The organism is Massilia psychrophila (assembly GCF_002760665.1).
Taxonomy (GTDB): Bacteria; Pseudomonadota; Gammaproteobacteria; order Burkholderiales; family Burkholderiaceae_D; genus JAFCUW01.
The window spans coordinates 56451-113411 of record NZ_PDOB01000004.1 but is presented as its reverse complement, the minus strand read 5'-3'; the positions used below and the strand labels follow the sequence as shown (position 1 = coordinate 113411).

At 63.2% G+C, this 56961-nt stretch carries 53 protein-coding genes, 1 tRNA gene and 1 pseudogene (2 of these 55 running past the window's edge); 23 read left to right on the top strand and 32 right to left on the bottom strand.

The window, feature by feature from the left end:
• The 4 genes from CR103_RS04585 to egtD form a co-directional block, all read right to left on the bottom strand.
• Positions 1-404, bottom strand: partial view of a haloacid dehalogenase type II gene (locus tag CR103_RS04585; RefSeq protein ID WP_099914827.1) — the 5' portion only. It extends 271 nt beyond the left edge of the window; 404 of the gene's 675 nt are visible here — the first part of the coding sequence; the start codon lies at positions 402-404; the stop codon falls past the left edge of the window.
• Between the two features lie 437 nt (positions 405-841).
• Positions 842-1786 (bottom strand): YihY/virulence factor BrkB family protein, encoded by a 945-nt coding sequence (locus CR103_RS04580; RefSeq protein ID WP_099914826.1) that lies wholly within the window; start codon positions 1784-1786, stop codon positions 842-844.
• A complete protein-coding gene (egtB, locus tag CR103_RS04575; protein ID WP_180279273.1) occupies positions 1783-3000 on the bottom strand; it encodes an ergothioneine biosynthesis protein EgtB in 1218 nt (405 codons plus the stop codon). Before egtB ends, CR103_RS04580 begins: the two co-directional genes overlap by 4 nt.
• 38 nt (positions 3001-3038) lie before the next feature.
• Positions 3039-4004 (bottom strand): L-histidine N(alpha)-methyltransferase, encoded by a 966-nt coding sequence (egtD, locus tag CR103_RS04570; protein WP_229442769.1) that lies wholly within the window; start codon positions 4002-4004, stop codon positions 3039-3041.
• A 177-nt stretch (positions 4005-4181) separates the two neighbouring features.
• Here egtD and CR103_RS04565 point away from each other — a divergent pair, with 177 nt between their 5' ends.
• From CR103_RS04565 to CR103_RS04540, 6 genes are all read left to right on the top strand, one after another.
• Positions 4182-5069: a putative selenate ABC transporter substrate-binding protein gene (locus CR103_RS04565; protein WP_099914823.1), complete on the top strand. Its 888-nt coding sequence runs from the start codon at positions 4182-4184 to the stop codon at positions 5067-5069.
• Positions 5070-5093: 24 nt separating this feature from the next.
• Positions 5094-5912, top strand: a complete 819-nt coding sequence (locus tag CR103_RS04560; protein ID WP_099914822.1) for a phosphonate ABC transporter ATP-binding protein — start codon at positions 5094-5096, stop codon at positions 5910-5912.
• A 12-nt stretch (positions 5913-5924) separates the two neighbouring features.
• Positions 5925-6779, top strand: coding sequence for a PhnE/PtxC family ABC transporter permease (locus tag CR103_RS04555; RefSeq protein ID WP_099914821.1), 855 nt, complete (start codon positions 5925-5927; stop codon positions 6777-6779).
• 5 nt (positions 6780-6784) lie between these two features.
• Entirely contained in the window at positions 6785-7573 is a 789-nt protein-coding gene (phnE, locus tag CR103_RS04550; RefSeq protein ID WP_099914820.1) for a phosphonate ABC transporter, permease protein PhnE, read from the top strand.
• Between the two features lie 13 nt (positions 7574-7586).
• Entirely contained in the window at positions 7587-8243 is a 657-nt protein-coding gene (locus CR103_RS04545; protein ID WP_099914819.1) for an ABC transporter ATP-binding protein, read from the top strand.
• A 181-nt stretch (positions 8244-8424) separates the two neighbouring features.
• Positions 8425-8712 carry a hypothetical protein gene (locus CR103_RS04540; protein ID WP_099914818.1) on the top strand — a complete coding sequence of 96 codons (288 nt, stop codon included), beginning with the start codon at positions 8425-8427 and terminating at the stop codon, positions 8710-8712.
• A 30-nt stretch (positions 8713-8742) separates the two neighbouring features.
• On the opposite strand, the gene CR103_RS04535 is transcribed toward CR103_RS04540, so the two are convergent.
• From CR103_RS04535 to CR103_RS04520, 4 genes are all read right to left on the bottom strand, one after another.
• On the bottom strand, positions 8743-9261 hold the full coding sequence (locus tag CR103_RS04535) for a hypothetical protein (RefSeq protein ID WP_180279272.1): 519 nt from the start codon (positions 9259-9261) through the stop codon (positions 8743-8745).
• A gap of 93 nt (positions 9262-9354) precedes the next feature.
• Positions 9355-10812, bottom strand: a complete 1458-nt coding sequence (locus CR103_RS04530; RefSeq protein WP_099914817.1) for a Ppx/GppA phosphatase family protein — start codon at positions 10810-10812, stop codon at positions 9355-9357.
• 133 nt (positions 10813-10945) lie between these two features.
• On the bottom strand, positions 10946-12112 hold the full coding sequence (locus CR103_RS04525) for a GGDEF domain-containing protein (RefSeq protein ID WP_099914816.1): 1167 nt from the start codon (positions 12110-12112) through the stop codon (positions 10946-10948).
• Positions 12113-12118: 6 nt separating this feature from the next.
• Positions 12119-12394: a hypothetical protein gene (locus CR103_RS04520; protein WP_099914815.1), complete on the bottom strand. Its 276-nt coding sequence runs from the start codon at positions 12392-12394 to the stop codon at positions 12119-12121.
• A gap of 86 nt (positions 12395-12480) precedes the next feature.
• Between CR103_RS04520 and CR103_RS04515 the strand changes: the two genes are divergently transcribed.
• The 3 genes from CR103_RS04515 (at position 12481) to CR103_RS04505 (ending at position 16587) form a co-directional block, all read left to right on the top strand.
• Complete coding sequence (locus CR103_RS04515; RefSeq protein WP_099914814.1) at positions 12481-13263, top strand: spermine/spermidine synthase domain-containing protein; 783 nt, start codon at positions 12481-12483, stop codon at positions 13261-13263.
• Between the two features lie 144 nt (positions 13264-13407).
• Complete coding sequence (locus CR103_RS04510) at positions 13408-16251, top strand: bifunctional diguanylate cyclase/phosphodiesterase (protein ID WP_099914813.1); 2844 nt, start codon at positions 13408-13410, stop codon at positions 16249-16251.
• A 132-nt stretch (positions 16252-16383) separates the two neighbouring features.
• Positions 16384-16587: a hypothetical protein gene (locus CR103_RS04505; RefSeq protein WP_099914812.1), complete on the top strand. Its 204-nt coding sequence runs from the start codon at positions 16384-16386 to the stop codon at positions 16585-16587.
• 60 nt (positions 16588-16647) lie between these two features.
• Here the strand turns inward: CR103_RS04505 and CR103_RS04500 are convergent, their stop codons facing one another.
• The 4 genes from CR103_RS04500 to CR103_RS04490 form a co-directional block, all read right to left on the bottom strand.
• Positions 16648-17019, bottom strand: a complete 372-nt coding sequence (locus CR103_RS04500) for a hypothetical protein (protein ID WP_099914811.1) — start codon at positions 17017-17019, stop codon at positions 16648-16650.
• A gap of 93 nt (positions 17020-17112) precedes the next feature.
• The gene (locus tag CR103_RS22450; protein WP_180279271.1) at positions 17113-17250 is read right to left on the bottom strand and encodes a hypothetical protein; all 138 of its coding nucleotides are present in this window, start codon (positions 17248-17250) and stop codon (positions 17113-17115) included.
• Positions 17251-17630: 380 nt separating this feature from the next.
• Positions 17631-17855, bottom strand: a complete 225-nt coding sequence (locus tag CR103_RS04495) for a hypothetical protein (protein ID WP_099914810.1) — start codon at positions 17853-17855, stop codon at positions 17631-17633.
• Between the two features lie 87 nt (positions 17856-17942).
• Positions 17943-18197 carry a hypothetical protein gene (locus tag CR103_RS04490; RefSeq protein WP_099914809.1) on the bottom strand — a complete coding sequence of 85 codons (255 nt, stop codon included), beginning with the start codon at positions 18195-18197 and terminating at the stop codon, positions 17943-17945.
• Between the two features lie 146 nt (positions 18198-18343).
• On the opposite strand from CR103_RS04490, the gene CR103_RS04485 reads away from it, so the two are divergent.
• The 4 genes from CR103_RS04485 (at position 18344) to CR103_RS04470 (ending at position 21460) form a co-directional block, all read left to right on the top strand.
• Positions 18344-19270 carry an alpha/beta hydrolase gene (locus CR103_RS04485; protein ID WP_099914808.1) on the top strand — a complete coding sequence of 309 codons (927 nt, stop codon included), beginning with the start codon at positions 18344-18346 and terminating at the stop codon, positions 19268-19270.
• A 141-nt stretch (positions 19271-19411) separates the two neighbouring features.
• The gene (locus CR103_RS04480) at positions 19412-20428 is read left to right on the top strand and encodes a L,D-transpeptidase family protein (protein ID WP_229442767.1); all 1017 of its coding nucleotides are present in this window, start codon (positions 19412-19414) and stop codon (positions 20426-20428) included.
• A 64-nt stretch (positions 20429-20492) separates the two neighbouring features.
• On the top strand, positions 20493-21209 hold the full coding sequence (locus tag CR103_RS04475; RefSeq protein ID WP_099914807.1) for a M23 family metallopeptidase: 717 nt from the start codon (positions 20493-20495) through the stop codon (positions 21207-21209).
• 32 nt (positions 21210-21241) lie between these two features.
• Positions 21242-21460, top strand: coding sequence for a hypothetical protein (locus CR103_RS04470; protein ID WP_099914806.1), 219 nt, complete (start codon positions 21242-21244; stop codon positions 21458-21460).
• 88 nt (positions 21461-21548) lie between these two features.
• Here CR103_RS04470 and CR103_RS04465 read toward each other — a convergent pair whose 3' ends face one another.
• Together CR103_RS04465 and CR103_RS04460 are read right to left on the bottom strand one after the other, a co-directional pair.
• Complete coding sequence (locus CR103_RS04465) at positions 21549-23318, bottom strand: M4 family metallopeptidase (protein WP_099914805.1); 1770 nt, start codon at positions 23316-23318, stop codon at positions 21549-21551.
• Positions 23319-23484: 166 nt separating this feature from the next.
• Positions 23485-25218: a M4 family metallopeptidase gene (locus CR103_RS04460; RefSeq protein ID WP_099914885.1), complete on the bottom strand. Its 1734-nt coding sequence runs from the start codon at positions 25216-25218 to the stop codon at positions 23485-23487.
• A gap of 308 nt (positions 25219-25526) precedes the next feature.
• Between CR103_RS04460 and CR103_RS04455 the strand changes: the two genes are divergently transcribed.
• The 4 genes from CR103_RS04455 to CR103_RS04445 all read left to right on the top strand — a co-directional run bounded on the left by CR103_RS04455 (position 25527) and on the right by CR103_RS04445 (position 31492).
• A complete protein-coding gene (locus CR103_RS04455; protein WP_307719673.1) occupies positions 25527-28229 on the top strand; it encodes a hybrid sensor histidine kinase/response regulator in 2703 nt (900 codons plus the stop codon).
• 373 nt (positions 28230-28602) lie between these two features.
• Positions 28603-28785 carry a hypothetical protein gene (locus tag CR103_RS21955; RefSeq protein ID WP_143752514.1) on the top strand — a complete coding sequence of 61 codons (183 nt, stop codon included), beginning with the start codon at positions 28603-28605 and terminating at the stop codon, positions 28783-28785.
• Between the two features lie 192 nt (positions 28786-28977).
• Positions 28978-31263 (top strand): TonB-dependent receptor, encoded by a 2286-nt coding sequence (locus CR103_RS04450; RefSeq protein ID WP_229442764.1) that lies wholly within the window; start codon positions 28978-28980, stop codon positions 31261-31263.
• Positions 31264-31276: 13 nt separating this feature from the next.
• Complete coding sequence (locus CR103_RS04445; protein WP_099914804.1) at positions 31277-31492, top strand: hypothetical protein; 216 nt, start codon at positions 31277-31279, stop codon at positions 31490-31492.
• A gap of 42 nt (positions 31493-31534) precedes the next feature.
• On the opposite strand, the gene CR103_RS04440 is transcribed toward CR103_RS04445, so the two are convergent.
• Both CR103_RS04440 and CR103_RS04435 read right to left on the bottom strand, forming a co-directional pair.
• Positions 31535-32311 carry a ferredoxin--NADP reductase gene (locus tag CR103_RS04440; protein WP_099914803.1) on the bottom strand — a complete coding sequence of 259 codons (777 nt, stop codon included), beginning with the start codon at positions 32309-32311 and terminating at the stop codon, positions 31535-31537.
• Between the two features lie 321 nt (positions 32312-32632).
• A complete protein-coding gene (locus tag CR103_RS04435; RefSeq protein ID WP_218968443.1) occupies positions 32633-35059 on the bottom strand; it encodes a DNA polymerase II in 2427 nt (808 codons plus the stop codon).
• Between the two features lie 215 nt (positions 35060-35274).
• On the opposite strand from CR103_RS04435, the gene CR103_RS04430 reads away from it, so the two are divergent.
• Complete coding sequence (locus CR103_RS04430; RefSeq protein ID WP_180279270.1) at positions 35275-35493, top strand: hypothetical protein; 219 nt, start codon at positions 35275-35277, stop codon at positions 35491-35493.
• 181 nt (positions 35494-35674) lie between these two features.
• On the opposite strand, the gene CR103_RS04425 is transcribed toward CR103_RS04430, so the two are convergent.
• The 6 genes and pseudogenes from CR103_RS04425 to CR103_RS04395 all read right to left on the bottom strand — a co-directional run bounded on the left by CR103_RS04425 (position 35675) and on the right by CR103_RS04395 (position 42061).
• Positions 35675-36037, bottom strand: a complete 363-nt coding sequence (locus CR103_RS04425) for a CAP domain-containing protein (protein WP_099914801.1) — start codon at positions 36035-36037, stop codon at positions 35675-35677.
• A gap of 688 nt (positions 36038-36725) precedes the next feature.
• Positions 36726-37692, bottom strand: a pseudogene (locus CR103_RS04415) (NAD(P)-dependent alcohol dehydrogenase).
• 167 nt (positions 37693-37859) lie between these two features.
• Positions 37860-40124: an aldehyde oxidoreductase molybdenum-binding subunit PaoC gene (gene paoC / locus CR103_RS04410; RefSeq protein ID WP_099914881.1), complete on the bottom strand. Its 2265-nt coding sequence runs from the start codon at positions 40122-40124 to the stop codon at positions 37860-37862.
• A gap of 3 nt (positions 40125-40127) precedes the next feature.
• Entirely contained in the window at positions 40128-41078 is a 951-nt protein-coding gene (locus tag CR103_RS04405; RefSeq protein ID WP_099914799.1) for an FAD binding domain-containing protein, read from the bottom strand.
• On the bottom strand, positions 41075-41746 hold the full coding sequence (gene paoA / locus CR103_RS04400) for an aldehyde dehydrogenase iron-sulfur subunit PaoA (protein WP_099914798.1): 672 nt from the start codon (positions 41744-41746) through the stop codon (positions 41075-41077). Before paoA ends, CR103_RS04405 begins: the two co-directional genes overlap by 4 nt.
• Before the next feature lie 42 nt (positions 41747-41788).
• A complete protein-coding gene (locus tag CR103_RS04395; RefSeq protein WP_180279269.1) occupies positions 41789-42061 on the bottom strand; it encodes a hypothetical protein in 273 nt (90 codons plus the stop codon).
• Positions 42062-42342: 281 nt separating this feature from the next.
• Between CR103_RS04395 and CR103_RS04390 the strand changes: the two genes are divergently transcribed.
• Positions 42343-43218, top strand: coding sequence for a helix-turn-helix domain-containing protein (locus tag CR103_RS04390; protein ID WP_229442805.1), 876 nt, complete (start codon positions 42343-42345; stop codon positions 43216-43218).
• 376 nt (positions 43219-43594) lie between these two features.
• On the opposite strand, the gene CR103_RS04385 is transcribed toward CR103_RS04390, so the two are convergent.
• The 8 genes from CR103_RS04385 to CR103_RS04355 form a co-directional block, all read right to left on the bottom strand.
• Positions 43595-43804 (bottom strand): hypothetical protein, encoded by a 210-nt coding sequence (locus CR103_RS04385; RefSeq protein WP_099914796.1) that lies wholly within the window; start codon positions 43802-43804, stop codon positions 43595-43597.
• Positions 43801-43932, bottom strand: a complete 132-nt coding sequence (locus tag CR103_RS23815; protein WP_267873969.1) for a hypothetical protein — start codon at positions 43930-43932, stop codon at positions 43801-43803. Before CR103_RS23815 ends, CR103_RS04385 begins: the two co-directional genes overlap by 4 nt.
• Before the next feature lie 242 nt (positions 43933-44174).
• Positions 44175-44264, bottom strand: a tRNA-Ser gene (locus CR103_RS04380).
• 133 nt (positions 44265-44397) lie between these two features.
• A complete protein-coding gene (gene serS / locus CR103_RS04375) occupies positions 44398-45693 on the bottom strand; it encodes a serine--tRNA ligase (protein WP_099914795.1) in 1296 nt (431 codons plus the stop codon).
• Between the two features lie 115 nt (positions 45694-45808).
• Positions 45809-46033 carry a hypothetical protein gene (locus CR103_RS04370; RefSeq protein ID WP_099914794.1) on the bottom strand — a complete coding sequence of 75 codons (225 nt, stop codon included), beginning with the start codon at positions 46031-46033 and terminating at the stop codon, positions 45809-45811.
• Between the two features lie 170 nt (positions 46034-46203).
• Positions 46204-47505: a replication-associated recombination protein A gene (locus CR103_RS04365; RefSeq protein WP_099914793.1), complete on the bottom strand. Its 1302-nt coding sequence runs from the start codon at positions 47503-47505 to the stop codon at positions 46204-46206.
• Between the two features lie 165 nt (positions 47506-47670).
• Positions 47671-48321, bottom strand: a complete 651-nt coding sequence (gene lolA, locus CR103_RS04360) for an outer membrane lipoprotein chaperone LolA (RefSeq protein WP_099914792.1) — start codon at positions 48319-48321, stop codon at positions 47671-47673.
• A gap of 29 nt (positions 48322-48350) precedes the next feature.
• On the bottom strand, positions 48351-50720 hold the full coding sequence (locus CR103_RS04355; protein WP_099914791.1) for a DNA translocase FtsK: 2370 nt from the start codon (positions 50718-50720) through the stop codon (positions 48351-48353).
• 238 nt (positions 50721-50958) lie between these two features.
• On the opposite strand from CR103_RS04355, the gene trxB reads away from it, so the two are divergent.
• From trxB to CR103_RS04340, 3 genes are all read left to right on the top strand, one after another.
• Complete coding sequence (gene trxB / locus CR103_RS04350; RefSeq protein WP_099914790.1) at positions 50959-51915, top strand: thioredoxin-disulfide reductase; 957 nt, start codon at positions 50959-50961, stop codon at positions 51913-51915.
• A gap of 8 nt (positions 51916-51923) precedes the next feature.
• The gene (locus CR103_RS04345) at positions 51924-52592 is read left to right on the top strand and encodes a Smr/MutS family protein (protein WP_099914789.1); all 669 of its coding nucleotides are present in this window, start codon (positions 51924-51926) and stop codon (positions 52590-52592) included.
• 721 nt (positions 52593-53313) lie between these two features.
• Positions 53314-53919, top strand: a complete 606-nt coding sequence (locus tag CR103_RS04340) for a trimeric intracellular cation channel family protein (protein ID WP_099914788.1) — start codon at positions 53314-53316, stop codon at positions 53917-53919.
• Between the two features lie 110 nt (positions 53920-54029).
• On the opposite strand, the gene CR103_RS04335 is transcribed toward CR103_RS04340, so the two are convergent.
• Together CR103_RS04335 and CR103_RS04330 are read right to left on the bottom strand one after the other, a co-directional pair.
• Positions 54030-54368, bottom strand: coding sequence for a P-II family nitrogen regulator (locus tag CR103_RS04335; RefSeq protein WP_099914787.1), 339 nt, complete (start codon positions 54366-54368; stop codon positions 54030-54032).
• Positions 54369-54473: 105 nt separating this feature from the next.
• On the bottom strand, positions 54474-56561 hold the full coding sequence (locus CR103_RS04330; RefSeq protein ID WP_099914786.1) for an NAD(+) synthase: 2088 nt from the start codon (positions 56559-56561) through the stop codon (positions 54474-54476).
• 142 nt (positions 56562-56703) lie between these two features.
• On the opposite strand from CR103_RS04330, the gene CR103_RS04325 reads away from it, so the two are divergent.
• Positions 56704-56961 carry the beginning of a GNAT family N-acetyltransferase gene (locus CR103_RS04325; protein ID WP_099914785.1) on the top strand. The gene runs 882 nt beyond the window's last position, so the window shows 258 of its 1140 coding nt (coding positions 1-258); its start codon is at positions 56704-56706; the stop codon falls past the right edge of the window.

Sequence of the window (56961 nt, the reverse complement as noted above, 5' to 3'; positions counted from 1 at the left end):
CCCATGCCCGAATGGTTGACCACGTGAGCGATCGACTTGTGCGAACCGTTCGAGATGATCGCCAACGGGATGCCGGCATCCTTGAGCCGGTGCAGCGCATCGGTGGTGTCGGGGTGCGGTTCGAGCCGCAGGTACTGGTCGGCCAGCACGCGCGCCATGTCCTCTTCCAGCGGCAGCTCGAGGGCGGCGCAGGTAAAGCGCAGCGCGTCGTCGGTGACGGTTTCGAAGTTGACGTAGCGCTCCATCAAACTGCGCAGCCAGGTGTACTCCAGCTGCTTTTGGCGCCACAGCTGCGCCATTGCCGCGCCCTTGCCCGGGTAGGCCTGGTCGCAGATCCCGGCAACGGATTGCACGTTGTACAAGGTGCCATACAAATCGAAAACGATGCCGCGGAAGTTTTTCATGGATGCGCCGGAAGGTGAGTTTATGGTGGGTTTATGGTGGGTTTATGGTGACTTTACCATCGCGCGGGTTTCTCCGTGCGCACGGATCGTTCTTTCGGGAACTTGAGCGAGCCATTCCCCTTGCACGCGAACCATTTGCCCATAAAAAAAAGCCCGCCGAAGCGAGCTCTGTTCCAATGTATTACCAATGCTTTAATCAGATCTCGGGCGCCCATGCTATCTGCGTGGTGCGCCGATGTGTAAATCGACCAACGTATTCGGAAGTACAAACCCAGCCTGTTGCGGCCATCTACGAGAAAGGCATCACACTTGCCGTTATCGAGGCGCAGCGCCTGGGTGGTGAAGCAATTTGCAAGACAACCTGCATCACGAAGCGAAGTGTAGCATGGTTTTGTGCAGCGCAGCAAATTACGTCGTCGCTTAATTTGGCGGGCGCGTCATTTTGGCGGGCGCGTCATCAAGGGCTTCGGTTCCGCATGTCGCCGCTTTTCATCTCCCTGCTGGCCCACCCTTTCGTATTCCGAGATGACCTGGGCGCCCATCAGCAGCAAGGTGGCGGCGATCTCGAGGCTGAACATGACGACGATGGCCGTCGTCATCGAGCCGTACACCACGTTCACCTGCGACAGCGTGGAAAAATACCACACCAGCACATGGCGCGCGATTTCCCACAGCAGCGCCGCGGTGACGCCGCCGATCAGCGCGTGCGACAGCGACAGGCGGCCGACCGGCATCACCATGTAGATCGAGGTCAGCACCAGGATTTCGCCGCCCAGCCCGAGCAGGTACAGCAGCGCGCCGGAAACGCCGCCAAGCGACCAGTTGGCGCCGAACAGGCGCACGCTTTCCTGCCCCATTACCTGCAGCGAGCCGGCCACCAGGGTCACCAGCAGCACGCCGGCGCCGAGCGCGACGATGTAGCAATAAGGCAGGACCGCCGACACCAGGAAATGACGGCGCCGGATCGCCACGCGGTGGATGAAGATCACGCTCATCGCGTTTTCGAGCACGGTAAAGGCGAGCGAGCTGAAAAACAGCATGGTCGCGCCCAGCACCCAGGTGATCAGGTCGCGGTTGTCGAGGAAGTGCGCCACCTCGGCGGTGATCGAGGCCGACTGTCCCGGCACCAGGTATTCGAGATAGCGCCGCAGCGTCAGCAGCAGTTCGGCCTGGTCGATGAAATGCGACAGCGCCACCACCACCAGCATCAGGAACGGCACGATCGACAGCAGAGCGTAGTACGCCACCGCGCCGGCCAGCAGCAAGCCCTGGTTGGCGCGGAAGCCCTTGAGTACCTGCAGGGCGAAACCGAGCGGATGGGCGAGGATATAGGCGTTGGCGCGGCGGTTGAGAATCTCGATCTGCGGCAGGAGCACGGTCATTGCCTGGCCAGTCGGATGCCGGTAAATTGCCAGCGGGCGCCGGCGGGGAAAAAATTGCGGTAGCTGGCACGCGCGTGGCCAGGCGGGGTGGCAATCGATGAGCCGCGCAGTACATATTGGTTGAGCATGAACTTGCTATTGTATTCGCCCAGCGCGCCCGGCGCGCTCGCGTATCCCGGATACGGCGCGTAACTGCTGCTGGTCCACTGCCAGCAGTGGCCGAACATCTGGCGCAGCCGGCGCTCCTGGCTGCCTTCTTCGCCGCACGCGTCGCTACATGCCGCGACCTCCCATTCGGCTTCCGTCGGCAGCCGCGCGCCGCTCCAGCGGGCGAAAGCGTCGGCTTCGAACAAAGATACGCCGGTGACCGCCCGCGCGCGATCGAGCCCTTGCACCCCATGCAGCGTGAATTCGCACCAGTTGCCGGTGTCGTCGCGCTGCCAGTACAAGGGCTGCGTCAGGCCGAGCAGATTGACCTGGTCCCACCCTTCGGACAGCCACAGCGCCGGATCGCGGTAGCCGCCCGCTTCGATAAAGCTGAGGTATTCACCGTTCGTCACCAGGCGTTCGGCCAGCGCGAACGGCGCCAGGTAGTGGCGGTGGCGCGGCAGTTCGTTATCGAAGCAAAAACCCTCGCCATCGTGGCCGATCTCGGCCAGGCCGCCGGCAAAGGCGACCCAGGCCTGCGCCGCCACACTGTGTGCCGGCAACGGCGTATCGTCGCTGTAAGCTGGAAACAGCGCGTTTTGCGCCAGCAGGTGCAAGACGTCGGTGAGGATCAGTTCCTGGTGCTGCTGCTCGTGCTGCAGGCCGAGTTCGATCAGCGATGCCAGTTGACGGTTGCCGGCCTGGTCGGCCAGCAGGCGGCCGATGCGCGCGTCGACGTTGGCGCGGTAGGCGCGCACGTCGTCCATCGACGGGCGCGTCAACAGGCCGCGCTTGGCGCGCGGATAGCGTTCGCCGATGCCGTTGTAGTAGGAGTTGAACAGGATCCGGAAAGCCGGCTGAAAAGGTTGGAAGCGCGCTTCCATGCGTTCGAGGATGAAGGTTTCGAAGAACCAGGTGGTGTGCGCCAGGTGCCATTTGACAGGGCTGGCGTCGGCCATCGACTGGGCGCCGCAGTCTTCGTCCGACAGCGGATCGGCCAGCGCCAGCGAGCGGCCGCGCACGCCGTCGTAACGGCTGCGCCAGGTCAATTCGCTAGCGGGCTTCATGTCGGGCGTGGTCCCGTGCGGCATACCAGGGCACAGCGTCATTGCGCGATCGCGCGCGCATGGATCACGGCGAACCAGCCGGCGGCATCGGTCCATACCCTGGTGGCCTGGAAGCCCGACTGCTCCAGCAGCCCGACTGCCGCCGCCGGCTGGTACTTGTAGCTGTTTTCGGTGTGGATGCGCTCGCCGCGGGCAAAGCTGCGGGTGCCGCCGCGCCAGCGCACAACAAGCGCCTCACGCGCTTCGAGGTGCATTTCGATACGGCCTTCAAGCGCGTTGTAAACGCCGCTGTGGCGCCATTGGCGCACGTCGAAGTCGGCGCCGGCCAGATGATTGACGTGACGCAGCAGGTTCAGGTTGAAAGCGGCGGTGACACCGATTGCGTCATCGTAGGCGGCGTCGAGGATGGCGCTGTCCTTCACAAGGTCAATGCCGATCAAGAGGCCGCCGCCGCCGTCGCACTGGGCGCGGATGCGGCGCAAAAACGCGCTGGCCTGGTCGGGCGTGAAATTGCCGATCGACGAGCCGGGATAGAAGAACAGCCGGTGCTCCTGGCGCACCACGGCGGGAAGTTGCAGTTCCGTCGAAAAATCCAGGCCGAGGCCGGTCATTTCGATGTGCGGGAAGCGCTGCTGCAAGCGCTCGATCGATTCGCGCAGGAAGTCAAACGAAATATCGATTGCCACGTACTGGGCCGGATGCAACAGCGGAAACAGGCCGGCGGCCTTGGCGCAGTTGCCGGCGCCGAGGTCGATCAGGGTGGCGCCGGGGCCGATTGCGCGCGCCATTTCGGGGCCGTGGCGGGCAAAAATCGACGCCTCGGTGCGCGTCGGATAGTACTCGGGCAGTTCGCAGATGGCTTCGAACAGGCGCGAGCCGAGCGCGTCGTAGAGAAATTTTGGCGAAATGCAGGCGGTGCCGGCGCGCAGGCCGGCGTCGAGTTCGGCCAGTACGGCGGCGCTGGCGTGGACCGGGTTTGTATCGTTCGGGCAGGAAGTCGGCATAGGGTTTATCATTCGCATCTATGGGCGCACCACAGCGCGCAACAGCGCCCTGACAGATTTTAATTAGCTGTGTATTTGTTATGATAGCTGAATCTCCTGATTTTCAGCACTCGCGGGAACATCGAAACGTCCCGCGCCGGCTGCCGGATCCATTCAATTTCTTCACCGAAAGGGTTTATGAGCCACTTTTCATCACTGAGCACCCTGAAATCGATGCTCGGCGCCACCGTTTGCGCCGGCCTGATGTTCGCGTCAAGCGCCGTCTGCGCGCAGAACACGCCTGGCGTGCTGCGCGTTTCGGCAATTCCGGACGAGGCGCCCACCGAACTGCAGCGCAAGTTCAAGCCGCTCGGCGATTACCTGGCGAAGGCGACCGGCCTGAAAGTCGAATTTACCCCCGTCACCGACTACGCGGCGTCGGTCGAAGGCTTGGTCAACAAGAAGATCGACATGGTCTGGCTCGGCGGCTTTACCTTCGTTCAGGCCAATGTGCGCAGCAAGGGCATGGTCACGCCGCTGGTGCAGCGTCTCGAGGACGAAAAATTCCGCTCGGTGTTCATTACCACCAACAAGGACATCAGCAAGCTCGAAGACCTGAAGGGCAAGACGCTGTCGTTCGGTTCCGAGTCGTCGACCTCGGGCCACCTGATGCCGCGCTCCTACCTGCTGGCCGCCAAGGTCAATCCGGATACCGACCTGAAACGCATCGCGTTTTCCGGCGCGCATGACGCGACGGTGGCGTCGGTCGCCGGCGGCAAGGTCGACGCCGGCGCGCTTAACATCTCGGTGTGGGAAAAGCTGGTCAACGAAAAGAAGGTCGACCCGGCTGTGGTGCGCGTGTTTTACACCACTCCCGGCTACTTCGATTACAACTGGAGCGTTCGTTCCGACATGGCGCCGGCGCTGAAAAAGAAAATCACCGACGCTTTCCTGGCGCTCGACAAATCGACGCCTGAAGGCAAGGAAATCCTCGATCTGCAGCGCGCCAGCAAATTCATCCCGACCCGCGCCGAGAACTACGGCGATATCGAAAAAGCCGCCCACAGCGCCGGCTTGCTGAAATAATTCTCATGCAGTCGACCGGCCGTTATGACGACTTACCGCCTCGATAAACTGACGGTGCGCCACCTCGGCGCTAGTGGCGGCGCGCCTGCCCTGCACGACATCGACCTGGTCGTCGAGCATGGCGAGCAGGTCGCCATCATCGGGCCGTCGGGTGCCGGCAAGACCACGCTGCTGGCGACGCTGGCGTGCGCGCAGAAGCCGTCTAGCGGCAATTTTCAGATTTTCGACCAGGATCCCTGGTCGCTGCCGGAACAGCAGCGCCACACGCTGCGCGCGCGCCAGTGCCTGGCGCCGCAAACGCCGCCGCTGCCGCCGCGCCAGCGCGTGGTGACGGCGGTGCTGGCGGCGCGCCTGCCGCAGTGGACGCTGTGGCGCGCCTTGGTTTCGCTCATCAAGCCGGTCGATCCGCAGGCGGCCTACGACGCCTTGCTGCGCTTTGGCCTTGGCGACAAGCTGTACGCGCGGGTCGACCGGCTCTCTGGCGGCGAGCGCCAGCGCTGCGGCCTGGCGCGCCTGCTGCTGTCGTCGGCCGAGGCGTTCCTGGTCGACGAGCCGCTGTCGGCGCTCGATCCGGCGCTGTCGCAAATAACGTTGTCGACCTTGCAGCAGGAAGCGGCCAGCCGCAACGCCACCCTGGTTTGCAGCCTGCACCAGGTCGATATCGCGCGCGCCAATTTTGCCCGCATCGTCGGCCTGCGCGACGGCCGCATCGTGTTCGACTGCCCGCGCGAGCAGGTGACGGACGCGATGATCGATGCGCTGTACCGCAACGAGGCGTTGCATGCCGCCCCTTTGGCGCTGCACGAAACGCCGGAGCGTCTGGCCGTCGGCGCCTGCTTTTAAGCGCCAAGCCTGATGCCCACCACTTTTTTGAACCCGTCCCCGGGATCGTCCCGCCCCCCGCCCGACCCGGCCTGGCGCAGCCGCGTCAGCGCGGCCATCATCGGCCTGGCCATCCTGTGGCCGGCGCTGGTGTACAGCGAATTCAAGCCGTGGATCCTGTTCGACACGCAGAGCCTGGGCGCGGCCGGCGCCTACCTGGCCGGCTTCCTGCGCCCCGCGCATTCCATTGAATTTCTTCAGCTTGTGCTGCGCGGCACCTGGGAGACGGTGGCGATCGCCACCGCCGGCCTGACCTTGGCGCTATTGGGCGCGATTCCCGCCACGCTGATCGTCACCGAGCGGCTGTCGATTTCGCGCCTCGGCACCGGCCGCATGCGCTTTGCCTCCAGGCTGGTGCGCCAATGCGTGCGCTGGCTGCTGGTGCTGCTGCGCAGCGTGCCCGAACTGGTATGGGCGCTGCTGTTCGTGCGCGTGGTGGGCCTGGGCCCCACCGCCGGCGTGCTGGCAATCGCCCTGACCTATAGCGGCATGCTCGGCAAGGTCTACGCCGAGATTATCGAATCGTCCGATGCCCATGCAACCGGCATCCTGCTGGCCAACGGCAGCGCGCGCCTGCCGGCGCTGTTGTATGGCGCGCTGCCGGAATCGGCCGCCGAGCTGGTGTCGTACACGGTGTATCGCTGGGAATGCGCAATCCGCGGTTCGGCGGTGATGGGTTTCGTCGGCGCCGGCGGCCTCGGCCAGCGCATGGATGAATCGACCCGCAACATGGACGGCGGCGAAACGGCGACCATGCTGATTGTGTTCGTGCTGCTGGTCGCCTTGGCCGACGCCATCTCGAAGATGCTGCGCAGGAGGCTGGGGTGACGCCGATGCAGATGCCGGCCGCGCCGCCGCGCTCGGCATCCGGCTATCTGCTGCTCGCGGCCCTGGGCGCGCTGGTGGTGGCCAGCTTCGCCTCGCTGCCTTTGAAACTGTCGGAGTTTTTCACGCCGCAGGCGCTGGACACGACAACCGAATTTCTGGCCGGCTTCGCCCCGCCCGAGCTGTCGCCGCCGTTCTTGCGCAAGTGCCTGGAAGCGACGGCCGAAACGCTGTCGATGTCCGCGCTCGGCACCCTGCTGGCGGTGCTCGGCGGCCTGGCCCTGGCACTGCCGGCGGCCGGCCGTTTTGGCATTCTTGCGCGCGCGACGGCGCGCGCGATCCTCAATGTGCTGCGCTCGATCCCGGAACTGGTGTGGGCTTCGCTACTGCTGGTGGCGGCTGGCCTGGGCCCGTTCGCCGGCACGCTGGCGCTGGCCCTGCATACCAGCGGCGTGCTCGGACGGCTGTTTGCCGACGCGCTGGAAAACGCCGAGCCGCTGCCGGAACAGACGCTGCGTACCAACGGCGCGGCAGCAATGGCGTCGTTCTTTTACGCGACCTTGCCGCAAACGCTGCCGCAGATGCTGTCGTACACGCTGTACCGCTGGGAGAACAACATCCGCGCCGCGACCGTGCTGGGCGTGGTCGGCGCCGGCGGGCTTGGCCAGATGCTCAAGTACCACCTGTCGTTGTTCCAGATGCAGGATGCGGCGACGGTGGTGATCTGCATGCTGATACTGGTGGCGATGGTCGATGCGCTCAGCTTTGCCATGCGCCACGCGCTAACCCGGCGCTGATCGGATACCTGCCATGCTCGAACTGCGTGAAGTTTCAAAATCCTATGGCGGACGCACCGTGCTGGCAAGCTTGTCGCACCGCTTCGCGGCCGGCGAATTCGTCGCCATCATGGGCGAATCGGGGGTCGGCAAATCGACCCTGCTGAACCTGATCGCCGGGCTCGACGCACCCGACAGCGGCGACGTGCTGGTCGATGGCCAGCCGATGTCCGCCCTCGACGACGACGCCGCCACCCGCCTGCGGCGATCGCGCATGGGTTTTATTTTCCAGGCCTTTCACGTGCTGCCGCACCTGACCTTGCGGCAAAACGTCGCCTTGCCGCTGCTGCTCAACAATGCCAGCCTGGCGCGCGCCGGCGAGATGCTGGCGGCGGTCGGCCTTGATGGGCGCGGCGACGATTTCCCGCGCCAGTTGTCGGGCGGCGAGATGCAGCGGGTGGCGATCGCCCGCGCGCTGGTGCACCGGCCGGCGCTGGTGCTGGCCGACGAGCCTACCGGCAACCTCGACCCGGACACGGCCCACAGCGTGCTCGAACTGCTGCGCGCCGAAATCAAGGCCAGCGGCGCCAGCGCCATCATGGTCACCCACTCGCACGCGGCCGCGGCGAAAGCCGACAAAATACTCATATTGTCACGCGCGGGCCTGATTCTGTCGCCAAACGGCCTCTGAAACCTTGTTTTTTTAACGATGTTACGTTCATTCCCGCAAAAATTCCTTCCCCGTAGTATTATCGCGACCAACTCAATCTGCATGAAATACCTCCAAATGTAACGATTGGATTGTTTTTCAGGAAACGTTGAGGAACAAGCGGGAAATTATTGAGCAGCACCGGACCAAGGCGGAGGACCAGATGAACGTACGGCAAAAGAAACAAGAAATGATTGAAGCGATGAACCGGGCGCGGGCGCTCGAGCCATCGAGCTTTGTACCCAACAAGTTGCTCGACACCTTGATCGCAAAGCTCAATCTCAAAAATGATGCGGAGTTGTGCAGGGTGCTGGAAGTGCAGCCGCCGATCGTCAGCAAGATCCGGCACCGCAAGCTGGCGGTGGGTGCGACCATTTTGTTGCGCATGCACGAGAAATCGGACATGAGTATCCGCGACCTGAAGGAACTGGCGATCGACTCGATGCACTAGCAAATACGCCGCCCAGGCGGCGGCGCGGACTCAGATTTTCTTCGGACGCCCGGTCTTGAGCTGCGGCAGGCTGGCTAGAACATTTTGCAAGGTGGCCAGGTCGAGCTGGCCGATCAGCGCGACGCCGATTCGCAGCAGTTCGCTTTTCTTGATCTCGAAACCGGCCTTCAGGCAGGCCTTTTTTACCTGGCCGAGCAGCTCGTATTCGTGCTCAGGCATGGTGAAACTGTCGCGCACCAGTCTGGCCTTGCGCCCTTTTTCGCGTACCGGCTCGCCGGTTGCCGGTGTCGCCGGCGATGCCGGCCGCTTCGCGGCGGCCTGGCGCGCCGATTTTGGCGCCGCCGCCTTTGCCGGAGCGGCCTTGACTGCCGGTTTCGCGCGCGCCGCCGCTGGCGCCGGCTTTGCCGTCGCCGCTTTGCCGGCTGCTGGCGTACTTTCAGGCTTGACGGCTGGCTTGGCGGCCGCTTTCGCTGCAGGTTGTGCAGCCGCGGTGGCGGGCAGTTGTGCCGGTGCGGCGCTGGTTGTTTTTACGGCTGCAGGTTTACGCATTGTTGGCTTCTCCGGTGAATAAATTTAAAATGGTCTAAACAATATAGTCTATTTTTCCGACCTCCGCCCGAAACAAGCACATCCGCTCGCCAGCTACGCGCTGGTGCGCACGCAAAAATCGACGCCCACCTCTTCCCACCATTCCTGTTCCTTCTCGATCCAGTAGGATACGGTCGGATGGTGAGCGACCCAGTCGCGCTTGATGTCGAGCTCGATCCTGCTCTTCATGCGCAGTTTGAGTTCGCTGAAATCGGCCTCGATGCGGGCATGCATCAGCAGGATCGCCAGCCGCAGGGCCAGCACCGCCTTGGCGAAATCGGGATCGGTCAGCGCCTCGCCGATCTTGCGCAGGTTGCCCTTCTGCGCCACGATCAGCCGCGCCATCGCTTTCTGCTCGCGCGCGGTAAAACCGGGCAGGTCGGCGTTTTCGACCATGTAGGCGGCATGCTTGTGATAGCCGGTCTGCGACACCACCATGCCCACTTCGTGCAGCTGCGCGCTCCAGTTCAGCAGCTTGACGTAGGTGTCGGCCGATGGTTTGAGTTGCGAATACAGCGCCGCCGACTCGTGCGCCACGCGCTCGCCGCGCGTTGTCTCGGCGCGGAATTTCTCGGCCAGCAGGCGCACCGATTCGTCGCGCCGGTCGCACTGCATCGAGCGCGCGTACAGGTCCCACATCACGCCCATGCGCAAGCCGGCGTCGACCGGCACCAGCACGTCGATGCCCAGTTCGGCAACCAGCGCGATCAGGATCGCCAGTCCGCCGATGATGGTGCCGGCGCGGTCCGCGCGTAGGCCCGGCATGTCGATGTTGGCGACCTGGCCGAAGTCGATGAAACAGTGCTTGAGCGCGTCCAGCGATTGCGGCGACAGCAAGCCGTCGCCAAGCTTGTTGCGGGAAATTACTTCGGCGAGCGCGCGGATGGTGCCGGACGAGCCGTAGGCGGTGCGCCAGTATTGTGGGTGGTATGGCGGCGCGGCGTCCTCGAAATGGCTGCGCGCCGACAGGATCGCCGCTTCGAACGAGGTGCGATCGATGCGACCGTCCACAAAAAACAACAGGCTTTGCTTGACGGTGCCGACGCTGAACGACTCGACCCGTTCAATATCGAGACCGCGCCCGAGTACCAGTTCGGTCGAGCCGCCACCGATGTCGAGCACCAGCCGCCGTTCGCCAGGGGTCGCCAGCGCATTGGCCACGCCCATGTAGATCAGGCGGCCCTCTTCTTCGCCGGAGATGATCTCGATCGGATAGCCAAGCGCCTCCTCGGCCAGCGGCATGAAGATGGCGGCGTTGCGCGCTAGGCGCAGCGCGGCGGTGCCGACCACCCGCACCGCCTCGAGGCGGTAGCCCGACAAGACGGCGCGAAAGGTCTGCAGACAGGCCAGCGCCTGTTGCATCGCCGCCTCGGTCAGGCTGCCGCGCGCATCGATGCCGGCGCCGAGCCGTATCGGTTCGCGCATGCTCTTGACGACGCGGATCGCCTCGCCATCGTGCTTGCCGATGTGGAGGCGAAAACTGTTGGATCCCAAATCGACGGCAGCGTACATACCAGCTTCTTTCTCAATCGTTGTCATGACGGCCTCCGGCGCGCAAAATCGTACCACAATAGCGCGGCGGCATGACACGCCGATGACACGCCGGCGGCTCGCCCGCCACTGGCGCCTCGCGCGGCACACACGTTTACGCTTCGTGCGCCGTTGCCATGGCCGCCTCGATCACGCGGTTGCGGCCCAGCGCCTTGGCCGCCTGCAGCGCTTCGTCAGCGCGCTTGAACAGGCTGACGACGCTGTCGTCGGCGCGGATGGTGGTGACGCCGAAGCTGGCGGTCATGCCGATCATCGCGCGTTCGCCCTTGACCGGGGTCGCCGCGATCGCGGCGCGCATCCGTTCGGCCACCAAGGCCGCCTCGGGCAGGCCAGTGCGCGGCAGCAAGATGGCGAATTCGACGCCGACCATGCGGCCCAGCTGGTCGCTGTCGCGCAAGTGCTTCTTGCAAACGTCGACCACCGCGCGCAGCACGGTGTCGCCGGCCGGGTGGCCGTAGCTGTCGTTGATGCGCTTGAACTGGTCAAGGTCGAACAGCACCAGCGCGGTCGGCACGCCGGGCCGGCGCGCCAACGCCAGCCACGGCGCCAGGGCCGCGAAGAAGCTGCGCCGGTTCGGCATGTCGGTGAGCGCATCGACCACGGCCAGCCGTTCTAGCTCGCGCTGCCCTTGCTCGCGCGCGAGCAGCAGGCAACCAAAACCGTTCAGCAGCATCAACAGGTAGAACGCGCTTGACGTCCACAGCTGAAGGTTGCTGTTGCTGATCCAGTTCCAACCGGCGGGCATGGTCAGCGCCAGCATGCCGCGCGCGGCCACCAGCAGCGCCAGCAGGCTTGTGGCGATCGCCAGGAAACGGCGCAGCATGCTGGCATCCTTCCAGCCGAGCGCCAGCGCGCAAGCGCCGGACAGGTAGAAGCCGCCGAGGATCAGCGAGCCGGCGAGCGGGCGCAAAGCGGTTTCGTCGATCACGTAGCAGGCGACGAACAGTCCGATCGACGGCACCAGCAGCCACAGCGTCGCGCGACGCCATTGCGCGCGATCAAACGCTTCCCACAGCGCGCCCGCTTCGAACGCGACGCCGGTAAACAGCAGCGCGTAGCCGAGCAGGATCGCCACCGGGTCCGGCACCACGCCGGCGCTGCGCAAGTACAGCAGCAGCCAGGCGGCGCCCTGGCATTGCTTGGCGATTGTCCAGCTCGAGAGCACCAGCGATCTCTTGCGTTCGTATTCAAAGAAAAACAGCGCCGCGCACAGGCTAAGATTGCCAAGCGCCAGCGCCAGCAGCATGGTGGTGATATCCATTGCGCCTCAGACTTCGTGTTCGACGTTGCTGGTGCCGTCGCCGATCTTGCTGGCCCACGCATCGGCAAAGTACGCTTTTTCGGCCTCGCTCGGGGTGTCGCCCCAGAACACGATCAGCGTGCCCTTGTGGTCGTGCAGCTGGGCGACCTTCTCGATGAAACGCCCACCGGCCTGGCGGTCGGCCAGCGCCACCACGTAGCCGTAGACGCGGCTGAGCCGCTCGAGGCGGTCCGGTTCGGTTGAGCTGTTGGTCGCGGTAATTGTGGGATGGTCTAGAAACATGGTTTCTCCGTGGGCGGTGGTTTAGCTTATCAGAAACACACACGCTGCTACAAGATGCCGGCGCCCCGCGCATATATACTGTCGCGATGACCCCCGGCACCGATACCGATCCATCGCTTCTGGCAACGCCGCCGCTGGTGACCACCCGCGGCGACATGCGCACGCTCGAATTCGTTGCCGGCGAGGTGCAAAGCGAGATGCGCCTGTCGCGCCCAAGTGCGCTGGTGCTGGCGTATGCGCGCGCGATGATGTGCTTCGCCCTGTTCGTGCCGCGCCCGCGCCACATCCTGATGGTGGGCCTGGGCGGCGGCTCGCTCGCCAAATTCTGCTACCGCCACTTTCCGCGCGCCCGCATTACCGTGCTCGAGCTGCGCGCCGACGTCATCGCGCTGCGCGGGCAGTTTTGCGTGCCGCCCGACGACGGGCGCTTTACGGTGCTGCACGTGGACGCCACTGCCTGGCTGGCCGGCGTACCGGACAGCGTCGACGTGCTGCTGGTCGATGGCTTCGACGCGGCCGGGCTGCCGCCGGCGCTCGGCAGCTCGAAGTTTTATGCCGATTGCCGCCGCGCGCTGCGCCATGGCGGCGTGCTGGCGGCGAACGTCTTCAGCTATGACCCGCTCTACCCGGCGATGTTGGGGCGGCTGCGGCTGACGTTCGGCGGCCAGGTCTGCTGGCTCGACAAAGTGGCCGGCAACAACCGCATCCTGTTCGCCGTCAAGGATTGCCTGGACCCAGTGGCGGCGGCGCGGGGCCGCGCCTGTTTGGTTCGCCGCCTGATATCCCGCCGCCGCTGGCTCGGCTTCGGCATCCTGAACCGGCTGCTGGTGCTCGCCCTGGTCGCTTACCTCGAACGGCGGATCCGCTAGCCTTGCGCGGCAAGTGGCGTGCCAGAACATGTTGCTATTAAGATACAATTTGTTTGCAGCCTTCAGCGTTCTTGTGACACACTACCGTCACTTCGACCGGGCCCGCTTGCGCCCCACGACCAACCACAGGACTGACACCGGAACATGCGATTGCGCCTGCCCTTTCCACTTGAAGCCGCCAGTGTCGCGACGCTTGCAGCCGGCGTGGTCGCGACCGCCGCCTTGTACGCCGCGGTCAGCCATCTGGAAGACGAGAAGATGCGCATGGCGTTCGAGCAGCGCGCCGGCATCCGCATCGCCGCCATCCGCCAGGGCCTTGACGATGCGGTCGAAGTGCTAAGGGTGACGAACCACCTGTTTGCCTCGGTCGAACCGGTCACCCGCCAGCAGTTCCACGACTTCACCGCCCCGCTGCTGCTGCGCTACCCGTTCATCAAGGCGTTTAGTTTCCACCGCCAGCTCGGCGACGCCGAACGGCTCGCCTTTGAAGCACAACTCGGCCGGGTAGTCGCGGCCAGCGTGATCACTGAAGTGGCCGAGGGCACAACCCGGCCAGCGCCGCGCCGGCCGCACTATAACGTCGTCGAGTTCGTCGAACCGATGGCCGGCAACGAAGCCGTCTTCGGCCTCGACGTCGCCCGCAACGCCCAGGTGACGGCGACCCTGGCGCGCGCGGTCGACAGCGGACGGCCGAGCGCCACCCCAGTGATCAGCCTGATACAGGACGCGCGTCCGCAGGCCGGCGTGTTGGTGATGCTGCCGGTGTACCGGCAGCGCGCAGCGCTTGGCAGCGCCGCCGAACGCAGGACCGCGCTGGTCGGCGACACCGCGGCGATGATCCGCGCCGGCGACCTGGTGCATGAAATACTTTCCAGTAACAGCATGCTGGCCGACCCGGGCATCGAGCTGGCCGTATATGCCGGCGGCGCCGACGGCAAGGCGCAACAGGTGTTTCGCAGCGGCGCCGCAGCAGCCGGCCAGCTGCAGTCGCAACTACCTCCGCTGGTAAAAACCATTGACGTCGGCGGCCAGTCGTGGCGTGTCGAAGTGGCGGCGGCGGCGCGTCCTTACATCGGCGAGCACGCAGCTTCGCTGCTGGTACTGGCCGGCGGCATACTGCTGACCTTCCTGATGAGCGCGCTGGTACAGGCGATGGTACAGCGCGCGCGCCGGGTCGAGCGGCTGGTGCTCGAACGCACCGCCGAGCTGCAACGTTCGAACCAGCGGCTGAGCGAAGACGTCCTCGAGCGGCGCCGTACCGAAAAGGCGCTGCAGCGCAGCGAGCAGCGCTTTCGCCAGTTGGTGTCAATGTCGTCGGACTGGTATTGGGAGCAGGATGCGCAGTTCCGCTTCGTCACCATCAGCGGCGGTTTCGGCGATGATACGCAAGAGGACTCGCAGCGCTATATCGGCAAGACGCGCTGGGAAGTATTACCCTCGCTGGCCGAAACCGAAACGGGCCAGGCCCATATCGCGCTGGTTGGCGCCCACCAGCGCTTCGGCAATTTCGAGTATCAGACAGTCGACATAAACGGCGACACGCGCTGGTATTCGGCAACGGGGGAGCCGTTCTTTAACGAACACGCGCAGTTTGCCGGCTACCGCGGCACCACCACCGATATTTCTGCACGCAAGCTGTCCGAGCGGCGCATTCATCACGTCGCCCAGCACGACGTGCTGACCGGCCTGCCCAACCGCAGCCTGCTGCAGGACCGGCTCAGCCAGGCAATCGCCTACTCGACCCGCTGCAACCACCCGGTGTGGGTGATGCTGATCGACCTCGACCGCTTCAAGTTCGTCAACGACAGCATGGGCCACAAGGCCGGCGACGTGTTGCTGGTAACCGTGGCGGCGCGGCTGCGCTCGGCGCTGCGCGACACCGATACCGTGGCGCGCCTGTCGGGCGACGAGTTCGTCGTCATCCTCACCGAGCACGAAGACCAGAAGCTGTCGGTCGACGTGGTGCAGCGGCTGATGGATTCGGTGGCGCAGCCGGTCATATTGGGCAGCAAGGAATTCTTCGTCACCTGCAGCATCGGCGTGGCGGTCTACCCGCTTGACGGCGCGCCGGCCGACAGCCTGATCGAGCACGCCGACATCGCCATGTACCGCGCCAAGAAGCTGGGCCGCGACAACTTCCAGTTCTACACCCCGGCCATGAACGAAGAGGCGATGGAGCGGGTGCGCATCGAAAGCGCATTGCGCTGCGCCCTCGAACGCGACGAGTTCGTGCTGCACTATCAGCCGCAGGTCGACCTGGCCAGCGGCGAGATCGTCGGCATGGAGGCGCTGATCCGCTGGCAGCACCCGGAAATGGGGATGGTGGCGCCGGACCGCTTCATTGGAGTGGCCGAGGAAACCGGGCTGATCGTGCAGATCGGCGCCTGGGTGATGCGCGAGGCGTGTCGGCAGAACCGCGCCTGGCACGACGCCGGCCTGGCCCGGCTGCGTGTTGCCGTCAACCTGTCGGCACGCCAGTTCGGCGCTACTAACCTGGTCGCCGACATCCGCGCGGTGCTGGCCGAGACCGGCCTGGCGCCGGGCTGCCTCGAAATTGAACTAACCGAGAGCCTGTTCATGAGCGATGTCAGCCTGGCGGTCGAGCTGCTGCACGCCATGAAGGCGCTCGGCGTGAAGCTGTCGATCGACGACTTCGGCACCGGTTACTCGAGCCTGTCGTACCTGTCGCGCTTCCCGATCGACGTGCTCAAGATCGACCGCTCGTTCGTCGCCGCCATCGCGCGCGACTCGAACGACGCGGCGATCGTCGCCTCGATCATCGCGCTGGCGCACAACCTGAAGCTGTCGGTGATTGCCGAAGGCGTCGAAACGGCAGAGCAACTCGACTACCTGCGCCGCCGCGGCTGCGACCAGATGCAAGGCTATTTCTTCAGCCGTCCGCTGCCGGCTGCCGAGTTCGAGCAATTGCTGCGCAAGCAATGCCGGCTGCCGCTGCTGGCGACGCTGGATGAAGGCGCGCTGGCTTGAACCGGCACATAGTTTGTTGCGATTAAAACAACATCAAACGGTAAATCTGGTTTATGATATTGACATAACGCAAAGTCGTCCACAGAGGCGGGGCATGCGTAGTCCACTCATCCAAAACGCCAAGAGAAACCAATGACCAACCACCGCGCACCGCTCAACCGGCACGAGATCAAGCACTCGCGCACCGATTTTCGTACCCGTAACGTCGTCAACCAGGCGATTGCCTCGATTCCCACCGTCGGCCTGCAGCGCGCCGCCGAGTTCCTGTCGGCCATGAACGTGCCGGCCGAAGTGGCGATCCGCACGCTGGTGTACCCGCACCGCCGCCGCCACTGATTTTAGATGGAAAATAAAAAACCGGACATCAGTCCGGTTTTTGTGGTTGATTATTTCAACTTATTTCAGCTTGTCTTGGGCATCGATATCGGCCAGCGATTCGCGCCCCTTGTCGGTCACGTCGAAACCGCCCTCCGCACGCGGGGCGATGTGGGATTTCTTGCCGAGGAAGGTGGAGACATCGATATCGATCGCCGCCGCCGGGTCCGCCGCCAGTGCGCGCAAGCCGCTGATGCAGCGGCGCACGAACAGCACCTGGTGCCCCTTGTCCGTCAAGGCGACCCGGCCATCCTTGGCGTACTGGATCATTTTCAGCCCGGACAGGCGTTTGGCGTTGCGCCCGACACAGGCGTTGACCCGGTCGTGGGTGGCGCCGCGCTTGATGTGGTCAAGCGCGTCATATTCGTCCGTTGTCAGTTTTTCGTTCTTCATTACCGCTTTCCATGTTTGCCATTTTGGCGCCCATGGTAACCGCGCAGGCCCGTGACGGCAACCTGCATTCGCCGCCGCCTTGCCCGGGCCAGCTTACTTGAGGGTGCGAAGCACCATCAGCGCCAGTCCGACACCGGCCAGCGCGCCCATGCCAAGGGCGATACGCAAGCGGCGCGAAGCGAGGACGGAACTGCGGCCAAGATAAATTTTGTTGTGCAAGGAATTGCCCATGACGCTCTCCAGGAACTATTGAGGACTCTACACATTGATTATAAGAAGGAAATCGACCTGCTCCGTGTGACGGAGAACACATCACGCAAGTTTTGTATCGGCAAAGCAATACGTGCTACCAAAATATCATCGCGGCAAAATCTTATTGCGCGCCAGCGGCGAGGCCAGGCTGATAGCATCGGACCACTGCACCACAGCCACACTGGACAGCCAAGTACCGCACCGCCGATGCAAGATGAAGACGACATCGGCAGTGGTGAAAGAACCCCGGCCGAGAAAGAAACCGAAGAATTGATCCGCCAGTTTCCACCGCTGCCGCCGGCCGGCCCGGCGAAGCCGCGCTAGCCGTAAACACGCTAACCCGCTAACCCGCTAACGCATCAGTTTCGCCGCGCCTTGATCGGCGGTTCGTTCGTGCTCGGCGGCTCCTGCACTGGCGCATGCGTCGGCGGCGGCACGTCGTCGGGATTCGGGTTCGGCGCTGGCGGTTCGGCGTCAGGGTCGGGCGTCGAGTGAAAGCGCCAGAGCGTGTCCTCGTTCACGCCGCACAGCCAGGCGTTGTTGTTGCCTGGAGCGGTGACGCGCATGTGCTGCATGTGCTGCATGTGCTGCCTTTCTGCCAAAATCAATGGCTAAAAAAGAATCGTAGCAATACCTGCAACTACGTTCTTGTTTGAAATCAAATAGCGGCCTCATCCTTGTCTTGCGGTCTCGAGCGCCAGCAGGTTGTCGGCTTCAATGCGCGCCACTTCAATACCGGCAAAACAGGCCGTTTCAGGCGTGGCGTAACCGCCGGCGGACTTGGCCCGGATGCGCTCCTCGCCGCTGCCGTCGATCCGCCTCATGCGATATTCGAAATCCCACAAGTCGTCGCAGTCCAGCATCGGCGTGACGACAATGCGAAAGCCACGGTATTGTTCCGTTGCCGCTTGCATTACTTCTTGCATGGTTTTCTCCGGTTTTTTTGCAGACTAGCACGAAGAACTGCAAGCATTTCGCCAACGGTTCAATCGTGCGGAGCGCACTCCCTGCTTGCCGGGGCCAGGTAAACCTCGGTATAGTCGAGCGCTGATTCCCCACAAGAGCCGACCCGATGATTCTCCGCCCGCGTGCCCTGATTGAACGACTGAAGTTCGGCTTGCTGCCCGCGCTGATGCGATCAAGCCTGGCCTCGGCGGCGCCGTTGAAACTGGCCGACTACCTGGCGTTGACCGGGCCGGCGCCAACCGCGAAAATTGCCTACGGCAACGCACCGTCCCAGTACGCCGAGCTGTTTCGTCCGGCCGGCGACGGGCCGTTCCCGGTTGCGGTACTGGTGCACGGCGGCTGTTGGACCATCAAATACGGCGGCATCGAACAGATGCGCAACCTGGCCGGCGCGCTGGCGGCGCTTGGCATCGCCGAATGGAACGTCGAATACCGCCGGGTCGACGAGGAAGGCGGCGGCTATCCTGGCACCTACCAGGACATGAATGCCGCGCTCGACCTGCTGGGCGAGCAGGCGCAGCGCCAGCAGCTCGACCTTGGCCGCATCGTCGCGATCGGCCATTCGGCTGGCGGCCAATTGGTGCAGTGGATCGCCGGACGCGAGCGCATTCCGGCGTCCAGCCCGCTGTTTACGGCCCATCCGCTGCCGGTGCGCCAGATCATCAGCCTGGGAGGGCTGGCCGATTTGCGCCACGAGCGCGCGCTGATCGCGGCCAGCTGCGGCCGCAATACGGTCGAGCTGGCCGGCGCGCCGAGCGCTGGCCGGCCGGATGTGTTTGCCGATACCAACGCGGCCGAACTGATGCCCAACGGCAGTCACACAGTGCTGATCAATGGCGAGCTCGATACGATGTCGCCGCCGCGCGCCGCCCACGCCTACGCCGCCCGCGCGCGTGCCGCCGGCGACAGCGCCAGCGTCATCGTCCTGCCCGGCGCCAGCCACTACGACGAAGTGGCTGCCAGTTCGCCCTCGTTCAAACTGGTACTGCCGGCCATCCGCCGCGCCCTCGGCATGATGGACAAACCCGACTGACACTGGCCCCCACGCTTAGTTCCCGATCCTTTTTTTTCGGCTGCGATCTTGGAACAGGCTCTCAGTACGCTGCCGAACAGACGGTATATCTGCGAGGAATTAATCTTCGTGTATTCACCTTTGATCGAGACGGGATTCCCCTTGAAAACACCACTCCTGGCCATGGTTGCCACCTGCGTTGCCGCCTGCTTCGCCGGTGCCGCGCTGCCGGCGATGGCCGCGCCTGCCGCCGCCGTCCCGAACGCCGCCGCCATCCTGAACGCCGACACCGTCAATGGCGCCGGCAAGTCCGATCTCGCCGTCAAGCCCGGCGTGGCCGAAGTGCTGCGCGCCCAGATCCTGCTCGACCGCGCCCGTTTCTCCCCCGGCGAAATCGACGGCGCCACCGGCAGCAACCTGCGCGCCGCGGTCAATGGTTACCAGAAGGCGCACAGTATTGCCGGCGACGGCGCCGGCAGCATGAACGCCGCCACCTGGAGCGCGTTGAACGCCGACGCCGCCGAGGCCTTGATAAGCTACACCATTGCCGCTGCCGATGTTGCAGGCCCGTTCCAGACGATCCCCGAAGACATGGCGGCAAAAGCCAAACTGCCGGCGCTGGGCTATGTGAGCGCCGAAGAAGCCCTGGCAGAAAGATTTCACGCCAGCCCGGCCCTGCTCAAGCGCCTCAACCCCGGCAAGGATCTGACCCGCGCCGGCGAACAGATCCTGGTGCCAAACGTCGAGGGTACCGAGCCGCTGCCGAAAGGCGGCAAGATCGTGGTCGACAGGTCGGCCCGCACGCTGACGCTGTTCGATACCGCCGGCCGCGCAATCGCGCAGTTTCCGGCGTCGACCGGCAGCGAGCACGATCCCTTGCCGGTGGGCGACTGGAAGGTGACGGGCATCTCGAAAAACCCGGTGTTCTACTACAATCCGAAACTGTTCTGGGACGCCGACGCTGGCGAAAAAAAGGCCAAGATCCCGCCCGGCCCCAATAATCCCGTCGGCGTCGCCTGGATCGACCTGTCGAAGCCACATTACGGCATCCACGGCACCCCGGTGCCACGTTCGATCGGCAAGACCCAGTCGCACGGCTGCATCCGCCTGACCAACTGGGACGTCACCGCGCTGGCGTCGTCGGTAGCCGGCGGCACCGATGTGCTGTTGCAGGAATGAAGCACAGAAATGACGCAATGCATACGAACGACAAGCCGTAACACCCCATAACAAGGAGAACTTTATGAAATGGATCCTGACCTTCCTGGCCGGCTTGCTGCTCGGCGCCGGCGGCCTGTTCGCCTACCTGCGCCAGGTTCCGCAGGATGCGCCGACCAGCACGGCGACTGTTGCGGTCAAGGCGGCTCCGGCGATCATGGCGCCGCCCCCCGCCCCCGCCCCGCTCACCGCCGCCCTGCCCGCCGCACCGGTGGTGGCGACCGACCTGACCGAAGCCGACCTGCCCCTGCGCCCGACCCAGCAGGAGCTTCCCGCGCTGCCTGAGGTGACGGCCAACGCCTCGGCGAAGCCGGCCGGCAAGCTATTAATCCCCGTCGAAGGCATCAGGCTGGCCCAGCTGTCCGACAATTTCGGCCAGCCACGCGGCAAGGAACGCCATCATGAAGCGCTCGATATCATGGCGCCAAAAGGCACCAAGGTGATTGCCGCCGGCGACGGCAAGGTAGTCAAGCTGTTCAACAGCAAGCCTGGCGGCCTGACCGTCTACCAGTTCGACCCCACCGAAAAATACGCGTATTACTATGCCCACCTCGACCGTTACGCGGACGGGATCAAGGAAGGAAGTGTGCTCAAGCGTGGTGACCTGGTTGGTTACGTCGGCGTCACCGGCAACTCCGCCAAGGACGGGCCGCACCTGCATTTCGCAGTGGTCGAACTGACGCCGAAGAAGGAATGGTGGAAGGGCACCCCGATCAATCCTTATCCGATGATGGGTGAGTAATTTTTTAGCAACAACCGACAATAAGGCACACCATGAACTCAACTAAAATCATCGGCATCGTGCTGATCGCCGCCGGCATTGCCGGCATCGCGCTGGGCGGCTTCAGTTTTACCCAGGAAACCCACAAGGCCAGCCTGGGACCGCTTAATCTGTCGGTGGCGGAACAGAAGACCGTCGACATTCCCCTTTGGGCGAGCATCGCCGCGATTGTCGCCGGCGCCGCGGTGCTGGTGGCTGGCTCGAAACGTTGAACATGAAGTCACCGGGAAGTACCCAATAAAAAGCCGCCCGAAGGCGGCTTCTTGTTGGGTACATGTACAGCAGGTAGCACTTTTTTGCCTATTCGTCGATATCGCCCCCCACGTTGATCGCCGCGTAGGCCCGCTGCACCGCTTTGTCTTCCTTGCCGCCGACCCCGTACAGTTCCTGCGCGGCGGCGATCATCTTGGCGCGGGCGTCGGCGTAATTGGTGCTGGCGGTGAACTTGGTGGTATTTGCCTTGAACCAGATCCGGTACGCCTTGTCGCTGCCGATGCCGGTCATCGCCAGCGGCTTTTTCACCAGGTAGGCGCTGCTGAAGTCGCTGCCCTTGCCGGCGTTCGAACCTTGCGACAGGAAATAAAACATCCGGTTGTTCGGCCCGCTGCTGTAGTGGACGTCGAGGTTCTTGAGCGTGACGCTCCACGCATCCGGGCTGCGGCCGTCCTTGCTCGGTTTGTACATGCTGCGCAGGGGCGTGCCGGTGCGGTCGATTTCCTTGCCCATGCCCCAGTCGTTGCCGGTATTCGGAATCGTCGCGCCGGTGCCGCCCGCGCGTGCGTACGACTCGACCATTTCGCCGCTGATGTCGGACGCCGACTCGTTCAGGCCACCCGATTCGCCAGTGTAGGTCAGGTTCGACGTGGCCGCCGTGATGCCGTGCCCCATTTCGTGGCCGATGACGTCGATCGAGCCGAGGTTGGTGAAGAACGAGCCGTCGCCGATGAACATGCATTTGCAGGTGTCGCTGTAGTAGGCGTTGTCATAGGCGGTGTTGACGTGGGCGGCGATGTAGGTCGCCGTGTTGAGGCCGTCCAGCGACAGCCAGCCGAGCGTACTCTTGAGCATGTCGTAGGTATTCATCAAGCCCCACAGCGCATTCACCGCCGCGGTCTGGCCGTTGGCGTTGGTGGTGCTGCCGCCTTCGATGTATTGAAAGCCGTCGCCCCACTCGTTGGTGGTGTTGCTGAAGACCGCCCCGGGCGAGGTGGTGTGGTTGGCGTTGGTGATCGCCATCGCGCCAAAGGCGCCACCGGTGCCGCGCGTGGCATCGATCATCCGGTAACTGCCGCCCGTGAAGGTGGTACTGATCGGCACCGCGCCGTTGTACTGGCTGTGGCCGATCCCGATGACCGTTTGCAGCATGTTCCACTGGCTCAGGATGCGGCCGTCGCGTGCGCTGACCACGGTGTCGTGGTAGACCGGCCGGTCGCGCAAGGTCATGCGAGTGTGCACCAGGTAGGCCAGCTCGTAGCTGTCGACGACGTCGCGCACGTCGAGTGCGTTGAGTTCGTCGTCGGCCTTGGCCAACGAACCGGGTTCGCGCTCGGTCTTCATCACCGGGAAGATGATCAGGTCGGCGCTCGGCATGCTGACATGGCTGGTGCCGGCCGGCAGCGACTTGAGCGCGGCGTCGATCGCCGCTTTGGTCGAGATGGTCGGCCTGACGTCGAAGTCGGCGGTGGGGGCGCCGGTCCGGTTGGCGGCGCCCTTGCCCAGGTTCAGGCGCCGTTCCGATACCGACTCGCTGACGATCTTGCCAGCGGCGCCAAGCACCACCACCGACTCGGAGCCGAAGATGGGCACGCCCTTGTAGGTATGGTCGAGACGGGCAACCTGGGTGCCGTCGGCGCCGGGGTGCGCCCGGCTGATGACAAAGTTGTGGTCGGCATCGATGCCGCGCACGGCGCGCTGAGCGCCCAGCGCCGCCAGCAGCGCGGCCTGTTGTGCCGGCGACTGCGCCACGGCCGGACTCATCATGGGGCCGGCGCCGGCGGCACCAGCAGTGCCGATAGCAAGCAGGGGCAAGGCGCTGACCGCGGCGGCCAGCAAGGTTTTGTGGATTTTCATCTCTTCTCCTAGTGAACACACTGCCCGGCGTCAACCGACCTGGGCACTAGGGAATAGTGGGCGAGATTCAGTGCTAGTGCTTGCAAAAACGCAAAAAAGCCCCGCAAAGGATGGGCCCGGGGGCCACACCATTCACCGGGCTTGCTTTGTTCTTATTTTGTTGTGCTTACTCGGCGATGTCGGTGCCGACGTTGATCGCCGCGAACGCGCGCTGGACCGCTTTGGCTTCCCTGCTGCCGACGCCATACAGCTCCTGCGCCGAAGCAATCATCTTCAGGCGCGCGTCGGCGTAGTTGGTCGCCGAGGTGAACTTGGTGGTAAGCGCCTTGAACCAGATGCGGAACGCCTTGTCGCTGCCAATCCCGGTCATCGCCAGCGGCGCGCGGTTCAGGTAGGCGCTGTAGTAGTCGCTACTGGCGGTAGCGCTCGAACCCTTTGCCAGAAAGTAGAACATGCGGTTGTTCGGGCCGCTGCTGTAATGCACGTCGAGCTGCTTGAGGGAAGAGCTCCAGGCGTTCGGGCTGGCGCCGTCCTTGCTCGGCTTGTACAACCAGCGCAGCGGCTGGCCATTCTTGGCGATTTCCTTTCCCATCATCCAGTCGTTGCCAGTGGCCGGAATCAGGTTGCCGGTGCCGCCGGCGCGGGCGTAGGCTTCCACCATTTCGCCCTGGATATCCGAGGCCGATTCGTTCAGCCCGCCCGATTCGCCGCTATAGGTCAGGTTCGATGTCGCGGCGGTGACGCCGTGGCCCATTTCATGGCCGATCACGTCAATCGAGCCGAGGTTGTTGAACGAGGTGCCGCCGTCGCCGATGTACATGCACTTGCAGGTGTCGCTGTAATACGCGTTGTCGTAGGCGGTGTTGACGTGGGCGGCGATATAGGTCGCCGTGTTCTGGCCATTCAACGACCGCCAGCCGAGCGTGTTCTTGAGCATGTCGTACGTGTTCATCAGGCCCCACATGGCGTTGACGGCCGCGGTCTGGCCGTTGGCGTTGGTGGTGCTGCCGCCGGCCACGTACTGCAGGCCGTCGCCCCAGGTGTTGCTGGTGTTGGTATAGACCGCGCCAGCGCTGGTGGTGTGGTTGGCGTTGGTGATCGCCATCGCGCCGAAGGTGCCGCCGACCCCGCGCGAGCCATCTTTCATCGAATACGTGGTGCCCGACAGCGTCGTGTTGATCGGCACGCTGCCGTTGTACTGGCTCTTGCCGGTGCCGACCACGGTCTGCAGCGCGTTCCACTGCTCGATGATGCTGCCGTCGGCGGCGCTGACGATGGTGTCGTGGAACACCGGCTTGTTGCCGTCGGCCATGCGGGTGCGCACCAGGTAGGCCAGTTGATAGCTGTCGACGACGCTCTCAAGGTCGGTTGCATTCAGGTCTGCCTCGGCCTTGTTGACGGCCGCTGCAACGCGCACTTCTTTCATGACCGGATAGATGATCAGTTCGGCGAACGGCGGTTCAAGCGGCTCCCCTTTCGGCGCCGCTTTTTCGAGCACGCCATCGATTGCCATCTTGGCGCTGATGCCAGGGGCGACGTTGAAATCTTTCTGGCTCAAACCGGCGCGGCGATTGGCCACCGACTCGCTGATGATGCTGCCGCGCAGGCCAGTAACGACAACCGACTCGGAACCGAACACGCGCACGCCCTTGAACGTGTGGTCGGCGCGGCTGATGTTGGTGCCATCGACGCCAGGGTGTTGCTTTGCAAGGGTGAAGCCGTGGCGGCTGTCGAGGCCGTTTTTGCCGCGCTGCGACATCAGCTGACCGATCAAGCTGGCATTTTCTTGTGGCGATTGCACACTCGGGCCTCCCATCAAGGTGGCAGCGCCGGCTGCGCCGCACATCATCAGTGGCAGTGCCGCGATCGACGCTGCCAGCAGCGTTTTACGAATTGTCATCATATCTCCAATCGATAAATCGAAAACTTCGTTTGCTCCCTTGCATCGGGATTGCCTCAACACTAACTTCCACGATCAACCGAAGTCAAGAATTTGTATAATTCGGACATCGCGGTGGCAAATGTCCAATTTGAGACATTATTTGGAGAAACATTCTGTGTCGTACTGGCCAGCCCGGTGTGTTACGCTGCCCCGGACGGGCGGATTGCCCCCCGGCCCACCATCACCAGTTACCGACACGGCTTCGCCGTTACCTTACTTGAGCCAAGGCGAGCGCTCAGTCTTACCCTGGCCCCAGGCTCACCTTCATGCAAACCATTACCAAACAGTCGATCGACCGGCTGTCGCTGGCCGTGTTCGGCGCCTCAGCCGCGGCCCTGTTCATCATCGGCGTGCTCGCCATGCGCAGCAACGCGCAAGCGATGGATGCGCTGCCGGTACTCGTCGTCAGCGCGCTGCTGTTCGTCGCCTTCCTCGTGCTGGTGGTGCTGAACCGGCGTGTGAAATCGCAGAGCGCCAATCCGGCCGACAATCCATTGCTGCTGCTAAAAGCTGGCGCGCTGCAGAACGCGATTTTCAACAGCGCCAATTTTTCCAGCATCGCCACCGACGCCCAGGGCGTGATCCAGATTTTCAACGTCGGCGCCGAACGCATGCTCGGCTACCTGGCCCTTGACGTCGTCGACAAGATCACCCCGGCCGACATTTCGGACCCGCAGGAAGTGATTGCCCGCGCCAAGACGCTGACGGTCGAACTGGACACGCCGATCTCGCCCGGCTTCGAGGCGCTGGTGTTCAAGGCGTCGCGCGGCATCGAGGACATCTACGAGCTTACTTATATCCGCAAGGACGGCAGCCGCTTCCCAGCGGTGGTGTCGGTCACCGCGCTGCGCGACGCCGAGCAAACCATCATCGGCTACCTGCTGATCGGCACCGACAACACCGCCCGCAAGGAAGCCGAGGAAGCCTTGATGCGAGCCGGCGCCTTGCAGACGGCAATTTTCAACAGCGCCAACTTCTCTTCCATCGCCACCGACGCACAAGGCGTGATCCAGATTTTCAACGTCGGCGCCGAACGCATGCTCGGCTACACCGCCCTCGAGGTCGTCGACAAGATCACACCGGCCAACATCTCCGACCCGCAGGAGGTGATCGAGCGGGCCGAGTCGCTCAGCCAGGAACTGGGCGAGGCGATCTCGCCCGGCTTCGAGGCGCTGGTGTTCAAGGCGTCACGCGGCATCGAAGACATCTACGAACTGACCTATATCCGCAAGGACGGCAGCCGCTTCCCGGCGATCGTCTCGGTCACCGCGCTGCGCGACGTCCACGACGCCATCATCGGCTACCTGCTGATCGGCACCGATAACACCGCCCGCAAGCAGGTCGAGGAAGACCAGGCGCTGCTCGACCAGAGCCTGCGCGACCAGCAGTTCTACACCCGCTCGCTGATCGAATCGAACATCGACGCCATCATGACGACCGACCCGCGCGGCATCATCAGCGACGTCAACCACCAGATGGAATCGCTGACCGGCTGCACCCGCGACGAGCTGATCGGCGCGCCATTCAAAAATTACTTCACCGACCAGAAGCGCGCCGAAGCGGCCATCAAGCGTGTGCTGCGCGAAGGCAAAGTCACCAACTACGAGCTGACCGCCCTCGCCCGCGACGGCAAGAAAACCGTGGTGTCCTACAACGCCACCACGTTCTACGACCGCGACCGCAACCTGAAAGGCGTGTTTGCCGCCGCCCGCGACGTCACCGACCGCAAGCAGTTCGAGCACACGCTACAGCTTAACAACGTCGAACTCGAAAGCGCCAAGGCCGCCGCCGAGAAGGCCAACCTGGCCAAGTCGGAATTCCTGTCAAGCATGAGCCACGAATTGCGCACCCCGCTTAACGGCGTGCTCGGCTTTGCCCAGCTGATGGAATCGGAAACCCCGGCGCCGTCGCCGTCGCAGCAGCGCTCGATCCAGCAAATCCTCAAGGGCGGCTGGTACCTGCTGCGCCTGATCAACGAAATTCTCGACCTGGCGATGATCGAATCGGGCAAAGTGACGATCTCGTCGGAGCCGATGTCGCTGGCCGAAGTGCTGCACGACTGCCGCGTGCTGATCGGCCCGCAGGCAACCAAGCGCGAAATCGAACTCATCTTCCCGAAATTCGACGATCCGTACTACATTCATGCCGACCTGACCCGGGTCAAGCAGGTGATGATCAACCTGCTGTCGAACGCCATCAAGTACAACCGTATCGGCGGCACCGTCACGGTGCGCTGCACATTGCAGGAAAAGCACGTGCGGGTGCATGTGAAAGACACCGGCGCCGGCCTCGCGCCCGAGCAGATCGCCCAGCTGTTCCAGCCGTTCAACCGGCTCGGCCAGGAAGACAGCATCGAGGAAGGCACCGGCATCGGCCTGGTGGTCACCAAGCAGTTGGTCGAACTGATGAAAGGGACGATCGGGGTCGACAGCGCGCGTGGCGTCGGCACCGAATTCTGGGTCGATTTCCCTGCATCGAACGGGCCGGAACTGGGCGTGCCGACGGAAGTGGCCGTCGCGCGGCTCCAGGCAGTAGCCGCGGTGCCGGCGTCAAGCGTCCAGCGCACCTTGCTCTACGTCGAGGACAACCCGGCCAACCTGGCGCTGGTCGAGCAGCTGATCGAGCGGCGCAGCGACCTGAAACTGCTCACCGCCGTCAACGGCCACCTCGGCATCGTGCTGGCGCGCGCCTGCCAGCCGGACGTGATCCTGATGGACATCAACCTGCCTGGCCTGAGCGGATTCGGTTGCCTGAAACTGCTGCAAAACGATCCGACCACGGCGCATATCCCGGTGATGGCGCTGTCGGCCAACGCGGTGCCGCGCGACATCGAAAAAGGCATGGAAGCGGGCTTCTTCCGTTACCTGACCAAGCCGATCAAGGTCGTCGAGTTCATGGACGCGCTCGACGTCGCCCTGCATTACGCCTCGGAGCATGGCCTGGGCGAAGAGCGCGGCGCGCAGCGCTAAGGGTGCAGCGCTAAGGGTACAGCGCTCAGCGAGCGGGCTGGCGTACCGGTCAAAAAAAATGGCGGCCAGGGAAGTCCGCGGCCACCAGCAAGCCGGCCGCGGTAAGTTTCAGATAGCGATTCATGATGGCTCTTTCTATCCGACATGGCGCTTTGCTGCAGGTTGCCGATGGCTTCATCATGCAGTCGTGAACATGTCATCGGGCCGTCACACAGCGCTGCCAGAATGATGATCTCCCTTGATATTTTTTGCCCGCGTCGTTCCGATACGGGCTTTTTTTCGCCGGCGTGGCCGGCGCCCACGCCCGAGTAAGCAATATCCTACCCGCACACCCTCCACTCGCCTATTCGACTTCCGTTCTTCAGGATTCATCATGCAACTTCGGATGGGCCTGCCGACGACCTTCGTCGGCGGCGCTCCGGCATCACAACGAGGGAGCCAAATTATGAGCAGCAAGGTAAGCAGCGGCAAAAATGCCAAGCACAGCGACAGCAAACAATCAGGCCAGCAAGGCGGGGGCAAGCGGCAATCGGATGCGAAGACCGGCAAGTCTTGAGTCGGCCGCAGGCATGCGGTAGGCAAATACAGATCTGGCGCACCGCCTCGAGCACCGGCGAAACGCTCGCTTCTGATGTCAAAAAACATCACTTTGCTGAAATATCTGCAATAAGTCTATACAAGCTGTATATTCTTGAGCCCTGTTATGGGCGCCCCGCCGGGGACGCCCTTACCTCTCTCAAGGATTAGCATGAAAAAAATCGTTTCAGTCATTTCATTCAAGAAGTCCCGCACCCTGATGTTCCTGGCGATCGCCGGCGCTTTCCCTCTACAGACAGCAATGGCCCAGGAAGCCGCGGCGCCGACGGAGTACAAGGCACCTGCGGGGCAACTCGAGACAGTGATTGTAACGGCACAACGCCGCTCGGAAAACATCAAGGATGTGCCGATGGCGATCACGACCTTGAAGGGCGACAGGCTCGACACGCTGGTGGCCGGCGGACAGGACATTCGCTTCCTTTCCGGCCGTGCGCCGAGCTTAAGTGTGGAATCCGACTACGGCCGCTCGTTCCCGCGTTTCTATATCCGCGGCCAGGGCAACACCGACTTCGACCTTAACGCTTCCCAGCCAGTTGGCCTGGTCGTCGACGACATCGTGCAGGAAAGCCCGATGCTGAAAGGATTCCCGGTATTCGACGTCGATCAGGTCGAAGTGCTGCGCGGCCCGCAGGGCACGCTGTTCGGGCGCAACTCGCCGGCCGGCGTGATCAAGTTCGACTCGGCCAAGCCAGTGTTCAAGACGGAAGGCTACCTCACCGTCGGCTTTGGTAATTACGGCTCGAAGAGTGTCGAAGGCGCCTACAACGTGCCGTTCAGCGATACCGTCGCCGCGCGCGTGTCACTGCAATCGCATAACCGCGACGACCGCGTGCACAATGCGCGCCCGACTGGCACGCGCGATTTCGAAGGCTACAACGACAATGCAGGCCGCATCCAGTTGCTGGTGCAGCCGAACAAGCAATTCAGCGCGCTGTTCAATCTTCACGCGCGTGACCTGGACAACAGCGCCACGTTGTTCCGCGCCAACATCATCAAGCAAGGCAGCAACGAACTGGTCGACGGTTTCGACTACGGCGCTTACCCGACCGATGGCGTCAACCTGCAGACGCTCAGGACCAAGGGCGCCAGCATGCGCCTGCGCTGGAACCTGGACGGCATCACGCTGCACTCGATCACCGGTTACGAAACTGCCAAGTTCTATAGCCGTGCCGACGTCGATGGCGGGTTTGGCGCCGTGTACGCACAGCCGATGGGCCCAGGGTTTATCCCGTTCGTCGTCGAAACCGCCGACCTGCTGCCGAACCACCGCCAGATCACACAGGAATTGCGCGCCGAGTCCAACGTTGCCGGGCCTCTGCAATGGATTGGCGGCGTGTTCTACTTCAAGGAACACATCCAGATCGACAGCATCAGCTTTGAATCGCTGGCGCCGGGCAATCCACAAAATCCGTCTTATGCCACCCAGACCCAGGACACCAGTTCGTGGGCGGCCTTCGGCTCGCTGAACTACACCGTGTCGGACCGGCTGAAATTGCGCGGCGGCCTGCGCTACACCAACGATTCGAAAGACTTCGCCGCCAAGCGCGTCGAAGCGACCCCGAGTGGCCCGCACAGACTCAACAGCGACAGCAAGGACGTCAGTTGGGACCTGAGCGGCACCTACGCGCTCGACAAGAACACCAACCTGTTCGCGCGCATCGCCACCGGCTACCGCGCACCGAGCATGCAGGGCCGCCTGTTTGGTCCGGGCGACCGTCCTTCGTTGGCCGGCGCCGAGAAAGTGCTGTCCTACGAGGCCGGCGTCAAGCAGGATTTGTTCGACAAGCGCGCGCGCCTGTCGGCCAGCGTATTCCAGTACCGCGTCAAGGACAAGCAACTGACCGCCGGCAGCGGCGTGATCAACATGAACCAGCTGATCAATGCTGAAAAAGTCACCGGCCAGGGCGTCGAACTGGACTTCCAGGCGATCCTCACCGATTCCCTGCGCATGACCCTGGGTGGCAGCTACAACGACACCGAAATCAAGGATGGCAAGCTGTTCGTCCAGCAGTGCGGTAACTTCGCCAACACCGGCGGCCGCGCCGGCTGTACCGTCACCGATCCGGCCGGACCGTTCGCCGGTACCGTGCGCATCGATGGCAACCCGCTGCCGCGCGCACCGAAATGGCAATCGAACTTCACGCTGCGCTACAGCACGCCGGTGGCCGACGGCGAATTCTACGCCGCCACCGACTGGGCGTACCGCAGTACTTACAACATGTTCCTGTACGAGGCCAAGGAATACAAAGCCAAGTCGCTGCTCGAAGGCGGCCTGCGCGTCGGTTACAAATGGCAGGACGGGAAGTATGAAGTTGCCGCATTCGGCCGCAACATCACCGACCAGGTGCAAGTGGTCGGCGCAATCGACTTCAACAATCTGACCGGCATCCTGAACGAGCCGCGCACGCTGGGCGTGCAGTTCAAAGCCAACTTCTGATCTGCGGCCTTGAATGAAAAAAGCTCCCGGCGGGAGCTTTTTTTTGGGCTGCGACGATGAATTTGCCGCGGTTATCCGGCGCGAAAAGGCTGAAGCTGCCAAGTTGGATTTTCTCCCCTCGCCCGCCCTGAAAATGTACCTAGAAGGACAGGGGCAATGCGTTGCGGATTATTCACCTGCGTCGCATGAATCCGCACGAGCTTTTTTGGAGTTGATCGCCACCCTTTAGTTGCAGGGATGGCGCCGGCTCCGGGTAGCTATATTACTGATGCTACTTTTCGACGAAAGCGCGTTCGATCACGTAGTCGCCCGGCGAGCCGATGTGCGGCGAGGCCTTGAAACCGCGCGCTTCGAGCAGCACGCAGATATCTTTGAGCATTGCCGGGCCGCCGCAAATCATTGCCCGGTCGGTGGCCGGATCGAGCGGCGGCAGACCGATGTCTTCGAACAGCTTGCCGCTCTCGATCAGGTCGGTCAGGCGGCCGCGGTTGACGAACGGCTCGCGCGTCACGGTCGGATAGTAGATCAGTTTTTTGCGCACGTCCTCGCCGAAAAATTCATTGGTCGGCAGCTCTTCGGTGATCACATCCTTGTAGGCCAGCTCGCTGACCTGGCGCACACCGTGCAGCAGGATGACTTTCTCGAACCGCTCGTAGGTTTCCGGGTCCTTGATGATGCTCAAAAATGGCGCGAGGCCGGTACCGGTACCGAACAGGTACAAATTTTTACCCGGCAGCAGGTCGTGCAGGATCAGCGTGCCGGTTGGCTTGCGCCCGACCAGCAGTTCGTCGCCCACCTTCAGGTGCTGCAGGCGCGACGTCAGCGGCCCATTGGCTACCTTGATGCTGAAGAACTCCAGGTGTTCGTCGTAATTGGCGCTGGCGATGCTGTAGGCGCGCATCAGAGGACGGCCGTCGACTTGCAGGCCGATCATCACGAAGTGGCCGTTCTCAAAACGCAGGCTTTGGTCGCGCGTGGTGGTAAAAGAAAACAGGGTGTCGTTCCAATGGTGAACGCTTAATACTGTTTCGGTTGCAAAATTTGCCATGTTTATGCCTTGATGATTGATCCAATTACCGCAATGTTACTCTGTTCGGCGAAATCTTACGATTGCGCGCCGGAAATACCACCATGTCGGCAACCGAGCAGGCGAAAAAAATGCCCGCTGTTCGGCGGGCATAAATCCAATTCTTTTAAAGGAGTTGGAGGAGACAAGACCATTATGCTGCACCCGCACATACAATGCCAATCATGGTTTCGAATACGTGATATTGGCTGGATGTATATCTGGCCAAATCCGCCGGCAAATAGCGCCGAATCCGACTCGTCATGACAAATCTTTCCGGCTGCATGTCAAAACGTTGAAACCTCAAAACAGGGGTTTCTGGCCACTGGTGAGCGCCGTAAAATCATCGCCGACGAACGGCAAGATGGCGTCGGCAATCGGTTGCAGCTGGCGCGTCAGGTAGTGCTGGTAGTCGATCGGCGAGCGATGCGCTTCGAGCGGCTCGGGTCCGGCCAGCGTGATCACGTAGCCGATCGTGCCGCCGTTTTGATATTGCAAGGTTCGTCCGTGCAGCCGGTTGAAGTCGTCGGCGATGCGCGCCGCGCGCACGTGCGGCGGCACGTTGCGCTGATAGTCGGCCAAAGGCCGGCGCAAGCGCTTGCGGTACACCAGCAGCGCATCGAACTGGCCGTCGGCGGTGCGCGCGGCGAAATCGCGTACATAGTCCTGGTATGGCTCGCCCTTGAAGATACGCTCGTACAGCGCCTGCTGGAATTGCTGCGCCAGCGGCGTCCAGTCGCTGCGCACCGTTTCCAGCCCCTTGTAGACCATTTTTTCACTGCCATCAGGCGCGCGCACCAGCCCGGCATAGCGTTTCTTGCTGCCGACGTCGAGACCGCGGATGGTCGGCATCAGGAAGCGCCGGTAATGGGTTTCGAACTGCAGTTCGAGCGCATTGTCGAGGTCGAATTCCTGCCGCAGGTAGTGCGCCAGCCAGCCGTTGACAATGCCCGCCAGCGCGCGGCCGATACGCTCGGCTTCTTCTGCGCCATGCGCTTTCCCAAGCCAGACAAAGGTCGAGTCGGTGTCACCGTAAATCACCTGGTAGCCCTGGTCTTCGATCAGTTTGCGCGTCAGGTGCATGATCTGGTGGCCGCGCAGCGTGATCGACGAGGCCAGGCGTGGATCGAAAAATCGGCAGCCGCTTGAACCGAGCACGCCGTAGAACGCGTTCATGATGATTTTCAAGGCCTGCGACAGCGGCAGGTTGTGCTCGCGCTTGGCCGCCTCGCGCCCGTCCCAGACCTGCTTGACGATGGCCGGCAGGCAATGCTTGTGGCGCGAGAAGCGCGCGCCGCGAAAGCCCTCGACCGATCCTCCGGCAGAGACGCCAACGTCACCCTCGCGGCTCGCTTCCACCAGCCCGACGGGGTCGATCAGGAAGGTGCGGATGATCGACGGGTACAGGCTTTTGTAGTCCAGCACCAGCACCGAATCGTACAGGCCGGCGCGCGAATCCATTACGAAGCCGCCGGGACTTGCTTCGCTCGGGATGTCGCCCAGGTTGGGCGCGACATAGCCCTGGCGGTGCATCATCGGCATGTACAGATGCTCGAAAGCGGCGACCGAACCGCCGCTGCGGTCGGCCGCCAGCCCGGTCACGCTGGCGCGCTCGAGCAGGAACGTCAGCAGCTCGGTCTTGGCAAAAATGCGGGTGACCAGTTCGCAGTCGTTCAGGTTGTAGCGCGCCAGGGCCGGCTTGTCTTCGGCGAAGCGGCGGTCGATCTCGGCCATCTTCTGGTAAGGGTGGTCGATCGGGCTGTGGATCGACTTGCCCTCCCCCAGCAGGGATTGCGCCACGTGTTCAAGGCTGAACGACGAAAAGCTCCAGGTTGCCGACTTGAGCGCTTCGATACCGTCGATGATCAGGCGGCCGGCGCAAGCGGCAAAAAAATGCCCCTGCCTGGCGCCGTGTTCGCGCCACTCCATCGCGCTGCCGTCGCGGCCAAGCCGCAGCACGACGCCGTAGGCTTGCGCATGGCGCTGCAGCACGCGTAAATCGAACTGCACCACGTTCCAGCCGATGATGGCGTCCGGATCGTGGCGCGCCATCCAGCCGTTGAGGCGCTCAAGGATCTGCGGGCGGCTGGCGCAGTACTCGAGGTCGAAGTCGACCGGATGCGCGCCGCCGTTGGGCGGGCCGAGCATGTAGACCTGGCGCTGGCCGCAGCCCTCCAGCGCGATCGAGTACAGCTCGCCTTGGGCGGTGGTTTCGATATCGAGCGACACCAGTTTTAAATGCGGCCGGTAGCCGGGCGCCGGTTTCATGTGGGCGTCGACAAGGAGGCCCGCGCTGGAGGGGCCAGGCCCGGGCTTTCCACCGAACCAGACTGGCGCCGTGATGAAACGCTCCATCAGGTAGCGCTCCGGCGGGCGCACGTCGGCCTCGAAGACGTCGACGCCATGGTTGCGCAGCCGCCTCTCGAGCTTTTGCAGGTGCCTGTATTGGGTGCAGTACAAGCCGAGCACCGGCCGGTGGCGGAAGTCGCACAGCGCAAGCGGGCGCAGTTCGAACCCGCCCTCGCCGGCCAGCGCGGCCTCAGCCTGTTCGCGCTGCGCCGCCGGGACGAAGGCCACCGACGAATGGGGTGCAAGGCGCACGCGGCGCGCGCCGGCGTCGGTCGCCAGCCAAAACTCGACCTGCGTGCCGGCGGGGGTGTCAACCCAGTGGCGGGTCAGCAGAAATCCTTGCTGCAGTTGGTGCTGTGGTTCGTACTGTGAGTCGTCCAACGTCCTGCCTCTCAGCGTTGACCTGTGCGTACAACGCAGCCCTTGCGGGCCGTCCCGCGCCCCGCACTGTAAAGCAAGCTCGGCAAAGCTACAACAAGAGCCAGCGACAGGAATGCTGGCATGGCTTGGCGGCGCCAAAGATTTTCCGGATGAGTTCGAATGTTGAAAGAGCGTGATTAATGCCGCTTGCAGGTGCTTGCCACACTGACGCCGGCTTGGCGGCGTTGCTGCCGGCGTCCATCGGCAGCAGGGCAAACAGCGGTGTACGAGTGTACGACGAAGCGCGCCGCGAACACCATGACGGTGAACTGGATCGGCATTTCCACCAGTTCGGCGACGCGCTCGCCCAAGCGCGGAACGAGAAACGAGAAACGATCAACGGCACGCGGATACAGCCCAGCAAAAAGCCGGCGCCGAACACCAGGGCCAAGTAGGCGGCGCCGGCTTTAGCAATGATGGGCATCGTGGTTTCGCATGATTTTTTTCCGTACCTTCCGGTGTCGTTTTCAGGTAAGCGCCAAATGCTGACGGTAACGCATTGCGTACGGAAATTTGGGCGGCGCCCTCTTGAGTTTGCCAGCGGGGCACGGTGTCTTGCAACTTCAAACGCATCGCCTACCTGGGCTGGCCGAACACCTGGGTCCAGTAGACGCGCGGCTGCTCGCCCACGACGTTCGTACCATAGGCGCCGCCCATTTCGGTGAAGCTGCGGTCCATGATGTTGGCGCAGTGGCCCGGGCTGGCCAGCCATCCGGCCATCGCCTCTTCGGGCGAGGCCTGTCCGGCCGCGATGTTTTCGCCGATCCCGCGCCAGCGGTAGCCGGCGCGCACGGCGCGCTCCGCCACCTCGCGGCCATCCTTGCCGTGTGGCCGAAATAGCGCTGCCTGGCAATGTCCTGACTGTGCGCGCGCGCCGCCTCGAACAGTGCTGCGCTCCTTTTGAGGGCCGGCGCGGCGGTAAAATGGCGCTCGCCGCAGTTGCGGTCGATGGCCCGCGCCCGGTTTACCGCGCGCAGGAAAAAATCGAGGGTGTCGCGCGCATCAAGCAGGCGGGCCGATGGCGCTCGCGCTGATCGCGATTGCGCCGGCGCTGGCCGCGCCAGCACGACCAGCCAACTGTCGCCGCTGCGCCGCACGCCGACAGTCGAAAATTGCGCGCTCAGCAGCACCGCAAAGGCGTCGCGCGGGCCTGAGATGGTGATGGCCTGGGCATGGGCCACCGGATAACCGACTCGGTCGAGCGCCTGCTGCAAATAGGCGCCGGGCGCCATCGGCAGCCGGCTTAACGCCGGATGCGGCGCCAGCGGCGCGGCCGGATCTGCCGCCCTGCCGTCGCAACCGTCCGGATCGGCCCGGTAATCGTTGATCAGGTCGACCAGCGACCCGCCATGCTGCGCGTGCGTCGGCACGGCGGCGGCCAGCGCACCCAGGGCGAGCAGGCAACGGACGCGCCAGTGTTCATGGGGCGGTTTTTCAACATGCAAGCCTTTGGCAGGAAAGTGGCGTCAACGCGGACGACAGCGGAACACATTGCGCGGTCGTGGTAGCACCGGCCGGACGTGGCCGGACGCTAGCGGAACCCTACCCGCTATTGCAGGTTCAAGCCATTTTACTTTTGCATTGTTGCATTGGATCGGGACGCACGCCTTCGCGCGCGCCCCTGCTTTCAAGCGGCCAGGGTGGCGCTGTCGATCACGAACCGGTACTTGACGTCGCCCTGAACCATCCGCTCGTAAGCTTCGTTGATCTGGTCGGCGCGGATCATCTCGATGTCGGCAACGATGCCATGCTCGGCACAGAAATCGAGCATCTCCTGGGTCTCCGGAATCCCGCCGATCATCGAACCGGCGATCGACCGGCGTTTGCCGACCAGGTTGAAAATCGAAGGCGAAGGATGCGGCGAGGCCGGCACACCGACCAGCGTCAACGTGCCGTCGCGTTTTAGCAGCGCCGTGAAGGCGTCGAGGTCGTGCGGCGCGGCGACAGTGTTGATGATCAGGTCGAAGCTGTTCGCATGTGCGGCCATGGCCTCGGCATCGCGCGAAATCACGACCTCGTCCGCCCCGAGTTCCTCGGCATCCTTGCGCTTGGATTCCGACGTCGTGAACGCGACCACGTGGGCTTTAAACGCATGGGCCAGCTTGATGCCCATGTGACCAAGGCCGCCAATGCCGACGATGCCGCAACGGCGAGTAGGTCGTGATGCCGGCGCACAGCAGCGGCGCGACGGCGGCGAGCTGCTCTTCCGGATGGCTCACGCGCAAGACATAGCGCTCGTGCACGACGATTTGCTGCGAGTATCCGCCCAGGGTATATCCCGGCGCATCCGGGGTGGGGAAGTTATACGTGCCGATCATGCCGTTGCAGTAGTTCTCCAGGCCTTCCTCGCACTCCTCGCAGTGCCGGCAACTGTCGACAAGGCAGCCAACGCCGACCAGGTCGCCGTTTTTAGAGCCGGACACCTGCGCGCCGACGGCCGATACGCGTCCCACGATCTCGTGGCCGGGAACGCAAGGGTGGAACGTGCCAGCCCGTTCGGCGCGCACCTGGTGCAGGTCGGAGTGACACACGCCGCAATAAGCGATGTCGATCTGTATGTCGTGCTCCCCCGGAGCACGCCGGGTGATCTCCATCGATTCAAGCGGTTTATCAGCGGCATAGGCGCCGTAGGCTTTTACAGTCGTGGAACGATTCCTTTTAATTATTGCAAATAAAACGGGCAAGCGAGTGTCGCTTCCGTTAGGTCCGCCACGGCGGACCGGCCAGGGTCATGAGCATCCGCGATGCAGGCAGACTGACTTCAGACAGCGAGCGGCATCTTCGAAATCAACTTGTCGAGGGTGATTGGATAATCGCGTACCCGTACCCCTGTCGCATTGTAGACGGCATTCGAAATGGCTGCGGCAACGCCGCAAATTCCCAGTTCAGCCACCCCCTTGGCCTTCATGGGCGACGATATAGGATCGGTTTCGTCCAGGAAAATGACCTCCTGATAGGGGATATCCGCGTGCACCGGCACCTCGTAAGTGCCGAGGTCATGGTTCACAAAAAAGCCGAGCCGCTTGTCCACCGCCAGCTCTTCCATCAGCGCCGACCCGACGCCCATCGTCATCGCGCCGATAACCTGGCTGCGCGCGGTTTTCGGGTTGAGGATACGACCGGCCGCGCACACCGCCAGCATGCGGCGCATGCGCACCTCGCCGGTGGCGGCGTCGACGCCGACTTCGACAAAATGGGCTCCAAACGTCGATTGCTGGAAGCGCTTGTCGAGGTCGCCGTATTCGATGAAATCCTCCGCCACCAGGCCACGGTCGCCGGCGGCATCGGCCAGCGAGAGAACACGGCTGCCCGCGCGCACCAATCCATCCGCGAACACCGCCTGCGCCGGGTCGACCCCGGCCTTTTGCGCGACCGCCTCGCGCAGCTTCATGCATGCCGCATACACTCCCGCCGACGAGTTGTTGCAGCCCCACTGCCCGCCCGAGCCGCAGGACGCCGGGAAGCTGGAGTCGCCCAGCCTGACCCGCACCCTGGCCAGCGGCACACCCATCATTTCGCTGGCCGTCTGTGCCAGGATCGTGTAGCTGCCTGTGCCGATGTCCGTCATGTCCGTTTCAACGGTCAGGATGCCGCGGCGGTCAAGACGCACGCGCGCTGCCGACTTGGTGAGCAGGTTGTCGCGAAATGCCGACGCCACACCCATGCCGACGCGCCAGCGCCCGTCGCGCACCGTTCCCGGCTGTGGGTTACGCCGGTTCCAGCCGAAGCGCTGGGCGCCGATCTCGAAGCACTGGACCAGCTGGCGCTTCGAAAAAGGCGGATGGGCAATGTGCATCGGCTTTTTTTCCGACTTCTTCGATTGCGGATCGCTCGATGCGGGCTTTTCCGGATTGTCGGGGACGACCTGGGTGTCGTTGAGGATACGGAACCGGACCGGGTCCATGCCGAGCTTTTCCGCCGTCTCGTCCATGGCGATTTCAAGTGCCGCCATGCCCGACGCCTCGCCTGGGGCGCGCATGGCATTTGCCTCCGGCAGGTCGAGCACCGTCAACAGGTTGGCCGTCATGCGGTGCTCGCCCGCATACAGGGAGCGGGTTTGCGTGGAGGCGCTTTCCGGCTTGCCGTCCGGCAGGTTGCCGGACCAGGCTTCATGCGCGATCGCGGTGATCTTGCCGTCGCGCGTGGCGCCGATGCGGATGCGCTGTATGGTTGCGGCCCGGTGTGTTGTGTTGTTTGGAATCAGCGCCCGTTGCAACGTGAGCCTGACCGGACGCCGGGCCGCTTTGGCGCCGAGCGCGGCGAGCACCGCATCGGCGCGCAGAAACAGCTTGGCCCCGAAGCCGCCGCCGATGTATGGCGATATGACGCGGACCTTTTCTTTAGGCATGCCAAGTGTCTTTGCAAGGTCGCTCACGGTCCATGCGATCATCTGGTTCGACGTCCATATTGTCAACCGGTCGCCGTCCCATGCGGCGATACTGGCATGGGGCTCCATCATCGAGTGAGATTCGTACGCGGTAGTGTAATGGCCGTCGTGCCGGACCGGTGCCGCGGCGAACGCGCCGGTGAAATTGCCGACTTTCGACTCGTCCGCGCCGCCTTCATTGAGCGGCTTGCCCTTGTCCTTGACCGCATCGAGATCGAAGCTGCCGTTTTCGCGAGCGTACTGAACGCGCACGAGATGGGCGGCCGCACGCGCCTGCTCGAACGTCTCGGCCACTACCACCGCAATCGCCTGGTGGTAGTGCTCGATGCGCGGTCCGCCCAACAGCCTTGCGGTATTGTAATCGCCCTTGCCGAGCTTGCCGGCATTTTGCGCCGTGACGATGGCGACGACGCCAGGGGACGCCCTGGCCGCCGACAGGTCCATCGACACGATGCGGCCCTTGGGAATGGCCGAGCCGATGATGTAACCGTGCGCCTGGTTGGCCACGACATCGTGGCGGTCGTGGGCATAGGGCGCGGTTCCGGTGGTTTTCAACGGGCCGTCGATACGGTCGATCGGCTTGCCGATTACCTTGAGCTGGTCGATCGGATTGGTGGTGGCGGGAGTGTCGAATTTCATCATTTATCCTTTCGCGTCGGCGATGACGGCGGCCAGCGTGCGCTCGACCAGTGGAACCTTGAAAGCATTGTCTGGCGTCGTACGCGCGCCTGCCAGCAAGCCGGCGGCAAGCGCCTGGGCGCCGCGCGGCATGTCGCGCTCGGCCGCCTCCACCCGCCATGGCTTGTGCGCGACGCCGCCCAGCGCCACCCTGCCGGTGCCATCGCGCTGCACGATGGCCGCGACCGACACCAGGGCAAACGCATAGGAAGCACGGGCGCGTACCTTGCGGTAGATGTGGACCCCGCCGACCGGACGCGGCAGCGTGACTGCCGTGATCAGTTCGCCCGCCTCCAGGTTCGTATCGATATTGGGCGTAGTTCCCGGCAAGCGATAGAAGTCGGCGATCGGGATGATGCGCGACGTCCCGTTGGGCCGTATGGTCTCGACCTGTGCGTCGAGCAAGCGCATGGCAACCGCCATGTCGCTTGGATGGGTGGCGATGCAGGCGTCGCTCTGCCCGACGATGGCATGCAGGCGGCTGAAACCCCCGATCGCGCCGCAGCCGCTGCCCGGCCTACGCTTGTTGCAAGGCTGGTTGGTATCGTAAAAGTATGGACAGCGCGTACGCTGCAGCAAGTTGCCGGCCGTCGTCGCCTGGTTGCGCAGTTGACCCGATGCACCGGACAGCAGCGCGCGCGTCAGGACGCCGTAGTCGCGCCGCACACGTACGTCCACGGCCAGGTCGGCGTTGCGCACCAGCGCGCCCAGCCGCAGGCCGCCGTCCGGGGTGGCGTCGATCCGGTCGAGCGCAAGGTCGTTGACGTCGATGAGGTGCGATGGTGTTTCGATCTGCAGCTTCATCAAGTCCAGCAGGTTTGTGCCGCCGGCAACGAACCGGGCGCCCGGGATACGTGCCGCGGCCGCCGCGGCGTCGGCGGGCGTGGCGGCGCGCTCGTAGGTGAACGATTTCATCGCCTCACTCCCGCGACCTCGGCAATCGCTGCCTGGATATTCGAATACGCGCCGCAGCGGCACAAATTGCCGCTCATGCGTTCGCGAAACTCGGCGTCGGTGGGCTGCAGCACGGCGTTGATGTCGGCCGTGACATGGCTGGGGCCGCCCTTTTTTACCTCATCGAGCATGGCGACGGCGGAGCAGATCTGGCCCGGCGTGCAAAAGCCGCACTGATAGCCGTCGTGCTTGATGAAAGCGGCCTGCATCGGGTGCAGATTGTTCGGCGTACCCAGGCCTTCGATGGTGGTGATGTCGTGCCCCTCCTGCATCACGGCCAGGGTCAGGCAGGATGTGGAGCGGCGGCCGTCGACAATCACGGTGCAGGCGCCGCACTGGCCCTGGTCGCAGCCCTTCTTGGTACCGGTCAGATGCAGCCGCTCGCGCAGCGCGTCGAGCAGCGTCGTGCGCGGATCGACCATCAACTGGTGTTCGGCGCCGTTGACGCGCAGCCGGACGCTGATGGTGGCGGTGGCAGCGGTGGCAGCGGTGGCAGCACTGGTTGCTGCAGAGGCCGGCTGTGCGGCGGCCTGTGCCTCAGGCGCGAGCCGGGACGCGGCGACCGCGCCGCCGGCAGCCACCGCCGCGCCTTTGAGCAGTTGCCGCCGGTTCGAATCGAAATCGGTCATGGTCCCTCCTTTGCATGTTGACTATGGGAACGCCTCACGCCTTCACTTGCTGAACAGGCGCCCCGGCACTGGCGCATAGAGAAATTTGACCCAAGACGATGATTTTTGGTTCCTGCCACATAGCCCCCCACGTATCCACACGTATAAAACTGTCAGGTACGCCAGCTGAGCGAACGCTTCGATGTCGGCGCCGCGGACCGGGCATGGCGGCACGGCGCGGGCAGATTCACGGGCGAAATCCATCCGCAGTGCGTCCACCCTGTGCAGCAGCGCCTGCACGTGCTTGTCCCTGGCGGCCCAGGCGCGGATCGCCACTTCACAGCGCCGTCGGTCCACGGCACTGTGCGCAGAACTCAAATGTAGGAGCATTCTTACAGTAATCCTTCGTAATTCCTGACATCCGATTCAGATTCTGCTGCTGTCAATAGCGGAGTCATCTTGCAATAATCAAGCTTAGTTCTGACGAGTTCGCTTGCTTTTGCGGTTGCCCGGGTTTCGAAGCTGGCATGGCGTTCGCCATACCAGCCGAACGAGCGTCCGGAGCGGCATGAATCCAACTCGCCAAATATTCTTATTACGTAAGAGTTCATTTGGAGATGACCATGTTCTGTCTTGATGCGACCAAACCACGCCCTCCCATACCCTCCACCGAACACCACTCGCCGACGGAAGCAGGCCGTCAGCGCCAAGGTACACTGTGGTCGAACCTGAAGGAGGTCTGCGACCTGTTGCAGATCGCAACCGCAGTCTCCGTCAACAATGAGGAAGTGCTGTTCCAACACGTCCAGTTCAAGAACGGACAACGCGTGCACACGATAGGACAAGCGCTCGACTACTTGTACGTTGTCAATTCCGGCTTCCTCAAGACCGTGCTGATCGACGAATCGGGCAACGAACAGGTGCTGAGCTTCCCGATGAAGGGCGACTTGCTCGGTATCGACGGCATCAACACGCGCCACTATGCATCGGAAGCGGTAGCGTTGTCCGACTGCGATGTCATCTTGCTGCCGTTCAGGAAACTGATCGCGCTCAGCCACATTCATCCGGCGCTCGAAAACCTCATGTACCGTGTCATGAGCCGGGAACTGGTGCGTGAGCAAGCGATGATCGCCATCCTGGGCGGTCTGAGCGCCGAAGCGCGCGTCGCGCGCTTCCTGGTCACGCTCGCGGAACGCTTCGCGGCAATGGGCTATTCGAGCAAACTGTTCAACTTGCGCATGACCCGCCAGGAAATCGGCAGCTACCTCGGCCTCACCCTCGAAACGATCAGCCGCACCCTGTCCGCCTTTAACGAAGTCGGCCTGATCACGGTCGACCAGCGCACCATCGGCATCAAGGATATTGAATCACTGCGCACGTTGCGCCGCCTGTCTCCACGTGCACGCGCCAGCAAGGGCGGCGCGGCGAAGCCATCAACCCCAGCGCATCTGTCCGGCAGCGCTGCGCCGGCCGCGGATCTCATGCACGATTGATCGCCGGGTTGGCAGCGAACCACGCCGTGGCCGGCAAGCCGAGGCAAAATGACGTTGTGCTGCATACGCCAATGCAGCGCCTCCTGCCACTCGGGAGCGAGCCAATGCGCCACCGCGTCGAAGCCGGCGATTACGCGCGCTGGCAGCCGGGCAGGCACCGCGCAGCACATCGTGCAGGCCGTTGTAGCGCGGGGCGGGCTGTTCGTCCTCTGGCCGCAATGGTAAATTGACCGGATCGATGGACCATGCAAGCCCCGCGCCGACATAGTTGGGCGCGTACTTGAACCTGCCCGTACCCGCGGCAGGACCGGTTTGAAATCGTCCGACGGTCACCCATTCGCCGTTGTCCGGCCGCTGCAAATAGACAAACTGGGTCTTAGAAGTAGTCATCGTCGTCGCCGCTCCCGCGCTTTCGTTTGCTGAGCTTTGCCTTTCGATGCGCAGTGGCCGACCAAAGAAATGGCGCCAGCGCGGGCGTTGCCTCACCAATTACGCCAAGGATCCGCAGCGCCGCCAGGTACGCGCCGGCTCCTGTGCCGGCATCGCCACGTTCCACGCGGCGCAAAGTGGCCTCGGAAATGCTCATGCGCGCGCACAGGTCGGCGGCCGTGATGCGTTGACGCAGGCGTTGTGGTGGATGCAGCGGCCCCTGGTGCCCGGGCGTTCTTGCACCAGGGTCGGCAGCGTGTACGTGCCGAACAGCTTCTTGGGCATGACATCCCCTCATAGAAATCAAATTACATCTCGTAATACGATTTCTATAATGGCCTGCAAGGTGCTTTTCGCGTTATGGTTTTCGCAAAAATCAAGCAGCCTAAGGTGAGTACGCCGTTTTGCGCCGCCTCCTCCGCGGCCTGTCGTCCGCCAGTGGGTCCTTGCTTTCTTTGAGCAACAGGCGGCAAGCCTTGGCCTTGACGCAAAAAAAAGCTCCCGTTCGGGAGCTTTTTTCTTACTACTGGCGGAAAGGGTGAGATTCGAACTCACGGTACGCCTAAACGTACGCCAGATTTCGAGTCTGGTGCATTCGGCCACTCTGCCACCTTTCCTGATTCTGTCTTTGCTGCTTCTCGCTTGCCGATGCGAGGACAGAATTATAGCAAACCTGAGGCAAAACGGAAGAGATTTTTTCGCCAACGCTGAAAACGCCGGCCTCTTCCGTATTCGGCCCTCATTCGCCCTTCATGCAGCCGGGCTGAGTCGCTCCAGTCCGGCCATGTACGGGCGTAGCGCGGGCGGGACCACGACGCTGCCGTCGGCTTGCTGGTAGTTCTCCAGCACCGCCACCAGGGTGCGCCCGACCGCCAGGCCCGAGCCGTTGAGCGTATGCACCAGCTCCGGTTTGCCTTGAGCGTTGCGGAAACGCGCCTGCATGCGGCGCGCCTGGAAGGCTTCGCAATTCGACAGCGACGAAATTTCGCGGTAGGTGTTCTGCGCCGGCAGCCACACTTCGAGGTCGTACGTCTTGGCGGCGCCAAAGCCCATATCGCCGGTGCACAGCGACATGACGCGGTACGGCAGGCCGAGTCCCTGCAGGATGGCTTCGGCGTGGCCGACCATCTGCTCGAGGACCTTGTACGATTGCTCCGGATGCACGACCTGCACCATTTCGACCTTGTCGAACTGGTGCTGGCGGATCATGCCGCGGGTGTCGCGGCCGTAGCTGCCGGCCTCGGACCGGAAGCATGGCGTGTGCGCCGTCATCTTGATCGGCAAGTCGGCCAGTGCGACGATTTCATCGCGCACGAGATTGGTCAGCGTCACTTCCGACGTCGGGATCAAATAAAAGGTTTCGCCCTCGCCTTCGGCGCCGCCTTTTTTGACGGAAAACAGGTCCGCTTCGAATTTGGGCAACTGGCCGGTGCCGCGCAGCGAATCGGCATTGACCATGTACGGCGTGGTGCATTCGGTGTAGCCGTGCTCGCCCGTGTGGGTGTCGAGCATGTACTGCGCCAGCGCGCGGTGCATGCGGGCGATGCCGCCCTTCATGACGGAGAAGCGAGAACCGGTCAGCTTGGTGGCGACTTCGAAGTCGAGCCCGAGCGGGCCGCCAACGTCGACGTGGTCCTTGACGACGAAATCGAATGCGGGCGGCGCGCCGACCTTGCGCACTTCGACGTTGCCGCTTTCGTCAAGGCCGACCGGCACCGAGGCGTGCGGCAGGTTGGGGACCGATTCCATGAAGGCGGCCAGCCTGGCCTGCACTTCTGACAGCGACGTTTCATTGACCTTGAGCTCGTCGCCCAGGCCTGCGACCTCGAGCATCGCAGCGCTGGTGTCTTCGCCCTTGCCCTTGAGCATGCCGATCTGCTTGGACAGCGCATTGCGCTTGCCTTGCAAGTCTTCGGTGCGGGTCTGGATCGCCTTGCGTTCGGCTTCGAGGGCATTGAATGCGGCCACGTCGAGCACGTATTTGCGGCTCGCCAGGCGGGTGGCGACATTGCCGATGTCTTTGCGGAGAAATTGAATGTCTATCATATCGGGATGGCCGGGTTGTCGAGTGCGCATTGTACCAAGCCGGCAGCCATTATCAGCGAAGTTTGGCGGGGAGCTCCCGTCGCCGCGTTCGCCAGCGCTGCAATCTCAACGATCCTTAGTTCAGCGCGGCCTTTTGCGCGGCGCTCAGGCGCTGACCCTTGATGACGACGACCTGCATCGTGCTGTCGCTGGCGATGACTTTTGCGGCAAAAGGGGTGACAACTGCGGCGGCAGTAAAACGGGCTGGTTCGGCCGCCGTTGCGTAGCTGACGAAGGTGCCGAAGGTGCCGACAATGGCGGCGGCAAGGAAGAAGGCTTCGGCGTTTTTACGGATGTTCATGGTGTGCTCCCGGTGGTGAAGTGGTTTGGTATGGTTGAACTTTAACCAGTACCGCCCTCCTTCTCCAGCAGCTTGCGATGAAGCGCAGTAAATGCGGGACAGATTGCGAAAAATGCGGAATGAAACCGCGATGACGTCCGTTTCGCGGCAAAAGAGCGAACTAGCTCTGCCTATCCTTGCGCATCCTTGTCGAGCCCGCGCAGCCACGCCAGCTTTTCGGCGATCTTCGCCTCGATCCCGCGCGGCACCGGCTCGTACCAAAGGGGCTCGGCCATGCCGTCGGGCAGATAGGTTTCGCCGGCCGCATAGGCGTTCGGCTCGTCGTGCGCGTAGCGGTACTCGTGACCGTAGCCGAGTTCCTTCATCAGCTTGGTCGGCGCATTGCGCAGGTGGACCGGCACTTCGCGCGACTTGTCCTTCTTGATGAAGGCGACCGCGCGGTTGTAGGCGTTGTAGCCGGCGTTGCTCTTGGCCGCGATGGCCAGATAGATCACCGCCTGGCCCAGCGCCAGTTCGCCTTCGGGCGAACCGAGCCGCTCGTAAGTGGCGGCGGCGTCGTTGGCAATCTGGATTGCGCGCGGGTCGGCGATGCCGATGTCTTCCCATGCCATGCGCACGATGCGGCGCAGCAGGTACTGCGGGTCGGCGCCGCCATCGAGCATGCGGCACAGCCAGTACAGCGCGGCGTCCGGATGCGAGCCGCGCACCGACTTGTGCAGCGCCGAAATCTGGTCGTAGAAATTGTCGCCGCCCTTGTCGAAACGGCGCGAATTGAGCGTCAGCGCGTTGTCCACAAAATGGCCCGTGATGTGGGTGACCTGCGACGTTGCGGCCGACGTCTGAGTCTGCTCGAGCAGGTTGAGGAAGCGGCGCGCGTCGCCATCGGCGTAACCGACCAGGGTGGCGATGGCGACGTCGTCGAACGTCAGGTGCCCCAGCACGCGTTCCCGCGCGCGCGCCAGCAGTTGCAGCAGTTCGGCGTCGGTAAGGGCCTTGAGCACATACACCTGCGAGCGCGACAGCAGCGCCGAATTGACTTCGAACGAGGGATTCTCGGTGGTGGCGCCGATCAGCGTGACCAGACCCGATTCGACGAACGGCAGCAAGGCGTCCTGCTGCGACTTGTTGAAACGGTGGATCTCGTCGATGAAGAGAATCGTGTGCTTGCCGCCGGCCAGGTGGTGCTCGGCCTGCTCGATCGAGGCGCGGATGTCCTTCACGCCCGACAGCACCGCCGACAAGGCGATGAATTCGCACTCGAAAGCGGACGCGGTCAGGCGCGCCAGCGTGGTCTTGCCGACGCCGGGCGGGCCCCACAAAATCATCGAATGCGGCTTGCCCGACTTGAATACCAGGTTGAGCGGCTTGCCGGGCCCCAGCAGATGGCTTTGGCCGATCACTTCGCCGATGGTGCGCGGACGCAGCGCCTCGGCCAGCGGGGCCGCCGGCTCATGCTTGAACAGGTCATCCATGGGCATACCCGCGTGAGCTGCGACGTTGGGAAAAGCGAAATAAACGAGAGGTGCGCATGAACGGGTCGAAGATGCCGGATTGAACGATAGCCGCTAGTTTAATGGAAGTTCACTGAAAGACCGGCAATCGTCCGCGACGGTTCCGCCGGTCCCCTGGGCGCACCTTCAATTATTAAAAACGTCGGCGCCTTTCGGCATCACGAATTTGAACTGCTGGGCCGACAACGGCGGATTTTTTTCGAACTTTTTAAATGAAATCACAGACGTCGATCCGAACGCGTCATGCAGCTCCATCGCTTCCGGCGTGCCGTTGCGCAGGCCGATGCTGATCTGCTCGAAGGTACTGTCTTTGGCCTTCGGCTTGGCGTTGAGCCACTCGAGGCCGCCGCGGCTGCCGGCTTCGCTCAACGTAAAATTCTTGTCGAGGTCGTTGCTGCCGAACAGGATCGCGGCCGGCGACGAGCCCAGCACACTGCCCAGCTTTTTGACCGTTACCTGGTTCAGGTCCTTGTCGAAGATGTACAGTTGCTCGCCGTCGGCCTGCAGCAACTGCTCGTACGGCTTGAGATAGGTCCAGATGAACTTGCCCGGGCGGGCAAACACGAAGGTGCCGGTCGAGACTTGCGCGGCCTTGCCGGTCGCCGCTTTCGTGTCGGATTTCTTCATCTGCTGCTGACTGAACTCGCCGCGCGCGGCATGGGTGCTGGCCACAAAAGTCTTGAACTGTTCCAGCGCGCCGGCGTGGGCCGCGCCGGTGAGCGTCAGCGCGCCGGCGGCAAGCAGCGCCACCAGCGTGAATTTCTTGTTGAAGTTCATTGTCATCCTTGTGTTGATCTGTTCCAGCGTTATTCGGCGCTGGCCGCCGGCACCAGAATGTCCCGGTTGCCGTTCGACTGCATCGACGAAACGACGCCGCTGTTTTCCATCTGTTCGAGCAGGCGCGCGGCGCGGTTGTAGCCGATCCGCAGGTGCCGCTGCACCAGCGAGATCGACGCGCGGCGGTTTTTCAGCACCACCTGCACCGCCTGGTCGTACAGCGCATCGGCTTCGCCGCCGCCCTCGCCCGCCACGGCCCCTTCGGCGCCGCCTTCACCCTCGAGCGTGCCGCCTTCGAGGATGCCATCAATGTAGTTCGGTTCGCCCGTCGTCAACAGATGTTTTACAACTCGATGCACTTCTTCGTCGGACACGAAGGCGCCGTGGACACGCACCGGCATGCCGGTACCGGGCGGCATGTACAGCATGTCGCCCATGCCGAGCAGCGCTTCGGCGCCCATCTGGTCAAGAATGGTGCGCGAGTCGATTTTCGACGACACCTGGAAAGCGATTCGGGTCGGGATGTTAGCCTTGATCAGGCCGGTGATAACGTCGACCGACGGCCGCTGGGTCGCCAGGATCAGGTGCAGGCCGGCGGCGCGCGCCTTTTGCGCGATACGAGCGATCAGCTCCTCGACTTTTTTACCGACCACCATCATCAGGTCGGCCAGCTCGTCGATGATGATGACGATCGTCGGCAGCTTTTCGAGCGGCTCGGGCGAGTCCGGCGTCAAGCTGAACGGGTTGGGGATGTGCTCCTCGCGCTTGGCCGCGTCCAAAATCTTGGTGTTGTAGCCGGCCAGGTTGCGCACGCCCAGTTTGCTCATCAGCTTGTAGCGGCGCTCCATCTCGTTGACCGCCCAGTTCAGCGCGTGGCCGGCCTGGCGCATGTCGGTCACCACAGGTGCCAGCAGGTGCGGGATGCCTTCGTAGACCGACATCTCCAGCATCTTCGGGTCGATCAAGATCAGGCGCACGTCGGCCGGGTCGGATTTGTACAGCAGCGACAGGATGGTCGCGTTGATGCCGACTGATTTACCGGAACCGGTGGTGCCGGCCACCAGCAGGTGCGGCATCTTGGCCAGGTCGGCGATCACCGGTTTGCCGGCGATGTCCTTGCCGAGCGCGATCGTCAGGCTCGAGGCACTGTCGTTGTAAATCTTCGAGCCGACGATTTCGGAAAGCCGCACGATCTGGCGTTTCGGGTTCGGCAGTTCTAGCGCCATGTAGTTCTTGCCGGGGATGGTTTCGACCACGCGGATCGAGGTGAGCGACAGCGAACGGGCCAGGTCGCGTGCCAGGCCGACGATCTGGCTGCCCTTGACGCCCGTGGCCGGCTCGATTTCGTAGCGCGTCACCACCGGGCCCGGATAGGCGACGACGACTTTCGCATCGACGCCGAAGTCCGACAGCTTTTTCTCGATTAGGCGGCTGGTGAATTCAAGCGTCTCGACCGACACCGTTTCCTGGTATGCGGCCGCTTCGTCGAGCAGCGACAGCGGCGGCAAAGGCGAGTCGCCCGGCAGGTCGCGGAACAGCGGCGCCTGCTTTTCCTTCTCGAATTTTTCCGACTTGACGATGACGGGGGCGACATGCGGCTCAATCTTGAGCGCCGGCGCCGCCGCATATTTTTCAACGTGTTTTTCGACGTGCCTGGCGCGTTCGATCACCACCACCTCGTCGCGCTTGACGGCGGCCACTTCGCCCTGCCGGCGGTCTTCGCGGTCCTGGTAGCGCAGGCGGAACCAGTCGATCGACACCTCGATCATGCCGCCGACGCGCTCGGCTACCGCCAGCCAGGAGATATGAAAAAACAGGCTGGCGCCCAGACCGAACAGCAGCAGCAGCAGCAAGGTGGCGCCGGTGAAACCGAAGGCCACGCTCGACGAGTGGCCGATCAGCTGGCCCAGCACGCCGCCTGGCGCGCGCGGCAGTTGCGCTTGCAGCGAGTACATGCGCAGGTATTCGAGGCCGACGCTGCCGGCAAACAGCATCACGAAGCCGCTCCAGCGGATCAGCGCCTCGTGCTGGTGCTCGGGGTCGAACTGCGCTTCCATGACGAACTTCTGGGTCAGGTGGCGGTAGTCTTTCCATACCAGACGCAGGAAGCAGACGCACCACCACCAGGCCGAAAAGCCGAAGATGAACAACAGCAGGTCGGCCAGCCAGGCACCGGCGCGCCCGCCCAGGTTGGCCACCTTGGTGACGACAACGTCGTGCGACCAGCCCGGGTCGGCCTTATTGTACGACAGCAGGATGATGACGAAATATACGAACAGCACTGCCAGCGCGATCCAGCGCGCCTCGGACAGCAGGCGCACCAGGCGGTTCGGCAGCGGTTGCCGGGTGGTCGGCTTGCGCGTGTAGCTGGGGTTGGCGGGGGGGCTGGTTTTTGTCATGCTTGCTTTGTCATACTTGATTTTTCATACGTGATTTGTCATACGCGATTTTTCATACGTGAAGCGTGTGATTTGCTGCATGAATACGATGCGCTCATTCTAAGCCATATGTTGTGCGGCGGGCCCATCATTCATACCGGGACGCATCATCGACTATAATTGCGTACGTCGAGGCTGGCCCTTGATGTCGCTGCGATCGGCCCCATTTCTCTCCATACACAATATCCAGAAGCCCTCCATGACCATTACCAAACATGCCAAAGTCCTGATCCTCGGTTCCGGGCCCGCCGGTTACGCCGCCGCTGTCTACGCCGCGCGCGCCAACCTGAACCCGATGCTGGTCACCGGCATGGAGCAAGGCGGCCAGCTGATGACCACCACCGACGTCGAAAACTGGCCAGGCGACCCGATGGGCGTGCAGGGACCGGACCTGATGGCCCGCCTGCTGCAGCATGCCGAGCGTTTCAACACCGAGATCGTGTACGACCACATCCACACCACGTTCCTCAACGAGAAGCCGATCCGCCTGGTGGGCGACAGCCACGAATTCACCTGCGACGCACTGATCATCGCCACCGGCGCCTCGGCCCAATACCTCGGCCTGCCGTCCGAAGAAGCGTTCATGGGCAAGGGCGTGTCGGCCTGCGCCACCTGCGACGGCTTTTTCTACCGCGGCCAGGAAGTGGCCGTCGTCGGCGGCGGCAATACCGCAGTCGAGGAAGCGCTGTACCTGTCGAACATCGCCACCAAAGTGACGATCATCCACCGTCGCGACAAATTCCGCGCCGAAGCGATCCTGATCGACCGCCTCAACGCCAAGGCGCTCGAGGGCAAGATCGTCATCAAGTACAACCATACGCTCGACGAAGTGACCGGCGACGCCAGCGGCGTCACTGGCGTCAACCTCAGGTCGACCGAGACTGGCGAAGTGACGCCGATGGCGGTACATGGCCTGTTCGTGGCGATCGGCCACAAGCCGAACACCGGCATCTTCGAAGGTCAGCTCGACATGCACAACGGTTACATCAAGACCCGCACCGGCCTCGAAGGCATGGCGACGGCGACCAACATCCCCGGCGTGTTTGCCGCCGGGGACGTGCAGGACCATATCTATCGCCAGGCGATCACCAGCTCCGGCACCGGCTGCATGGCCGCGCTCGACGCCCAGCGCTACCTGGAAAGCCTGGAAGACTGAGGATTGCGATGGCGGGAATCAAAAATTTCGCCGACCTGAAAGCCTTTGGCGACACGCTCAAGGAACAGGATCAGGCGCGCGCGCTCGAAGAAGCCGCGCGCGAAAAACGCCAGCAGGTCGCCCGCGAGGAAGCGAACGTGTTCCGCGGTTCGCTTGGCGGCGTCAAGCCGATTCCCGTGTCGGACCGCTACGTCGCGCCCATGGCGGCGATTGCCGTGCGCGGCGCCCCCGGCAAGGTGCGCACGGTAGAAGAAGACAACGCTAGCGTGATGCGCGAATCGCTGTCCGACCAGTTCGACGTCGACGGCCTGCTCGAGGACGATCCGACGCTCAGTTACTCGGCGCCCGGCGTCGGTGCCGACGTGGTGCGCAAGATGCGCAAGCGGCACTGGCCCGTGCAGGACGAGCTCGATCTGCACGGCATGACGCGCGACACCGCGCGCGACCAGGTGGGCGACTTTCTGCGCCGCGCGATGAAGCGCGGCCTGCGCTGCGTGCGCGTGATCCACGGCAAAGGGTACGGTTCGGCCCGCGGCGAGCCGGTACTGCGTTCGATGGTGCACAGCTGGCTGGTGCAAAAAGACGAGGTCGTGGCGTTTTGCGTTGCCAACAAGGGCGATGGGGGGCACGGGGCCTTGATTGTGCTGCTCAAGCCGGCGTTGGAGCGCCAGCGCTAACGGCGCCGTTCCGCTTCCGCCAGGCTGCCAGATGCGCCCGGCGCAGGGCCGGGCAAGGTGCTAAATACCAACCAGATCGTACCGGCAGCATTGCCTCCTTGATAAATTCGGCGCGCGCGTCGAAGCCAGGAGCAATACACCGCTGTTGCAGCCCGCGAGGTTGCGGGGCCCAAGGCTTCAGTGTCATGCGGCGCCCCTTCAGGGAGTGAGTTTTGCATCCGTCGGTCTCTTGATTGCAGTTTTTTCCTGGACTGCTACTCGGTGCGTTAAGGCAATACAACTCAGCAATAGTATTGCAAAATAGATACTTGAAACAACATTGCTTTTGTGCAATGTGTGGTTGGCGGTTGGCGATGGCTGCTGACGCGCGGCACGAAGCCGGCTGAGGACAAGAGCGGCAAGGATCGGCCCCATGGCGAAACCGGTCGGCTCAAGATTGCTTTCGCGCGCAGCCGGGCATGCCGTCAATCGCAGCCCCGCAAGCGCCTGATGCAGCGCATAGCGCCGGTGGACAAGGAGTTAAGGTATCAGCCTTACGCGCGGCTTCGCCTGCCAGGTGCGGTGAGCGACTGGTTTAACAGAAGGTGTAGTCCTGGCGACTTGGCAACAGCACTGGCAAGCTTGTGGACCGACTACCGTATAAAGGCAACAACATGACGTTTTGTGACTTTCGTCCCGCGCATGTTAGGCTGCAACATCCGCCAACAGCACATCGCACCGCATGACGCTTATTAAGTTTATTGAAATTATGGCGATCCTGGTCGGGGCCTTTTCCGGATTCATCGAAGCGCGGCGCAAGCGCATGGACCTGGTAGGCGTTTTCACCGTCGCCTTCATCACCGCATTCGGTGGCGGCACCTTGCGCGACATCCTGCTCGACCGCCGCCCGCTGTTCTGGGTTACCCATCAAGAGTACGCCATCCTCATCTTCGTGCTGGCGCTGGTCGCCTCCCCGTTGATCCGCACCTTGCGCCAGATGGTGTCTGAACGCCTGATCGTGATCGCCGACGCCATTGGCCTAGGGCTGTTCTCGATTGCCGGCGTCGCCTCGGCGCTGGACGCCGGCATGCCGCTGTTCATCGCATCGATGATGGGCGTGATCACGGGTATTTTTGGCGGCGTGCTGCGCGACATCGTCTGCAACGAAGTACCGATGGTTTTTCGCGACGGCAAACCCTACGCCATCTGCGCTTTCCTCGGCAGCTGGATGTTTCTCATCATGCGCAAGCTCGAGATGCCGCACGACTTCGCGCTCTGGTCGAGCGCGACTTTCATCAGCGCACTACGGCTCCTGAGCTGGAAATTCGACATGCGGCTCGGCCGCTGAACTCGCTAAGCTAACCCTGGGGTCAGTTCCGACATTCAGACACGAGCTCGACACTCAGAGCTTGCTACGCATGGGGCCGTGTCCGAATGTCGGAACTGACCCCGGGGGACTTAAACGGCTTCCGGGCCGGTTTCGCCGGTGCGGATGCGGATCACCTGCTCGACATCCTGGACAAAAATCTTGCCGTCGCCGATCTTGCCGGTGCGTGCGGCCTTGATGATGGCGTCGACTACTTGCTCGGTCATGGCGTCGTCGACCACGACTTCGATCTTTACCTTCGGCAGGAAATCGACGACGTATTCGGCGCCGCGGTACAGCTCGGTATGACCCTTCTGACGGCCGAAACCTTTCACTTCGGTGACCGTCAGGCCGGTGACGTTGACGTCGGCCAGCGCTTCGCGCACTTCGTCAAGCTTGAACGGCTTGATCACGCAGGTAATCTGTTTCATGACTGCTTCCTTTGGTTCTCGGGTTACTCGGGTTATTCAGTACTGCAAATTAAGACGATTGACCGATTTTAACCGATCATGGTGGCGTCGATCCGTGCCGGCCCCTCAGGCCAGGCCTTCGTCGGCCCCGTGCGGAATGCGCTCCAGGTCGGCCATCCAGACTGTCGCTTCGCTATCGCTCGGCGCGCGCCAGTCGCCGCGCGGCGACAGCGAGCCGCCGGTACCGACCTTTGGCCCATTCGGTACGCACGAGCGCTTGAACTGGCTGGTCTTGAAGAAGCGGTACAAAAAGATGCCGAGGTTGCGCTTGATTGCCGCCAGGTCGTATTGGTTGCGCTCGACGTGCTCGCCATTGGGCCAACTGCCACTGTTCCGGTCGCCCCACGCCGCCAGCGCCAGGAACGCTACCTTGGTCGGCGCGAAGCCGTAGCGCAGCGTGTAATACAGGTTGAAGTCCTGCAGCTCGTAGGGGCCGATCACGTCCTGCGTCTTTTGCGCCGGCTCCCCGCCTTGCCCGCCTTTTTTTCCCGGCACCAGTTCGGGGCTGATCTCGGTGTCGACGATCTGTTGCAGCACTTGCGAGCTGGCACCCACCGCGCCGGTCTCGGCGACCCAGCGCACCAGGTGGGAAATCAGCGTTTTCGGCACGCTGGCGTTGACGTTGTAGTGCGACATATGGTCGCCCACGCCGTAGGTGCACCAACCCAGCGCCAGCTCGGACAGGTCGCCGGTGCCGATGACGATGGCGCCATGCAGGTTCGCCAGCCGAAACAAGTGGCTGGTGCGCTCGCCCGCCTGGACGTTTTCGAACGTGACGTCGTAGATTTCCTCACCGCCGGCGTATGGGTGGCCGATATCGGCCAGCATCTGGATGCAGCTCGGCCGGATGTCGATTTCAGCGGCGCTGCAGCCGATCACGGCCATCAGCTCGCGCGCCTGGGCAACCGTGCGTTCGCTGGTCGCGAACCCCGGCATCGTGTAGGCCAGGATGTTTGCGCGCGGCAGCGCCAGCTTGTCCATCGCCCGCGCACACACCAGCAGAGCATGGGTCGAATCGAGGCCGCCCGAAACACCAATGACGACTTTTTTCATGCCGCTGGAGGCGAGCCGCTGCACCAGCGCCTGCACCTGGATGTTATAGACCTCGGTACAGCGCTCGTCGCGCCGGGCCGGGTCCGACGGCACGTACGGGAAGCGCTCGACGTGGCGCATCAAAGCTAGCGGGCGGCCCTGCGCCAGCGCCAGGTCAACGGCGACGACCTCGAATTTGGCGGCCTCGCCGGCGTGGCGCTGCATCGACTGCGCGTACGTCGTCTGGCGCATGCGCTCGCGCGACAGCCGTTCGAGGTCGACGTCGGCGAACAGCAGGTGCGAATCGCCCTGGAAGCGCCCTGACTGGGCCAGCAATTCGCCGTTCTCGCAGATCAGCGACTGGCCGTCCCACGCCATGTCGGTGCTCGATTCGCCGTTTCCGGCCGAGGTGTACAGGTAGGCGGCGATGCAGCGTGCCGACTGCTGCTGCACCAGTTGCCGGCGGTAACCGGCCTTGCCGACCAGCGCGTTCGAGGCCGACAGGTTGACCAGCACCGTGGCGCCGGCCAGCGCGGCGAACGACGACGGTGGAATCGGCACCCAGACGTCTTCGCAGATCTCGACGTGAAAGCGCAGCAGCGGCAGCGCCGCCAGTTCGAACAGCAGGCAGGCGCCGAAGCGGGCTTGCTGGCCGCACAGGGCGACCGTGGTTTCCCGGGCACAGTCGGCGGGGCTGAACTGGCGCGATTCGTAAAATTCGCCGTAGTTGGGCAGGAAGGACTTCGGCACCACGCCGAGGATGCGCCCGCCCGCCACCACCACTGCGCAATTGAACAGCAGGTGCTGGGAGCGCACCGGCATGCCGACGATCATGACGATGCCCAGCACCGCCGATTCTGCGACGATTTGCGCCAGCGCGGCCTCGCAGGCGTCCTGCAAGGCGCGCTGATGGAACAGGTCCTCGCAAGTGTAGGCCGACAGGCCCAGTTCCGGAAACGCCACCAGCACCGCCCCTTGCGCATGGGCCTGGCGCGCCAGGGCGATCGTCTCGGCCGCATTAAACGCCGGATCGGCGACCCGCAGGTGCGGCGTGGCCACGGCGACGCGGGCGAAACCGTGCGTGTATAAGTTGGAGAAGCAGTTGGAAAACAGGTTTTTCATCAAGGGTCGCTCGACCTTTGCCGGCGTGGGCACGGGGCACTGACCCGGCACTGACCCGGGCACTAAACCCGGCGCGCCGGTGCATTGCACCATTTTGCGTAAAATACACCGCGTGGCAGCAGATCTTCGGAGAATGTAAACAATGAATTATCGCACGCATATCGTATCTTCCCTATCCGAGATCGGCGCCCCGGCCTGGGACGGCCTGGCCATGGCGCAAGAGCGCGCCAACCCTTTTTTGTCGTACGCTTTTTTACATGCGCTGCACGAGTCGGGCAGCGCCGGCGAAGACGCCGGCTGGCAGCCGCAATTCATTGCGCTGTACGACGGCGCCACGCTGGCTGCGGCAATGCCGCTATATGTCAAGATGCACTCGTACGGCGAATACGTGTTCGACTGG

Bases quoted from the DNA above. Each gene is read 5' to 3' on its own strand.
- CR103_RS04580 (WP_099914826.1), bottom strand. From the start codon at position 1,786: ATGACCGTGCTCCTGCCGCAGATCGAGATTCTCAACCGCCGCGCCAAC.
- egtB (WP_180279273.1), bottom strand. From the start codon at position 3,000: ATGAAGCCCGCTAGCGAATTGACCTGGCGCAGCCGTTACGACGGCGTG.
- egtD (WP_229442769.1), bottom strand. From the start codon at position 4,004: ATGCCGACTTCCTGCCCGAACGATACAAACCCGGTCCACGCCAGCGCC.
- CR103_RS04565 (WP_099914823.1), top strand. From the start codon at position 4,182: ATGAGCCACTTTTCATCACTGAGCACCCTGAAATCGATGCTCGGCGCC.
- CR103_RS04560 (WP_099914822.1), top strand. From the start codon at position 5,094: ATGACGACTTACCGCCTCGATAAACTGACGGTGCGCCACCTCGGCGCT.
- CR103_RS04555 (WP_099914821.1), top strand. From the start codon at position 5,925: ATGCCCACCACTTTTTTGAACCCGTCCCCGGGATCGTCCCGCCCCCCG.
- phnE (WP_099914820.1), top strand. From the start codon at position 6,785: ATGCAGATGCCGGCCGCGCCGCCGCGCTCGGCATCCGGCTATCTGCTG.
- CR103_RS04545 (WP_099914819.1), top strand. From the start codon at position 7,587: ATGCTCGAACTGCGTGAAGTTTCAAAATCCTATGGCGGACGCACCGTG.
- CR103_RS04540 (WP_099914818.1), top strand. From the start codon at position 8,425: ATGAACGTACGGCAAAAGAAACAAGAAATGATTGAAGCGATGAACCGG.
- CR103_RS04535 (WP_180279272.1), bottom strand. From the start codon at position 9,261: ATGCGTAAACCTGCAGCCGTAAAAACAACCAGCGCCGCACCGGCACAA.
- CR103_RS04530 (WP_099914817.1), bottom strand. From the start codon at position 10,812: ATGTACGCTGCCGTCGATTTGGGATCCAACAGTTTTCGCCTCCACATC.
- CR103_RS04525 (WP_099914816.1), bottom strand. From the start codon at position 12,112: ATGGATATCACCACCATGCTGCTGGCGCTGGCGCTTGGCAATCTTAGC.
- CR103_RS04520 (WP_099914815.1), bottom strand. From the start codon at position 12,394: ATGTTTCTAGACCATCCCACAATTACCGCGACCAACAGCTCAACCGAA.
- CR103_RS04515 (WP_099914814.1), top strand. From the start codon at position 12,481: ATGACCCCCGGCACCGATACCGATCCATCGCTTCTGGCAACGCCGCCG.
- CR103_RS04510 (WP_099914813.1), top strand. From the start codon at position 13,408: ATGCGATTGCGCCTGCCCTTTCCACTTGAAGCCGCCAGTGTCGCGACG.
- CR103_RS04505 (WP_099914812.1), top strand. From the start codon at position 16,384: ATGACCAACCACCGCGCACCGCTCAACCGGCACGAGATCAAGCACTCG.
- CR103_RS04500 (WP_099914811.1), bottom strand. From the start codon at position 17,019: ATGAAGAACGAAAAACTGACAACGGACGAATATGACGCGCTTGACCAC.
- CR103_RS22450 (WP_180279271.1), bottom strand. From the start codon at position 17,250: ATGGGCAATTCCTTGCACAACAAAATTTATCTTGGCCGCAGTTCCGTC.
- CR103_RS04495 (WP_099914810.1), bottom strand. From the start codon at position 17,855: ATGCAGCACATGCAGCACATGCGCGTCACCGCTCCAGGCAACAACAAC.
- CR103_RS04490 (WP_099914809.1), bottom strand. From the start codon at position 18,197: ATGCAAGAAGTAATGCAAGCGGCAACGGAACAATACCGTGGCTTTCGC.
- CR103_RS04485 (WP_099914808.1), top strand. From the start codon at position 18,344: ATGATTCTCCGCCCGCGTGCCCTGATTGAACGACTGAAGTTCGGCTTG.
- CR103_RS04475 (WP_099914807.1), top strand. From the start codon at position 20,493: ATGAAATGGATCCTGACCTTCCTGGCCGGCTTGCTGCTCGGCGCCGGC.
- CR103_RS04470 (WP_099914806.1), top strand. From the start codon at position 21,242: ATGAACTCAACTAAAATCATCGGCATCGTGCTGATCGCCGCCGGCATT.
- CR103_RS04465 (WP_099914805.1), bottom strand. From the start codon at position 23,318: ATGAAAATCCACAAAACCTTGCTGGCCGCCGCGGTCAGCGCCTTGCCC.
- CR103_RS04460 (WP_099914885.1), bottom strand. From the start codon at position 25,218: ATGACAATTCGTAAAACGCTGCTGGCAGCGTCGATCGCGGCACTGCCA.
- CR103_RS04455 (WP_307719673.1), top strand. From the start codon at position 25,527: ATGCAAACCATTACCAAACAGTCGATCGACCGGCTGTCGCTGGCCGTG.
- CR103_RS21955 (WP_143752514.1), top strand. From the start codon at position 28,603: ATGCAACTTCGGATGGGCCTGCCGACGACCTTCGTCGGCGGCGCTCCG.
- CR103_RS04450 (WP_229442764.1), top strand. From the start codon at position 28,978: ATGAAAAAAATCGTTTCAGTCATTTCATTCAAGAAGTCCCGCACCCTG.
- CR103_RS04445 (WP_099914804.1), top strand. From the start codon at position 31,277: ATGAAAAAAGCTCCCGGCGGGAGCTTTTTTTTGGGCTGCGACGATGAA.
- CR103_RS04440 (WP_099914803.1), bottom strand. From the start codon at position 32,311: ATGGCAAATTTTGCAACCGAAACAGTATTAAGCGTTCACCATTGGAAC.
- paoC (WP_099914881.1), bottom strand. From the start codon at position 40,124: ATGAAATTCGACACTCCCGCCACCACCAATCCGATCGACCAGCTCAAG.
- CR103_RS04405 (WP_099914799.1), bottom strand. From the start codon at position 41,078: ATGAAATCGTTCACCTACGAGCGCGCCGCCACGCCCGCCGACGCCGCG.
- paoA (WP_099914798.1), bottom strand. From the start codon at position 41,746: ATGACCGATTTCGATTCGAACCGGCGGCAACTGCTCAAAGGCGCGGCG.
- CR103_RS04390 (WP_229442805.1), top strand. From the start codon at position 42,343: ATGACCATGTTCTGTCTTGATGCGACCAAACCACGCCCTCCCATACCC.
- CR103_RS04385 (WP_099914796.1), bottom strand. From the start codon at position 43,804: ATGAGCATTTCCGAGGCCACTTTGCGCCGCGTGGAACGTGGCGATGCC.
- CR103_RS23815 (WP_267873969.1), bottom strand. From the start codon at position 43,932: ATGCCCAAGAAGCTGTTCGGCACGTACACGCTGCCGACCCTGGTGCAA.
- serS (WP_099914795.1), bottom strand. From the start codon at position 45,693: ATGATAGACATTCAATTTCTCCGCAAAGACATCGGCAATGTCGCCACC.
- CR103_RS04370 (WP_099914794.1), bottom strand. From the start codon at position 46,033: ATGAACATCCGTAAAAACGCCGAAGCCTTCTTCCTTGCCGCCGCCATT.
- CR103_RS04365 (WP_099914793.1), bottom strand. From the start codon at position 47,505: ATGGATGACCTGTTCAAGCATGAGCCGGCGGCCCCGCTGGCCGAGGCG.
- lolA (WP_099914792.1), bottom strand. From the start codon at position 48,321: ATGAACTTCAACAAGAAATTCACGCTGGTGGCGCTGCTTGCCGCCGGC.
- CR103_RS04355 (WP_099914791.1), bottom strand. From the start codon at position 50,720: ATGACAAAAACCAGCCCCCCCGCCAACCCCAGCTACACGCGCAAGCCG.
- trxB (WP_099914790.1), top strand. From the start codon at position 50,959: ATGACCATTACCAAACATGCCAAAGTCCTGATCCTCGGTTCCGGGCCC.
- CR103_RS04345 (WP_099914789.1), top strand. From the start codon at position 51,924: ATGGCGGGAATCAAAAATTTCGCCGACCTGAAAGCCTTTGGCGACACG.
- CR103_RS04340 (WP_099914788.1), top strand. From the start codon at position 53,314: ATGACGCTTATTAAGTTTATTGAAATTATGGCGATCCTGGTCGGGGCC.
- CR103_RS04335 (WP_099914787.1), bottom strand. From the start codon at position 54,368: ATGAAACAGATTACCTGCGTGATCAAGCCGTTCAAGCTTGACGAAGTG.
- CR103_RS04330 (WP_099914786.1), bottom strand. From the start codon at position 56,561: ATGAAAAACCTGTTTTCCAACTGCTTCTCCAACTTATACACGCACGGT.